The following is a 56,314-nucleotide window of genomic DNA, read 5'->3' on the forward strand; positions in this document are numbered from 1 at the left end:
GAGTCTCGCCCGCCCTGACCGATCTGGCCTCGCGGCTCTCGGACCGGTTCGAGACGCGGGTGAAGGTCGACCTCGGCCAGAAGAAGGGCAAGATCGTCGTGGAGTTCGCCTCGATAGACGATCTCGACCGCATCCTGGGCACGCTGGCTCCCGGGGAGGGACGGGTGCTGGACAAGCAGCCGGAGGAGGACAGCGACGAGGCGTGAGATGCCGCCGTCCGATGTGAGGGCGGGCCGTGTGCCGGTGAGGTGACCGGAACACGGCCCGCCCTTTGCCTTTTCGCGGTACCCGGGTTCATGTTGTCCCGGTTACGATGCGTTCGGGTATGGCACGCATCCACTCGGAGTCACCTCACGACGAGGAGAGGCCATGCGATCGGTGAGCCGCACCGGATTGATGGCAGCGGGGTTCGGTCTGGGGGCCGTCGGCGGGTTCGTCGGTGGCCTGCTCAGTGAGCGCGTTCCGCTGACCGTGCCGGGAGGTGCGGTGGGCGAGGGAAGTGAGGACCTGGCTTCATGGGGCGTCGGCTCGTACCGCTCACGCTGGACAACCTTCCGGATGTCCCCAAGCGCTGCCGCTCGTGTGTCTTCTGGGAGCTCGACCCCGTCAGCGGTGAAGCCGCGGTAAAGAGCGGCCGGCCCGAGCTGGAGAAGGAAGCGTGGATCTCCGCCGTGCTGCTGGAGTGGGGTTCCTGCGGCCGGGTGGTCTATGTGGACGAGGTCCCGGTCGGCTTCGTGCTGTACGCGCCTCCGGCCTATGTGCCACGCTCCACGGCCTTTCCGACGAGCCCTGTCTCCCCCGACGCCGTGCAGCTGATGACCGCCTGGCTCATCCCCGGCTACCAGGGCCAGGGGCTGGGCAGGGTCATGGTCCAGACGGTCGCGAAGGATCTGCTGCGGCGGGGCTTCAAGGCGATCGAGGCGTTCGGTGACGCGAAGTGGACGGAGCCAGCGTGTGTGCTGCCCGCCGATCACCTGCTCGCGGTGGGCTTCAAGACCGTACGGCCGCACCCGCGCTACCCCCGGCTGCGCCTGGAGCTGCGCACGACCCTGTCGTGGAAGGAAGACGTGGAACTCGCGCTGGACCGGCTGCTGGGTGCCGTCCAGAAGGAACCGGTGCTCCGGCCCCTGTAGCGCGGACAGCGAAACGGGCCCGCCCCGGAGGGCAGGCCCGTTTCACGTGAAACATCGTGCAGAGATCAGGCGAGGAAGTCCGCCAGGTCCCGCTCGATCGCGGCCTTCGGCTTGGCGCCGACGATGGTCTTCACGACCTCGCCGCCCTGGTAGACGTTCATGGTCGGAATCGACATGACGCCGTACTTGGCGGTGGTCGCGGGGTTCTCGTCGGTGTTGAGCTTGGCGATGACGATCTCGTCGTGCTCGGAGGCGATGGCCTCCAGCGACGGGGCGACCTGGCGGCACGGACCGCACCAGGTGGCCCAGAAGTCGACGAGTACGGGCTTGTCGCTCTTGAGGACGACCTCTTCGAAGTTGGCGTCCGTGACGGTCACCGTGGCACCGGCCATGGCGTTCTCCTTACTGGGTGGGGTGTGAACAGCTGACGTTCGCGGTCAGGCGGTGGGGGTCTGCTCGGGCGCGGCAGGGGTCTGCTCGGGCTCGGCCGGCTCGCTGTCGGTGAGCGAGGCCAGGAAGCGCTCGGCGTCCAGGGCGGCGGAGCAGCCCGTGCCGGCGGCGGTGATCGCCTGACGGTAGGTGTGGTCCACGACGTCACCGGCGGCGAAGACGCCCTGGATGTTGGTGTGGGTGCTGGGCGCGTCCACCTTGAGGTAACCGTCGTCGTCCAGCTTCAGCTGGCCCTTGAACAGCTCGGTGCGCGGGTCGTGACCGATCGCGATGAACAGGCCGGTGACCGGCAGCTCGGAGGTGTCGCCGGTCTTGAGGTTGCGCAGGGTCAGACCGGAGAGCTTGTTCTCGCCGTGGATCTCGGCGACCTCGCTGTCCCAGACGAACTTGATCTTCGGGTCGGCGAACGCGCGCTCCTGCATCGCCTTGCTGGCGCGCAGGGTGTCGCGGCGGTGGACGATGGTGACGGACTTGGCGAAGCGGGAGAGGAAGGTGGCCTCCTCCATCGCGGTGTCACCGCCGCCGATGACGGCGATGTCCTGGTCCTTGAAGAAGAAGCCGTCGCAGGTGGCGCACCACGAGACGCCGCGACCGGAGAGCTCGTCCTCACGGGGCAGGCCGAGCTTGCGGTGCTGGGAGCCGGTGGTCACGATGACGGCGTGCGCGCGGTGCACGGTGCCGGCGGAGTCGGTGACCGTCTTGATGGGCTCGGAGAGGTCCACGGCGGTGACGTCATCGGGGATCAGCTCGGCGCCGAAGCGCTCGGCCTGGGCCCGCATGTTGTCCATGAGGTCCGGGCCCATGATGCCGTCCCGGAAGCCGGGGAAGTTCTCCACATCGGTGGTGTTCATCAGTGCGCCACCGGCGGTGACGGCGCCCTCGAACACCAGCGGCTTCAGCGAGGCACGGGCGGTGTAGAGCGCGGCGGTATAGCCCGCAGGCCCGGAGCCGATGATGATCACGTTACGGACGTCGCTCACGGGTGTCTTCCTTGTCTCTGCCGACTGCGTTGGGTGGGCTGGAGAAACTCTCATCCCACCCAACGGATCCTACGGGGCGAGCATTCCCGCAGTGTCCCAGCGCACCCGTAGCGGCCCGGAGCCCGGGGCCGGGTCCGGTGACTCAGCCGCGGGGGTAGCTCCCGCTGAGCAGAATCTTGCCAGGCACAGGCGGTGAGGCAGAGACGCAGGACGCCGAGACGACATAGGCGGAGACCCGCGCGGTGTCGGACGGATGGGGCAGCACGACGACGTAGGCGTCCTTGCCCTGATAGGTGTCGCGGCTCGCGGCCAGCGGCTTCTCGGGCCGTGCGAGGCCCTTGCGCACGCAGGAGGGGATCGTGTCGTCCGCACCGCGCAGTGGTGTCTGGGGCGAGCTCTGGGTACCGACATCGGGGGTCTTGCTGCGGCCGGGATCGTCGAGCAAGTCGCGCACGTGGTTGCCCAGAGTCGCGGAGCTGAGCGACCCCTCCGTGGGGCTCTGCTCGGTGGCGGTCACGCCGGGATCCTGGTCCTGTCCGGTGTTCGCGGAACCATTCTGCAGAAGGATGCCGCCGATGCCGAGCACGGCTGCGGCAGCCGCTGTGCCGAGCAGCACCTTGGGCCAGCGGTGCGCCCTCGCCGTACGGAGGCCGGAGGCCTTGCGACCGGGACCTGTGGCGGAGCGGGGGTAGCCGACCGGGCGGTCAGCGGAGATGCCACCGGAACGCACGGGCACTGTTTCACGTGAAACCGTGTCCTGCTTCTCCTCCACGGTTTCACGTGAAACCGAGCCATCATGCGTACCGGCCGACTGTCCCACGATGCGGGAGCCGTCGCCCGAGGCGGTCGATACGAGGGCGGCATCAGCGTTGGGCGCCGTGGCATCGAGCAGCGCTTCGGCCGCCAGCGCGGCGTCGATACGACCGACGACATCGTCGGGCATCCGTCCCGGACCCGGCAGCGTGCCGAGCAGTGCGCGGATCTCCTCCAGCGAGCTGTGGACGTCCTCACACAGCGGGCATCCGTCGAGATGCGCGCGGAGGTCCGCCGCGCGGGCGGGCGAAAGCAACCCGTCCGCGAGCGCGGAGATCTCCGCGACCTCCGGATGCCCGCCCGTGTCGGTCGTGGCTGTCACGCTCGCCCACCTCCGCCCTTCACGGCCCCTGAGTCATTCGGTCCTGCCGTCTGTGGGACGGATGTCCCCTGCGCCCGGTTCCTTCCCCCGCCTGAGGTGCCCTTATCCCCGTCTTCGGCGCGCAGATGGGTGAGCATCGGAAGGAGCCGGGCCCGGCCGCGCGCGCACCGGCTCTTCACCGTGCCGGTGGGGACGCCCAGTACCTCCGCGGCCTCGGCCACGGGGTAGCCCTGCATGTCGACGAGGACGATGGCCGCGCGCTGTTCGGCGGGGAGAGTGCGGAGGGCGCTGAGCAGCTCGCGGTGGAGATCCTGGCGCTCGGCCGGTACCGCGGCGGATTCGTGCGGCTCGATGAGCTGTTCCAGCCGCTCGGTCTCCGCGACCGGCGAGGTGCGCCGGGAGGCCGCCTTGCGGGCCCGGTCCAGGCAGGCGTTGACCGTGATGCGGTGCAGCCAGGTAGTGACGGCCGACTGGCCGCGGAAGGTGTGGGCGGCGCGGTAGGCGGACACCAGGGCGTCCTGCACGGCGTCGGCCGCTTCCTCGCGGTCGCCGAGGGTGCGCAGCGCCACCGCCCACAGCCGGTCACGGTGGCGCCTGACGATCTCGCCGAAGGCGTCGGGGTCACCCTCGACATGGCGGGCGAGGAGCGCCTGGTCGGAGGGGCGGACGTTATCTGCCATGGCCCGCCTCGCAGGAGCCGGCCCGGTGCGGACCGGGGAGCGCCGGCCGCGCGGACGGCACCGCGGTGCGCGTCCTGCCCGGGGCCGCCCGGGCACGGGCGTCGGCCGGGACGGCCAGGACTCCGGCCGGACCGACCTTTCCTACGACGGTGGGCATCACTGCGCCATCACGCATAACCGAACCCCTGGCGTCAAGCTGTACACGGGAGCTTACATACGGGTGCTCGGCGGTACCAGGCTGCAGGACGACGGCCACAGCGGCCGGCCGCGGGGGCGAAAGGAGGCCCGGGGAGCACCGGCGCCTCCTGGCCGCTGTCCGCATCGACATCCTGGCGCCCCCCTGCTGCCCACCCCTAGCTACGGACCTTGATCTCCTTGATCTGGCCCCGGTAGTTGCCATCGTCCTTCAACGGGAGGTCGGTGAGCCAGACCAATACGTACTGTGTCTTGATCGGCTCCTTCGCGCGCAGCGTGACCGTCTCCCCCGAGCCGTCGGCGATCTTCTTGAAGCCGTCGAGGGACGTGGGCGCACCGCTGCTGTCCTCGGAGGCGGCACGGAAGTCGAGCGAGGTGCTCCCGACGAGGTCGACCTTGACGCTGCCGACCTGCTGGACCTTGCCGAGGTCGAGAATCAGCCCCACGCCGTCCTTGAGGCCGCCGAGGTCGGAGCGGCCGTAGTAATTGCGGGTCGGCCAGGACGTGGCGGGATCCCCGTCGAGGGCCTTGGGGGCGTCCTGCGGGTTCTCCGTGCCGTCACCGCCCGGCGCCGGATCGAAGTCCACGACCTTGTCGACGCCGACGGTCTTGCCCGACGCCGTGCCGCCGTGGCCCCCGGTCGTCTCCGAGCTGCCGGAGTCGTCCTGGTTCCGGTCCTTCAGGAGCGTGTCGGCCAGCTGCCAGCTGCCGAGTCCCAGCGCGGCGATCAGCAGCGCGGAGACGCACCACTTGGCCGCCCTGCCGGTACGGCTCTGCAGCGGAGGCGGCGGGGTGGGAACAGGCCGGGTGGCCGAAGCGCCGGGTCGTCCGGCGCCGGCCTGCTGACCGTACGTGCCCTGCTGGTAGCCGGTGCGCTGGTAGGGCGGCGGGGTGGTGAAGGAGGGCTCCGGCGGGCGGATGCGTGGCATCGCGCCGACGGCCTTGGCCAGCTCCTCCGGCGTGGTGCAGGGCTGTTCCTGGCGGGATGCGGTGGCGCCGTCGTTGACGAGCGCGCGCATGGCCAGCTCCGACAGGCCGCGGTGCACACCGGCCCGCACCTGGTCGGGGGCGATCAGGCCGACGCCCTTGGGCAGCCCGGACAGGCCGTACGCGTCGTTCTCGTACGGCCAGCGCTGGGTGAGCCCGGCGTACAGCAGCGCGCCGATGGCCTCCGTGTCGGTGCGCTGCGGGTGGTCGCTGGTGATCCCGCGGAGCGCGGCCATGATGGCCAGGCCCCGGATGCGGTACTGACCGGAGGAGGTGCGCAGGACGGACCCGGGGGTCAGCCGGAGGTGTGCCAGGCCCTCACGGTGGGCGGCGGCCATGGCCTGGGAGATCTGCGTCACGAGCTGGTAGGCGTCGTGCGGTTCGAGCGGTCCGGCGGCGAGGACGGCGGTCAGTTCGGTGGCGTCCGGGAGCCATTCGTGGACGACGTAGACCAGGTCGTTCTCCTCGACGGCGTCGAGGACCTGGACGAAGCGCGGGTCGCCGAGCAGCGCGGCGGACCGCGCGGCGGAGAGCACGGGACGGGCACGCGGGTGGTCGGCGGGCAGGATGTGGACCCCGACAGCGCGGCGCAGTTTCTCGTCCACGGCACGCCAGCTGCTGAAGCCGTCCAGTCGGGTGACGCACTCCTCCAGGCGGTAGCGCCTGGCCAGCTTGTGACCGCTGTGCAGTTCGGGCGGCTGTGCCTCGGATGCTGTGGCGCTCTGCTCGCCGTCGTCCGCGGTGTCCTGTGCCGCGTCGGTCACCTTCTCGGCCTTCGTGCCGTCGGTCGTGGCCTCGTCCGCCTTGGCGGCGAGCGGTTCTCCACCGCTCGTGTCGGCCACGTCGACGGCAGCCGTGCTCCGTTCCGCCACCGTCGTTCCTGCCTCCCCATCCGTTGCATGCTCAAAAGAGCCAAGTCAATTGTGCCCACAGTCCGCCACTGTGCACGACACACGGTGGCGGACGAAGGTTGTGCTCGCTCAGCGCCCCAGCTTGCCGCGCACCATGCCGACCAGGGCGTTGAGTTCTTCGATGCGCATCTTCTTGGCGGCCGCGTAGAAGACCACCAGCAGGACGGCACCGCCGCCGACCAGCGCGACGAGCGATCCCAGCACGCCGGTCCCCAGCCCCTGGATGATCCCGTACACGGCGGCGCCGGAGAACAGGGTGGCGGGGAGGCTCGCGCCGGCCAGCCGGGCGTACGTACGCACGACGTGCGCACCGTCCAAGTCGCCGCCCATCCGCTTGCGCAGCCGGCGCCACGCCACGCCGACGCCGATGATGTACGCCAGACCGTAGGAGGCCGCCATGCCCACCACGGCCCACCGCACGGGCAGGACGAGGTAGCACAGGGCCGAGGCGGCGGCGTTGACCGCGGCGACGATCAGCGTGTTGTAGAAGGGCGTGCGGGTGTCCTCGTACGCGTAGAAGGCGCGCAGCACGACGTACTGCACGGAGTAGGGGATCAGGCCGAGGCCGAAGGCCATGAGCATGAAGCCCGTGGAGACGCCGGCTTCGGACCCGGTTCCGGCGAAGACCAGCGTGCACATCGGGATGCCGAGGGTCAGGAAGCCGAATGCGATCGGCACGACGGCCACGGCGGAGGTGCGCAGGCCCTGGGAGATGTCGTCGCGTACGGCGCCGATGTCGCCGTCGTGCGCGGAGCGTGCCAGGCGCGGCAGCAGGGCGGCCATCACGGAGACGGTGATGATCGCGTGCGGCATGTTCCAGATCAGCTGGGCGTTGGAGTACGCCATGTAGCCGGTGCCGGGGGCGCCCTGTCCGGCGGCCTTCTCACCGGCCAGCGTGGAGAGCTTCGAGACGACCAGGACGCCGGCCTGGTTGGCGAGCACGAAGAGCACGGTCCACTTGGCGAGCTTGGCGGCCTTGCCCAGGCCGTGGCCCCGCCAGTCGAACCGCGGCCGGAGCTTGAAGCCGGCGTCGCGCAGGTACGGGATCATCGCCAGCGCCTGGACGACCAGGCCGAGCAGGGTGCCGATGCCGAGCAGCCGGATGCCGGCCTCGGGGATGGTCGTGACACCGATGTGCGAGGAGCCGGCGCTGCCGTACACCCAGATGAACAGCCCGAACGTGCTGATCATGACGACGTTGTTGAGGACCGGGGTCCACATCATCGCGCCGAAGCGGCCGCGGGCGTTGAGCACCTGGCCCATGATCACGTGGATGCCCATGAAGAAGATCGTGGGCACGCAGTAGCGGGTGAAGGCGACGGCGACCTCGAAGCTGGCCGAGTCGGGTGCGAACCCGGACATCGCCCGTACCAGCCATGGCGCCGCGAACACGGCCGCGACGGTGAGGGCGCCGAGGATCACCATCACCAGGGTCAGCAGACGGTTGGCGTACGCCTCGCCGCCGTCCTCGTCCTCCTTCATCGCGCGCACCAGCTGCGGCACGAACACCGAGTTCAGGCCGCCGCCGATGGTCAGGATGAAGATCATCGTGGGCAGCGTGTAGGCCACCTGCCAGGCGTCACCGAGGACGGCGGCGCCGAGCGCGGAGGCGATCAGCGCGGACCGTACGAAGCCGGTCAGCCGGGAGACCATGGTGCCGGCGGCCATCACGGCGCTGGACTTCAGCAGGCTGCCGGCCTTGCCGCCGGTGCGTCCCTCGGGCTCCGGCGGCTCCGCTGCCGAGGCCGGCTCGGGTTCGGCCGGGGGCACGGGCTGCGGCCCGCCCGCCGGCTCGTACTGCCCGGCGGTGGGCTCGTACTGCCCACCCGGCGGTCCGTAGTGTCCGCCCGACGGCGGGTACGGGCCCGGGCCGCTGTTCTGGGCCGGTGGCCGCTGCGGTTCCGGCGCCCGCTGGTCACGGTAGAGGTGGGCGAACGCATCGGGTTCCGCCGGCCGGTCGGCGGCCTGGGTGATCAGGTCGTCCACGCCGACGAACTGGGTGGTCGCCGTGGCGTCGCCGTACAGCCGCTGCCCCGGGCCCTGCGGCTCGGGCGCCGGCGGTGCGGGCCATGCCTCCGGCCCTGGGGTATACCGGGGGGCCGGCGGCTGCTGGTAGAGCGGGTGGTCCGGCGCGGCCTGGTGCGGCGGGTGCGCAGCCCGGTCGTACAGCGCGTCGGCCACCGGGTCCTGGGCCGCGGGGTCCTGCGAGGGGAAGGGCGCCCGCGAGTAGGCGTCCTGCACATATGGGTCCGGTGCCTGCGGCGGCTGTGGGGGCCGGCCTGCGGCGTCGCCGCTCGCAGCCTGGCCGCGGTCACCGTCGTACGGCGCATTCATAGCTGCCCCACCTCATCCGTCGCCGGCCATCCGGCCCCGCCATGTATCAACGGTCCACTTTCTCACCCGAGCCGGACGCGTCCGTGCTTTCCGAACCGGTGTCCGCAGCCGGGTCACCCGGCTGCTCGGATTCGCCGTCCGAGGGCCGGCCGTCGTCGTCCGTGCCGTCGCGGTCCGGGGTGCCGTCCCCGTCGTCCGAGCCGGCGCCGCCGTCGGTGCCGCCGTCCGTACCGTCCCCGCCGTCGGTGCCGTCGTCGTCCTCGCGGGCCGCCGCGCGCTTGCGCTGCAGGTAGATCCGTACGCCGGCGAGGACGAGCAGCAGCACGCCGCCCGCGATGACGAGCATGACCGTAGCGGTGATCTCGGTGACGTTCACCTCGAAGGTCATCGCCCGCCCGTACCGCTTGCCGTCGGCGGTGTAGAGCTGCGCGGTGACCTGCACCGGGCCGTTCGCGTGCGCGGTGGTGTCGAACTTGAAGGACTGGCTGTGCCCGCCCTCGACGTCGATCGTCTGCGGTTCACCCACGTCCAGACGGTTGGGCTGGGAGGAAGTGAGCCGCAGCGTCATGCCCTCGACGCCCCGGACGAGGTTGTTCTGCACCGTGACGGGAATCGTGGCGCTGCGCCCGGAGAGCGTGGCGTCCGACTTCTGGATCAGATGCACCTTGGTCGTCAGGCCGTCCAGATAGCTGCGGACGGACTTGCGGAACGCCTTGGCGCCCTTGGCGTCGCCGCGCCACGACGTCGACATCATCCGCATGATCGCGTTGCCGAAGGGGGTCTCGACCCGCCACGGCTCGGCCAGGATGACCTCGAAGTCGTCCAGCGCGGTACGCGTCTCCTGTGCCTGCCGGAACGCGGCCGCGGGCAGCTCGTGCTTGCGCAGCGAGGCCGGGTACGAGGCGGGGCCGGGCACCTGGCGCGTGGCGTTCCGGTCGGGCTTGGCCTTGGCCGCGTCGCTGAGGTCCTGCGCCTCGGCCCAGCCGCTGTCGTCCAACGCCCGCACGGCCTTCGCCATCGCCTGGGCCTGGCTCGCGGTGGGCATCCGCTGGGGCGCCACCACGACGCTGCGCTGCCGTGACGGGTCCTGAAGATTGATCATCAGGGTCTGGGAGAGGAAGTTCTGCACCGCCAGGGTCGCCGAGCCGGCCTTGGACAGGTCACCGGTGAAGGCGGTGGACAGCCCGGCGTCCGCGACGACGGCGGTGTTGCCGCCGCCGATGGGCCGGGCGGAGGTGGGGGTGTAGGACAGGCCGTTCTCCCGCATGCTGTCGCTGCGGGCGATGACGTTGTGCGCCCCCGCCGAGGTCGCCACGTCCACGACGGAGGAGTCCACGGCGCCGTCGACGGGCCAGGCGAAGTCGTTGCGCGCCTTCACGCCCGGGAGGACGGTGTCCACGGTCTTCGACGCGAGCTCGGTGGCCGGGCCGAGGTGGCCCAGCGCGCTCGGTACGGCCTTGCCCTCGTGCGCCAGCGAGGCGATGTCGGGGTCGCCGAACGGCAGCGCGATGACCTCGTGGGCCTGGACCGCCTGCTCCAGATCGCTCAGCCACTGCTTGGCCACGTCCTGGTTCCGGCCCGGCCTGGTCGTGCCGTTCGGCCCCTCGACCTTGTACCGGCCGGTCATGGCGTCGACCGAGGCCAGCAGGTCGGGATCGACGACGAAGGTGACCGGAAGGTCCTTACCGAGGGCGACGAGCTGCTGCAGCCGGCCGCCCGGCGCGATCTCGGCCGCCAGCTTGTCGTCGCGGAAGATCGGGGTCTGCTGTTCGTCGCCCTCGGTCTCCGCGGTGAGGTGCGTCTTGGAGATCAGCGGCCACAGGTACGTGAGGTCGGTCTTCTTCGGCGCGTCGGCCTCCTGCCAGGGCAGGAAGGTGCGCTCGATGCCGAGCACCTGCTCGTACGGGGCGCTCCTGGAGCGGCCGGAGAAGGAGACGCCGAGCTGGTAGACGCCGTCCTTGCTCAGACGCAGCTTCTTCACCGGGACGCGCAGGGTGAAGGGCTGGGAGACTCCCGGCTTCAGCGCCTTGATCTTCTCCGTCTTGCCGCCGACCTCCTGGCCGTCCAGGCCCGCGGAGTAGCCGGTGCGCCGGGCCACGTCGTCGATGGAGCTGCGGTTGTTCAGTACGGGGCCGCGGCGCAGACCGATGTGGCCGCCGGTGATCGTCGCGCGGCCCTCGTTGGTGATGCTGCCGGAGACGGTGACCGCGTCGTCGTCCTTGCCGGGCGCCGGCGGGGTGAGCGAGTCGATGTCGACGTCGACCGTCCGGGAGCCGGAGGGTGCGGCTTGCGCTTCCTGCGCCGCGGGGACCTGCAGCAGTCCGGCCAGCAGCGGCGCACCGGCGACCAGCGCAGCGGCCCGTCGCAGCCATCGACCACGCGGCCGTTCGGTCACCTGGAACCCTGCCGCCTCGGCCACGCGCTCGCCCGTCCCTCGTCGTCGTCAGTGGTCGTCGCAATATGCGTCCACGCATGGTAACGATGACTGCTGTGGCGAAGTGCTGCGGACTGCTCCACCTGCTCGGGTGGGCGGCCGGTCTCCGCGAACTCGTCCCCTTTATACGTGTCCGCCTCGCGCGGCGCGGGCACGTACCCTGTCCTGTTGTGCCGAACGCCAACAATGACACCCACGCCCCGCAGACCGAGCGCAGCGCACAGTCGACGCAGGCGCTGAATCAGGTCCAGCGCCGCGCCGTCAGCGAGCTGCTGCGCGTGTCGCCCGTCGCGGACGATCTGGCCCGCCGTTTTCAGGAGGCCGGGTTCACTCTTGCCCTGGTCGGCGGTTCAGTGCGGGATGCCTTGCTGGGCCGGCTCGGCAATGACCTGGACTTCACCACCGACGCCCGGCCCGAGGACGTTCTGAAGATCGTCCGGCCGTGGGCGGACGCGGTGTGGGAGGTCGGCATCGCCTTCGGCACGGTCGGCTGCAAGAAGGACTCCTTCGACATCGAGGTCACGACGTACCGCTCGGAGGCGTACGACCGGACCTCCCGCAAGCCCGAGGTGTCCTACGGCGACTCGATCGAGGACGATCTGGTGCGCCGGGACTTCACGGTGAACGCGATGGCCGTGGCGCTCCCGGAGAAGGAGTTCATCGACCCGCACAACGGTCTGGAGGACCTCGCGGCGCAGGTGTTGCGCACGCCGGGCACCCCCCAGGAGTCCTTCTCGGACGACCCGCTGCGGATGATGCGGGCGGCGCGCTTCGCCGCGCAGCTGGACTTCACGGTGGCGTCCGAGGTCGTGGCCGCGATGAAGGAGATGGCGGATCGGATCGACATCGTCTCCGCCGAGCGGGTGCGTGACGAACTGAACAAGCTGATCCTGGGTGCGTACCCCCGCAAGGGGCTCGCGCTCCTGGTCGAGAGCGGCATCGCCGACCGGGTCCTGCCGGAGCTGCCGGCGCTGCGGCTGGAGCGTGACGAGCATCACCGTCACAAGGATGTCTACGAGCACTCGCTGACCGTCCTGGATCAGGCCATCGACCTGGAGGAGGACGGCCCGGACCTGGTGCTGCGGCTGGCGGCGCTGCTGCACGACATCGGAAAGCCGAAGACCCGGCGATTCGAGAAGGACGGCCGGGTCTCCTTCCACCACCACGAGGTGGTCGGCGCGAAGATGACCAAGAAGCGGATGACCGCGCTGAAGTACTCCAACGAGATGGTCAAGGACGTCGCGCGGCTGGTGGAGCTGCACCTGCGCTTCCACGGCTACGGCACGGGTGAGTGGACCGACTCGGCTGTCCGCCGGTACGTACGGGACGCCGGCCCGCTGCTGACGCGGCTGCACAAGCTGACCCGCTCGGACTGCACCACGCGGAACAAGCGCAAGGCCAACGCGCTCTCGCGGGCGTACGACGGGCTCGAGGAGCGCATCGCACGGCTGCAGGAGCAGGAGGAGCTGGACGCGATCCGGCCGGACCTGGACGGCAACGACATCATGCAGGTACTGGACATCGCGCCCGGGCCGGGCGTCGGCAAGGCGTACAAGTACCTGCTGGAGCTGCGGCTGGAGAACGGCCCGATGGGCCGGGACGCGGCGGTCGCGGCGCTCAAGGAATGGTGGGCCCAGCAGCAGAGCTGATCCCGGCGGCCGGCGTGTCCGGCCGCTCATGTTTCACGTGAAACACCCCACGCATCGCCCCGGTCGTCCTTCGGCCGGGGCGATGTTTCACGTGAAACACGAGCCCGCGCCATAGCGAGCGCGACGGCCAGATGGATTACCGCCACCCCGATGATCAGTACGGAAGAGCGGCCGTCGGGCGGCAGTATGAGGGCCGCCACCCCGGCCGCGCCGACGAAGGAGACGTGGAAGAGCACGTCGTAGAGGGAGAACACCCGGCCGCGGTATGCGTCGTCGACGGCGGACTGGACTTCCGTGTCCGTGGCGATCTTCGCGCTCTGAGTGGTGAGGCCGAGAACAAAGGCGGCGACGAGTACCGGTGCCAGCGCGAAGGACAGACCGAGCGCGGGGACCAGTACCGCGGCGGCGCCGGCACAGACCGCGATCCAGCCGGTGGCGGTCAGCCGGGTGACCGCCCAGGGGGACAGCAACGCGGCAGCGAAGAATCCGGCGCCGGACGCGGCGAGTGCGAACCCCAGCGTTGTCATCCCGTCGGGCCCGTTCTGCGGCCAGTAGGCACGGCACAGCATCAGCACGGTGACCGTCAGCGCGCCGTAGCAGAAGCGCATCAGCGCCATCGCGGCCAGCGCCCGGGCGGCGGACCGGCGCTCCCTGAGGTGCCTCAGTCCTGCCGCGAGCCCGCGAGCGGTGCTCAGCAGGGCGGCGGAGACACGCGGTGCGACCTGGCGAGGGTCCGGGCCGAGGAGCGCCGCGGGGATGCGCAGCGCGACGAGTGCGGCGCAGAGATAGAGGAGGGCACCGAGCAGGACGGCGACCGCGTCGGATTCCACGCCGGCGAGCCGTACGGCGAAGGCCAGGCCACCCCCCACCGTGGCGGCGAGCGTGCCGGCCGTGGGGGACAGGGAGTTGGCCACCACCAGCGCCTCGGCGTTGTCGACGACCCGGGGCAGCGCGGCCGACAGACCGGCCAGGACGAAGCGGTTGACCGCGGTGACGCTGAGGGCGGAGGCGTAGAAGAGCCAGTCCGGCGCGCCGGTCAGCAGCAGCACCGCGGTCGCGGCGGCCAGGACCGTACGCAGCAAGTTGCCGTGGAGCAGGACCTGGCGGCGGCGCCAGCGGTCCAGGAGCACTCCGGCGAACGGCCCGAGCACGGAGTACGGGAGCAGCAGTACCGCCATGGCGGAGGCGATGGCCGCGGGAGACGCTTGCCGCTCGGGGGAGAAGACGACGTAGGAGGCCAGGGCGACCTGGTACACGCCGTCGGCGGCCTGGGAGAGGAGCCGGACGGCCAGCAGCCGGCGGAAATCGCGGCGGCGGAGGAGCACGCGGAGGGCACGCACGGCGGACATGGGCCACAGCCTCACACAGGCCGCGGGCCCCTGGGGAGATTCCCAAGGGCCCGCGGTCAGGACGGTGCGGTCGCGGCGGCGTCCGCAGTCGCGCTACCTCAGCGCTCGACCTCGCCCTTGATGAACTTCTCGACGTTGTCCCGGGCCTCGTTGTCGAAGTACTGGACCGGCGGGGACTTCATGAAGTACGAGGAAGCGGAGAGGATCGGGCCGCCGATGCCGCGGTCCTTGGCGATCTTCGCGGCGCGCAGCGCGTCGATGATGACGCCCGCGGAGTTCGGGGAGTCCCAGACCTCGAGCTTGTACTCCAGGTTCAGCGGGACGTCACCGAAGGCGCGACCCTCCAGGCGGACGTAGGCCCACTTGCGGTCGTCCAGCCAGGCGACGAAGTCCGAGGGACCGATGTGGACGTTGTCCGCGCCCATGTCACGGTCGGTGATCTGGGAGGTGACAGCCTGCGTCTTGGAGATCTTCTTGGACTCCAGGCGCTCGCGCTCGAGCATGTTCTTGAAGTCCATGTTGCCGCCGACGTTCAGCTGCATCGTGCGGTCCAGGATGACGCCCCGGTCCTCGAAGAGCTTGGCCATCACGCGGTGCGTGATGGTGGCGCCCACCTGGGACTTGATGTCGTCACCGACGATCGGGACGCCCGCCTCGGTGAACTTGTCCGCCCACTCCTTGGTGCCGGCGATGAAGACCGGGAGGGCGTTGACGAAGGCGACCTTGGCGTCGATGGCGCACTGGGCGTAGTACTTCGCGGCGTCCTCGGAGCCGACGGGGAGGTAGCACACCAGGACGTCGACCTGCTGGTCCTTGAGGACCTGGACGACGTCGACGGGGGCCTCGGCGGACTCCTCGATGGTCTGGCGGTAGTACTTGCCGAGGCCGTCGAGGGTGTGGCCGCGCTGCACGGTCACGCCGGAGCGCGGCACGTCACAGATCTTGATGGTGTTGTTCTCGCTGGCGCCGATGGCGTCGGCGAGGTCGAGGCCGACCTTCTTGGCGTCGACGTCGAAGGCAGCCACGAACTCGATGTCCCGCACGTGGTAGTCACCGAACTGCACGTGCATCAGACCGGGCACGCGGCTGTCCGGGTCGGCGTCCTTGTAGTACTCGACGCCCTGTACCAACGATGCGGCGCAGTTGCCCACGCCGACGACGGCTACGCGAACCGAACCCATTCCGGTTGCTCCCTGTTTGTTCTCGACGCGGCTCCGCGGCTGCGGAGCCTCATGTTGCGGTGTCATCGGACGGATCCGGCCGGGATCCACCCCGGTGTCGGGGCAGGCCGCCCGTCTCTCCTGACTCGTTCCGGTCCGGGGCTGCGGCATCCGGGGCACGCTGGTCGCGCCCGGCCCGCTCGCTCTCGATCAGCTCGTTCAGCCAGCGCACTTCGCGTTCCACGGACTCCATGCCGTGCCGCTGCAGCTCGAGGGTGTAGTCATCGAGCCGCTCGCGGCTGCGGGCCAGGGAGGCGCGCATCTTTTCGAGGCGCTCCTCCAGGCGGCTGCGCCGGCCCTCCAGTACACGCATGCGTACATCGCGCGAGGTCTGCCCGAAGAAGGCAAACCGGACACCGAAGTGCTCGTCCTCCCAGGCGTCGGGCCCGGAGTGGGAGAGCAGCTCTTCGAAGTGCGCCTTCCCCTCCGCCGTCAGCCGGTAGACGATCTTGGCTCGGCGTCCCGCGAGTGACGCGGCCGGGGCGGCGCCCTGGGCCGTGTCTCCCCCGGTCTCCTCGGCCAGCCAGCCGTGCGCGACCAAGGATTTCAGGCAGGGGTAGAGCGTGCCGTAGCTGAACGCTCGGAAAACGCCCAGCGAAGTATTGAGCCGCTTCCGCAGCTCGTAGCCGTGCATGGGGGACTCGCGCAGCAGGCCGAGCACGGCGAATTCGAGGATGCCGGACCGTCTGCTCATCCTCCGCCTCCCCAGCTGTGTGCGCTCTTTATGCCGAGCTGATGTATCGACTCGATACATCCAGACGATAGAACGGGCAGCTGAGTGGGACAAGGGCGGGGACGGTGAACGGCATCACATCGCCGATTCGCTGTAGCCAACGTGACTGATTTGGAGTGAATTTCGAGGCTGGGCAGGTTTTGGCCGTGCGTAGTCTGTGCGGCATGCAGACTGCCGGGAACCAAGTGGCGAGAAGTGGCGTCTCCGTCCCCGGTGTAGTGCGGCCCGTGCGACCAATGCGGGCCGTGTTGTCGGGGGGACCTGAAGTGAACTGCCGCCTTCAGGCGATGAGATAGCGCGCCTGCCCGAGGAGTAACCGTTCCATGAGCGAGCACCGTCGCAAACCGCCGCAGCCGCAAGGTGGCGGACGTGCCGCGGCCCGACGCGCCGCACAGCAACAATCGAGTGGCCGCCGAGCCGCGCCGTCGCGCGGTTCCAGCAGGGCGTCCGCTTCTGCTGCCGCTTCCCCGTCCGGCGTGCCCGAGCAGGAGCCTCCCTACCAGGGGCGGGCGGCCGCGCGCCGGGCTGCGCAACGCGGCGGGCGCCGGAGGGCGCCCGAAGCGGCGGCGGCCGGAGGGGCCGGCCGCGGCGGCCGGCGCTCCGGCGGCGGTGCGGGCGGCGATGGCCACCCGCCCAAGAAGCGGTTCATCGACTACCCGCGCGCGGGCAAGTACGGGGCGCGCCGCTGGGTGCCGTCCTGGCGCCTCGTGCTGGGCAGCTGCCTGGGCTTCATCGCGCTCGTGCTCGGCCTGTCCGGCATCGCGCTGGCATACGTCGACGTTCCCGACGCGCAGAAGCTGGCGAAGGTCCAGAAGAACGTCTACTACTGGTCCGACAACAAGCCGATGGTCGTCGCCGGTGGTGGTGAGCTCAACCGCCAGATCGTGCCGATCAGCCAGATCCCCAAGGCGATGCAGGACGCGGTGATCTCCGCGGAGAACGCCTCGTTCGAGACGGACTCGGGTGTCGACCCGATGGGTATCGCCCGCGCGGTGGTCAAGATGGCCATGGGCGGCGAGACCCAGAGTGGCTCGACGATTACGCAGCAGTACGTGAAGAACACGTACCTGAACCAGGAGCAGACGCTCAAGCGCAAGATCACCGAGCTGTTCATCTCGATAAAGGTGGGCGCCTCGGAGCCCAAGCCCAAGATCCTGGCCGGGTACCTCAACACGGCGTACTACGGGCGTGGCGCCTACGGCATCCAGGCCGCGTCGCGCGCCTACTACAACAAGGACAGCGAAGACCTCAACAGGAGTGAGAGCGCCTTCCTCTCCTCGCTGCTCAACGGCCCCAACCTCTACGACCCGTTCGTCACGACGGAGAGCAAGAACGCGAACTACAAGCGGGCCAAGGCGCGCTGGTCGTGGACGCTGGACCGGGAGGTCCAGGTGGGCCGGCTGTCCAAGGCGGCACGGGCCAAGATCACGGACGACGACTTCCCCATGCCGCGGCCGCCGAAGAAGGCGATGGACCTGCGGGGGCAGAAGGGCTACCTCGTCGACCTCGCCAACAACTACATCACCGCCAACACGAACATCTCGGATGCCCAGCTGAAGCAGGGCGGCTACGCGATTCACACCACCTTCGACCGCAAGAAGATGGGTGAACTGACCAAGGCTGTCGAGAACGTCTCCAAGAAGGCGCTGAATCCCGAGCAGCGGGCGGTCGACAAGTACGTGCAGTTCGGCGGGGCCTCGGTCGAGCCGAAGACCGGAAAGATCGTCGCCATCTACGGCGGCAAGGACGCGACGGAGCACTACACCAACAACGCCGACTACACCGGTGTCCAGGTCGGCTCCACGTTCAAGCCATTCGTGCTGGCCGCGGCGATGGACAAGGGAGTGCGGGACCCGGACAACCCGGCCGTCCGCACTCCCGTGTCGCCGAACAGCATGTACAACGGCAACAACAAGGTGCGGCTGCTCAACTACGACGGAACCGTCTGGCACGACCGGGACGGCAAGGAGTGGCACCAGGCCAACGACGGCAATGAGGACAAGGGCCGCGTCAGCCTGCGCACCGCCATGCAGTACTCGGTGAACACGCCCTACATCCAGCTGGGCATGGACGTCGGCACCGACGTGGTGAAGCAGGAGGCCATCGCCGCCGGTCTGCGGGACGACAACAGCATGGCGCGGACCACGCCGACCTTCTCCCTGGGCACCTCGGCGCCCAGCGCCATCCGGCTGGCCGGTGCGTACGCCACCTTCGCCGCCAGCGGCGAGCAGACCGACCCGTACTCCGTCGAGTCGGTGACCAAGGACGGCACCAGCTACTACAAGCACGAGTCGAAGACCAAGACGGCCTTCGACCCGAACGTGGCCAACAACGTCACGGACGTGCTCAAGAACGTGATCAAGAAGGGCACCGGTACGGCGGCGCAGCTGCCGGACGGCCGCGAGGCGGCCGGCAAGACCGGTACCACCGATGACAACAAGTCGGCGTGGTTCGCGGGCTACACCAAGCAGCTGGCCACCACGATCGGCATGTGGCGCGTCAACGACCAGGCGAAGTCGCAGCGCTTCCTGAAGATGTACGGCGTCGGCGGCGAGGAGAAGATCCACGGAGCTTCGTTCCCCTCGCAGATCTGGCGCGACTACATGATGCGGGCGATGCAGGGCGAGCCAATGGAGGCGTTCCCGCAGCCGCAGCCGATCGGCAAGGTCGTCTACGGCGAGAGCGCCAGCCCGAAGCCGACCCCGACGAAGACCGAGGAGAAGCCGACGGAGGAGCCGTCGGAGACGCCTTCGGAAAGCCCGAGCGAGTCCTCCCCCAGCCCGTCGCCGAGCGACACCTGCTCGCCCTGGGACCTGGGCTGTAAGGACGACGGAGGCCAGGACGGCGGCCCGACCGGTGACCCGGCCGATCCCGGCGGCGAGACCTCGCCACCGGCCACCGAGCCACCCGGCGGCGATGACGGCGGTGGTTTCTTCGGAGGCCCGGACGGCTTCGAGAACTGACCGCGCGCTGTTTCACGTGAAACGCTCGACTGGTTTCACGTGAAACAGCGGATGCGAAACGACGAGCCCCCGACCCGGCATGCCCGGGCGGGGGCTTCGCCGTCTCCGGCACAGGGACGTGCGGCAGGATGACCCCATGACGAGCGTGCGACAGGACGAGCCCGTACGGCCGACGCAACGGGACGAGGTGGCGGCGGCCGGCAGCGAGCTGATCGGCGGCCCGCTCGGCCGCCGCGTACTGTTCGGTGCGAGCTGGTGGACGCCGGTACGCGTCATCGCTCTGGTCGCCCTGGGGATGTTCGCGCTGGGGATGGTGCAGAAGCTGCCCTGCTACAACGGCGCCTGGTTCTTCGGCGCGACCAGCCAGTACACCCACGCCTGCTACTCGGACATCCCGCACCTCTACGTCGGACGCGGGTTCGCCGAGAATCTCGTCCCGTACTTCGACCGGCTGCCCGGTGACATGCAGTACCTCGAATACCCGGTACTGACCGGTGTGTTCATGGAGGTCGCCTCGTGGCTGACCCCGCACGGCGGCACGATGCAGCACCGCGAGCAGATCTACTGGTTGGTCAACGCCGGGATGCTCATGGCCTGCGCCGCCGTCATCGCGGTCTGTGTGGCCCGGACGCACCGCAAGCGGCCCTGGGACGCCCTGCTCGTCGCCCTGGCGCCCGCTTTCGCGCTGACGGCCACCATCAACTGGGATCTGCTCGCCGTCGCGCTGGCCTCGGTGGCGATGCTGCTCTGGTCGCGCAGCCGCCCGCTCGCCGCCGGGGTGTTCATCGGGCTGGCGACAGCGGCCAAGCTCTACCCCGTCCTGCTGCTGGGGCCGCTGTTCGTCCTGTGCTGGCGAGCCGGGAAGTGGCGGGCGTTCGGCGCGGTGACGGGTGGCGCGGTCTTCTCCTGGCTGGCGGTGAATCTGCCCGTGATGCTGCCCGCCTGGGACGGCTGGCAGAAGTTCTACACCTTCAGCCAGGAGCGGCCGATCGACTTCGGCTCCGTCTGGCTGCTGATCTCCCAGCGCACTGGCAACCCGCTGGAGTACGCCAACACCTATGCGACGCTGCTGATGATCGTCGGGTGCGGGGCCATCGCCCTGCTCACGCTCTATGCGCCGCGCCGCCCGCGCCTGGCCCAGTTGGCGTTCCTGGTCGTCGCGCTCTTCATCCTGACCAACAAGGTCTATTCACCGCAGTACGTGCTCTGGCTGGTCCCGCTGGCCGCACTGGCCCGGCCGCGCTGGCGGGACTTCCTGGTGTGGCAGGGGTGCGAGGTCATGTACTTCCTCGGCATCTGGCTGTACCTCGCGTACAGCGGCAGCGGGGACAAGCACCAAGGCCTGCCGCCCGAGGGCTATCAACTCGCCATCGTCCTGCATCTGTTGGGCACGCTGTACCTGTGCGCGCTGGTGATCAGGGACATCCTGCTGCCGGACCGGGACACGGTGCGCCGGGAAGGTGCCGACGACCCCTCGGGCGGCGTCCTGGACCAGGCCCCTGACGTGTTCGTCCTGGGGCGGCAGCACCACGCACCGCGGCACGCCGCCCCGTTCGAGGGTGTGGCACGGGTCGAGTGGGGACCGGCCGGGGACTGACCGCCGGCGTCGGCGCGCGCGTCGGCAGGTCGGCCGGAGAAACGCGTTGGGCCCGGAAGCACGGCGAGGAGCCGTGCCTCCGGGCCCGTTGCATTGGGGCCGGAAGCCGCAGGTCAGCGGTCCACGAGACGGTCGAACTGGGTGGTGGTGTGCCGCAGGTGGGCCACCAGCTCCTCGCCGACCTTCGGCTCCGGCGCGTCGCTGGGCACGAACAGGATGGAGACCTGCATGTGCGGCGGCTCCGCGAACCAACGCTGCTTGCCGGACCACACGTACGGCGAGAGGTTGCGGTTCACCGTCGCCAGGCCGGCCCGGGCGACGCCCTTGGCGCGCGGCATCATGCCGTGCAGCGCCTTGGGGGCCTCCAGGCCGACGCCGTGCGAGGTGCCGCCGGCCACCACGACGAGGTAGCCGTCGGAGGCCGCCTTCTGCTGGCGGTAGCCGAAGCGGTCGCCCTTGGCGACGCGGGTGACGTCCAGGACCGCGCCGCGGTACTCGGTGGCGTCGTGGTCGCCGAGCCACAGCCGCGTGCCGATCCGGGCGCGGAAGCGGGTCTGCGGGAACTGGGCCTGCAGCCGGTGCAGCTCGTCGGCCTTGAGGTGGCTGACGAACATGGTGTGCAGCGGCAGCCGGGCGTTGCGGAGCCGGTCCATCCAGCCGATGACCTCGTCCACCGCGTCCGTGCCGTCGGTACGGTCCAGCGGGAGGTGCATGGCGAAGCCCTCCAGCCGTACGTTCTCGATCGCGGACGCCAGCATCGGCAGCTCCTCCGGCGTGACGCCGTGCCGCTTCATGCTGCTCATGACCTCGATCACGACCCGCGCCCCGGCCAGTCCGCCGAGCCCCTGGACCGAGGAGACCGAGCGGATCGCCCGGTCCGGCAGCGGCACCGGCTCCTCGCCGTGCCGGAACGGCGTCAGAACGAGCAGGTCACCGCTGAAGAAGTCCTTGATGCGGGCCGCTTCGTAGGTGGTGCCGACGGCCAGGAGGTCGGAGCCCAGGCGGGTCGCCTCATCGGCGAGACGCTCGTGGCCGAAGCCGTAGCCGTTGCCTTTGCAGACCGGGACCAGTCCCGGGAACTGCTGCAGCACCTGCTGCTGGTGCGCCCGCCAGCGCGCGGTGTCGACGTAGAGGGTGAGCGCCATGGCCGGCCCGTGAACCTTTCTCGTTGCTGTGATGCGTCGGATCTGTGGGGAATGCCGTGGGCGAGCGGTCAGCGCCGCGACATGTAGATGTCCAGCGCCTTGTGCAGGAGCTTGTTCAGCGGGAAGTCCCACTCGCCCAGGTACTCCGCCGCCTGCCCACCGGTACCGACCTTGAACTGGATCAGACCGAAGAGATGATCGGTCTCATCCAGCGAGTCGCTGATGCCGCGCAGGTCGTAAACGGTCGCGCCGAGCGCGTAGGCGTCCCGCAGCATCCGCCACTGCATCGCGTTGGACGGGCGGACCTCGCGGCCGATGTTGTCGGACGCGCCATAGGAGTACCAGACGTGACCACCGACGACCAGCATCGTCGCCGCGGAGAGGTTCACGCCGTTGTGGCGGGCGAAGTACAGCCGCATGCGGTTCGGGTCCTCGCTGTTGAGGGCCTTCCACATGCGCTCGAAGTAGCTCTGCGGCCGCGGGCGGAAGTGGTCACGCACCGCGGTGATCTCGTACAGCCGCTGCCACTCGGTGAGGTCCTCGAAGCCGCCCTGGACGACCTCGACGCCGGCCTTCTCGGCCTTCTTGATGTTGCGGCGCCACAGCTGGTTGAAGCCCTTGTGGACGTCCTCCAGCGAGCGGTTCTCCAGTGGCACCTGGAAGACGTAGCGGGGCTGCACGTCACCGAAGCCCGCACCGCCGTCCTCGCCCTGCTGCCAGCCCATGCGGCGCAGCCGGTCGGCGACCTCGAAGGCGCGCGGCTCGATATGGGTGGCCTCCACGTCCCGCAGCCGCTTGACGTCGGGGCTCTGGATGCCGGACTTGATCGCGGCGGCGTCCCAGCGGCGGATGACGACCGGCGGGCCCATCTTCACGGAGAAGGCGCCCTGCTGCTTGAGATGCGCGAGCATCGGCTGCAGCCAGTCCTCAAGGTTGGGCGCGTACCAGTTGATGACGGGGCCCTCGGGGAGGTACGCGAGGTACCGCTTGATCTTGGGCAGCTGGCGGTAGAGGACCAGGCCGGCGCCGACGAGCTGACCGGTGGAGTCGAACCAACCCAGGTTCTCGGAGCGCCACTCGGACTTCACATCGGCCCAGGCCGGGACCTGCATGTGGCTGGCCGCGGGCAGACTCTGGATATATGCCAGATGCTGCTCTCGACTGATGGTCCTCAGGGTCAGGCTCATGCGGGGCGCTCCTCGGCAGGTTTGTCCCCGTGGTCGGGGCTCCGGCTCTCGCGCCGAAGCCTACTGCGCCAAGGGAGCGCCCCGTCTGGGCCTACGGACGCAGGCGTCCGTACATCATCCGTGCGGCTAGCCCAGCACGCCTCCGAAGAGGCCGCCGTGCGCCATGCCGAGGAAGAACCCGAGTGCCGCCGCGCCGAGGCCGATGATCAGCACGAAGCGTTCCCCGGTCGTCACCGAGATGAATTGTCCCCAGGCACCGGTGCCGACGCCGAACAGCCCGGCCCAGGAGCTGAGCAGGTGCAGGTGGGTGAAGTAGGCGGAGATGACGGCGACGAGGCCCAGCACCAGCGTCACCGCGGCGAGGGTGTTCTCGAGGGGGTGCGCCTTGCCGTCGCTGTTCAGCAGGGAGAGCAGGCCGTGCTGCTGCTGGGGCTTCTGGGGCTGTACTGCATGTGCCATGCGGCACCTCCGTAGACAGGCGGCGCACTGTAACGCCGCTCACACCCGTTGTGTTCCAGATTGGGGGGATCGGCGGCCTGATTTCAACCGGAAGCCTTCAGGCAGGTACTCTGTACGGTCTGCGCCCATGTCTGTCCGCATTCGCTGTACGGACCGGGCGCGGAACGCATCACGACCCTCCTGCCACGGAACGACCGTGGCCGCTGAGTCCAAAGGAGGTGGGTTCCACATGCGTCACTACGAGGTGATGGTCATCCTCGACCCCGATCTGGAGGAGCGCGCTGTCTCCCCCCTGATCGAGAACTTCCTTTCCGTCGTCCGTGAGGGCAACGGCAAGGTCGAGAAGGTCGACACCTGGGGCCGTCGTCGTCTCTCGTACGAGATCAACAAGAAGCCCGAGGGCATCTACTCGGTCATCGACCTCCAGGCCGAGCCGGCCGTCGTCAAGGAGCTCGACCGTCAGATGAACCTGAACGAGTCGGTCCTCCGGACCAAGGTCCTCCGTCCCGAGACCCACTGACCGCGTAAGCGTTCAGCGGACATCGGGTTCGAGTAGCAACACAGCAGCCAGCAGCACACCCGCCGAGAGGTTCCCCTAATGGCAGGCGAGACCGTCATCACGGTCGTCGGCAATCTTGTCGACGACCCCGAGCTGCGCTTCACCCCGTCCGGTGCGGCGGTCGCGAAGTTCCGCGTCGCGTCCACTCCCCGCACCTTCGACCGTCAGACCAATGAGTGGAAGGACGGCGAGAGCCTGTTCCTGACCTGCTCGGTGTGGCGTCAGGCGGCGGAGAACGTCGCCGAGTCCCTTACGCGGGGCACTCGCGTGATCGTGCAGGGCCGCCTCAAGCAGCGGTCGTACGAGGACCGCGAGGGCGTGAAGCGCACGGTCTACGAGCTCGACGTCGACGAGGTCGGCGCGAGCCTGCGCAATGCCACGGCCAAGGTCACCAAGACCAGCGGCCGGGGTGCTCAGGGCGGCGGCTTCGGCGGCGGCCCGCAGGGCGGCGGCCAGGGTGGTGGCGGCTGGGGCGGCGGCCCCGGCGGCGGCCAGCAGGGCGGCGGGGCTCCCGCCGACGACCCCTGGGCGACCGGTGCTCCTGCAGGCGGTGGCCAGCAGGGTGGCGGCGGTGGCGGCTGGGGCGGTGGCTCCGGCGGCGGCTACTCGGACGAGCCGCCCTTCTAGGCACGTACGTCTGGCACGTACACGCGGGGCTGTTTCACGTGAAACACGGTTTCACGTGAAACGTGGGCCCGGCGGCCTGAGGGCGCCAGCACAAACTTCTTGAAACTCACTGGAGAGAGACAATGGCAAAGCCGCCTGCTCGCAAGCCGAAGAAGAAGGTTTGCGTGTTCTGCAAGGAGAAGATCTCCTACGTCGACTACAAGGACACGAACCTGCTGCGGAAGTTCATTTCCGACCGCGGCAAGATCCGTGCCCGCCGGGTCACCGGCAACTGCACCCAGCACCAGCGTGACGTCGCCACGGCCGTGAAGAACAGCCGTGAGATGGCGCTGCTGCCCTACACCTCCACCGCGCGATAAGGGAAGGGTGACCGAAACATGAAGATCATCCTCACCCACGAGGTCTCTGGCCTCGGCACCGCCGGCGACGTCGTTGACGTCCGTGACGGTTACGCCCGTAACTACCTGGTCCCGCGCGGTTTCGCGATCCGCTGGACCAAGGGCGGCGAGAAGGACGTAGAGCAGATCCGCCGCGGTCGCAAGATCCGCGAGATCGCGTCGGTCGAGCAGGCCAACGAGGTCAAGGGTCAGCTCGAGGGCGTCAAGGTGCAGCTGGCCGTCCGTGCCGGCGACGCCGGCCGCCTGTTCGGCTCCGTCACCCAGGCCGACATCGCCTCGGCGATCAAGGCCGCCGGTGGCCCGGACGTGGACAAGCGCCGCGTTGAGGTCGGTTCGCCGATCAAGACCCTGGGCGCGCACCAGATCTCCGTGCGTCTGCACCCCGAGGTTGTCGCCAACCTCGGTGTCGAGGTCGTCGCTGCCTGAGTGCAGCCCGATCGCACGGCCTGATCGCGGGGTCGCGGGCAGCAGCCGCTGACCGTGGCCCGGTGACCGAGTCACGCCGAAGGGGCCGCATCCTTCCGAGGATGCGGCCCCTTCGGTTGTTCGGAGCCGGCCGCGCAGCCCGGCGGGCGCGGCGGCCGTCTGTGGGTACCGCCTCAGCGGGCCGCGCCGGTCACGATCCAGCGGCCGGAGCGGGTACGGATCCACAGGGTCACCATGCGTACGGCCATCATCAGCGCCATCGACCACCACAGCGCGGTCAGCCCGCCGCCCAGCGCCGGTACCGCCAGCGCCACGGGTGCGAAGACCGCCAGCGTGACGAGCATCGCCCCGGCCAGATACGGCCCGTCCCCCGCGCCCATCAGTACGCCGTCGAGGACGAAGACGATGCCGGAGACGGGCTGGCTCACCGCGACCACCAGCAGGGCCGGCAGCAGAACGTCCTTCACGGCTGGATCGGCGGTGAACAGCGGGATGAACAGCGGCCGGGCCAGTGCGACCAGGATGCCGAGCACCACTCCGGAGGCGATGCCCCACTCGACCATGCGTCGACAGGCGGCCTTCGCCCCGTCCACATCCCCCGCGCCCAGATAGCGCCCGATGATGGCCTGGCCGGCGATGGCGATCGCGTCCAGTGCGAAGGCCAGCAACGACCACAGGGTCAGGATGATCTGGTGGGCGGCCACATCGGCGTCGCCGAGCCGTGCGGCAACCGCCGTGGCGATCATCAGGACGGCACGCAGCGAGAGGGTACGCACCAGCAGCGGCACGCCGGCCTGCGCGGAGGCGCGGATACCGGCGGCGTCGGGGCGCAGCGAGGCGCCGTGCCGCTTGGCGCCGCGGACGACGACGGTGAGGTAGACGGCGGCCATGCCGCACTGGGCGATGACGGTGCCCCAGGCGGAGCCGGCGATGCCCAGGCCGGCGCCGTAGACCAGGCCAACGTTCAGGGCGGCGTTGAGAGTGAAGCCGCCGATCGCGACGTACAGCGGGGTTCTGGTGTCCTGCAGACCGCGGAGCACGCCGGTGGCGGCGAGCACGACGAGCATCGCGGGGATGCCGAGGGAGCTGATGCGCAGGTAGGTGGTGGCGTACGGAGCGGCGGTGGTGGACGCCCCGAAGACGTCGATCAGCCAGGGGGCGGTGGGCAGTACGACGGCGATCACGGCGGCGCCCAGGAGGAGGGCGAGCCAGATGCCGTCCATGCCCTGGCGGATGGCGGCGGAGAGGTCGCCGGCGCCGACCCGGCGGGCGACGGCCGCTGTGGTCGCGTAGGCGAGGAAGACGAAGACCGAGACGGCGGTCGTGAGGAGGGCGGCAGCGACGCCGAGCCCGGCCAGCTGCGGGGTGCCGAGGTGGCCGACGACGGCGCTGTCGACCATGACGAAGAGGGGTTCCGCGACGAGCGCGCCGAACGCGGGGAGAGCGAGTGCGATGATCTCGCGGTCGTGCCTGCGGCCGGTGCGCCGGGGCTTCGCGGGAGCCTGTGTCATGCACCCAATCTAATCTTCCACAGGTAAGAGACACAACTAGCTTCCGCTCCTTACCTGTCGGGGCGGAAGGGGTACTTCTCCCCAGCGAATGGCGCGATCTTGAACAGGTTGCCGAAGTTTTTCTCCCCCACAGGCTATGGACGAAGAAGCCGCAGGTCAGAGGCGTCAGGCAGGGGTGATTGTGTGTTTGTCCACACCGATTTCCCCCGCGCCGTGCACAGGAACCGGGGAGTTCTCCACAGGTTGGGGGCGATCATCCACATGGCCTGTGGATAACCAGATTGGCGGACGGTGCCCGGCGGCCTACCGTTGTGCGGCGCCCCCTCCCCGTGTCGGTCCCTGGATTCATCCGAACTCGTCGCGCCGTAAGCGGAGTCGGGTGTCTCGATTGTCAGAGCCGTGCCGTAAGAAAGAAGGGCACAGCAAGGTCCGCGTCGCGGACGGGAGGAGGTGGCGTGGTGAGCGTGCCTGAGCCCATGCAGCCCATGGAGGACCCCTGGGCCGACTCCGGCCCCGGCGACCGGCTGCCCGCCCGCTCCCGCCGGAGCGACGGCAAGGGACGCGGCCGCGAGGACCGGTTCGACCGCGAGGACGGCGAGGGCGGGTGGTCCGGCGGCTTCGAGCGGGTCCCGCCGCAGGACCTGGACGCCGAGCAGTCCGTGCTCGGCGGCATGCTGCTCTCCAAGGACGCCATCGCCGACGTGGTCGAGGTCCTCAAGGGCCACGACTTCTACCGCCCGGCGCACGAGCTGGTCTACCAGGCCATCCTCGACCTGTACGCCAAGGGCGAGCCGGCGGACCCGATCACCGTCGCCGCCGAGCTGACCAAGCGCGGCGAGATCGGCCGGGTGGGCGGCGCGTCGTATCTGCACACCCTCGTGCAGTCCGTGCCGACGGCCGCGAACGCCGAGTACTACGCGGAGATCGTCCACGAGCGGGCGGTGCTGAGACGGCTCGTCGAGGCCGGCACCAAGATCACGCAGATGGGTTACGCCGCCGACGGCGACGTCGACGAGATCGTCAACAGCGCCCAGGCGGAGATCTACGCCGTCACCGAGCAGCGCACCAGCGAGGACTACCTCCCGCTCGGCGACATCATGGAGGGCGCGCTCGACGAGATCGAGGCGATCGGCTCCCGCCAGGGCCAGATGACCGGCGTCCCCACCGGCTTCTCCGACCTCGACTCGCTGACGAACGGCCTGCACCCCGGCCAGATGATCGTCGTCGCGGCCCGACCGGCGATGGGTAAGTCCACGCTCGCGCTGGACTTCGCTCGGGCGTGTTCGATCAAACACAACATGCCGAGCGTCATCTTCTCGCTCGAAATGGGCCGCAACGAGATCGCGATGCGTCTGCTGTCCGCCGAGGCGCGGGTGGCACTGCACCACATGCGCTCCGGCGCGATGACGGACGAGGACTGGACCCGGCTCGCCCGCCGGATGCCCGACGTCTCGGCCGCGCCCCTCTTCATCGACGACTCGCCGAACCTCTCGATGATGGAGATCCGAGCCAAGTGCCGCCGCCTCAAGCAGCGGCAGGACCTGAAGCTGGTGGTCATCGACTATCTGCAGCTGATGCAGTCCGGCGGCTCCAAGCGCGTCGAGAGCCGTCAGCAGGAGGTCTCGGACATGTCCCGTAACCTCAAGCTGCTCGCCAAGGAGCTGGAGCTCCCGGTCATCGCGCTCTCCCAGCTGAACCGTGGCCCTGAGCAGCGTACGGACAAGAAGCCGCAGGTCTCCGACCTCCGTGAGTCGGGATCGATCGAGCAGGACGCCGACATGGTCATCCTCTTGCATCGCGAGGACGCCTACGAGAAGGAGTCCCCGCGAGCGGGCGAGGCGGACATCATCGTCGGCAAGCACCGAAACGGCCCCACCGCCACCATCACCGTCGCCTTCCAGGGCCACTACTCCCGCTTCGTGGACATGGCCCAGACCTGACGGCCCTTGGCCGGGCGCCGTGGCGCGGCGACGTGCTCGTGGTCAGGACCGGAAGAGCTTCCAGAACGCCAGTGCCGTGTCATCGGCCGGCGCAGGCGTGTCGTCCGTGATCCAGGTGGCGATCACGCCGATCAACGCGCCTGCCAGGTACGCGGCATGCACCTCGGGCGGTACGTCGTCGAACCCGCTGGGCCGCCGCCCGTCCCGGAAAGCCGCGGTGAGCTCGGCAGTCATCCGTTCCCGCAGCCGCGTGGCGAACAGCGCGCTGCCGTGGGTGCCGAGCATGCGCCGGTACAGAGCCGCGTTGCCGGTGACGTGCTGGAACAACTCGTGCAGCGGCTCCGGGGCTTCGTCCCTGGGGGCGTCCTGAGGGCACAGCGCCGCCGCTCGTGCCACATGCGCCACGGCGTCTTCCATGGCCTCGGTGACCAGCGCGTTCACGTCGGGGAAGTGCTGGTACACGGTGGCCCGGTTCACCCCGGCCTGCTTGGCGACCTCCGACATGGAGATCGCCGCGGGGTCCTTGTCCGCGACCAGTTCCAGGATCGCCGTCCGCAGCCGGGCCCGACTGCGCCGGGCGCGAGGGTCATCCAGGTTCATGCCGCACACACTAACCGACAGTTGTCGCTTTTCTAAACGACAACTGTCGGCTAGTGTCCCGGTCATGCGAATCGAGATCTGGGCAGACGTGGTCTGCGCGTGGGCATACATCGGCAAGCGGCGTCTGGAGAAGGCACTCGCGAGCCGAGAGCCGGACGGGACCGAAGTCGAGGTGGTGTGGCGCCCGTTCAGGATCGACCCGACCACGCCGGACCGGGCCGTACCCCTCGAGGAGGCATGGCGCGACCCGATGGTGGATGCCGCGCTGCGGCAGTGCGCGCCGGGCCTGTCCCCGGCCGAGAACCGGGTGCGCATCTCGGAGATCGCGGCAGCGGAAGGTCTGGGCCCGCGCTGGGGAGCGGCTTGGCGGGCCGCCAGCCACGACGCGCACCGCCTCCTCCACCTGGCTCTCGGGCACGGTGGTGCCGTGCTGCAGAACGAGGTGGCCGAGCAGGTCATGAAGGCCCACTTCATCGACGGCGCCGACATCAGCGACCGGAGCAGCCTCAAGGACATCGCCGCCCGGTCCGGGTTCGCGGAGGGAGCAGCGCTGCTGGACACCGATGCGGGCGACCGCGACGTGCGGGAGCTCCTCCTGATCGGCAAGGCACGCGCCATCGCGACCTCGCCGACGATCGTGGTCGGCGACCGGGCGCTCGCCGGCGCCCAGCCGCCGGAGGCGATCGCGGAATTCCTCGCCCAGGGCGACCGCAGCCGCGAAATGCCCACTGAGGTACGGCGTCTGCGCTGGGCGGAGTCCCTGCTCGACCAGCACGATCCGCTGGGGGCGCTCACCGTGCTGAAGCCGCTGCTCGACGCGCACGCCGACGACCTGAACGTCCGTCGCCTCGCGGCCCGCGGTTACTTCCACTCGGCACAGCTGTCGCGCGCCCGTGAAGCACTGGAGGCGCTGGTCGGGGACGCGCTAGACGACTCGTACGCGCGATTGATGCTCGGCCGCACCCTGCAGCGGCTGGGCAAGGAGGACGAGGCCGCGCTGCATTTGAAGATGGCCGCGGCGATGACGCCGGAGTTCGCCTGAACGGTCGACCGCCACCCGGCCCGGTCCGGGGCTCCGGCCCGGAACTCCCTCGATCGCCTCGAAGGTGAGCTGACTGCCGGCCGTACGGTCCGTGAGACTGAGCCTGTCGTATTCGCCGATGCGGTACGGCAGTTCGTCGGCGGTCGGCATGCCGGAGCATGAGGGATGGAGTGGGGCGTGAGTGGTGTGAGGAGCTGGGCCGGTGCGGCGGTGTCTTCGGACGAGGACCGCCAGGGCGCGGAGCTGTTGCCGGGTACCAGGCGGGCGCTGTGGCGGCGGTTGGCCGTAGGGCAGACGGAGGGGCGGGCGCCGTCCATGGTGGGAGCGGTCGTACGGGACGGGCAGCCGGTGTGGCTGGGACTGCGCGGGGCGGTGGACGGCGCGGTGCCGCACGCCGACACGCAGTACCGCATCGGTTCGCTCACCAAGACGTTCGTGGCGGTGCTCGTCCTGCGGCTGCGGGACGAGGGGCTGCTCGGGCTGGCCGATCCGCTGGGCAAGCACCTCGACGGTACGCCGGTCCCCGACGCGACGGTCGCGCAGCTGCTCTCGCACAGTGCCGGGCTGGCGGCCGAGGCGCGCGGGCCCTGGTGGGAGCGGACGCCGGGCCTGCTGCGGCCGGGGCCGGCCGACCTCTTCGGTGAGCGGCCGCGCCGCCACCCGGCGGGCCGCCGGCACCACTACTCCAACCCCGGATACGCGCTGCTGGGCGCGCTCGTCGAGCGGCTGCGCGGTGGCGAGCACTGGGGCGAGGTACTGCGCCGTGAGGTACTGGAGCCGCTGGGGATGACGCGTACGACCTTGGACCCGGTGGCACCGCACGCGGCCGGCTGGGCCGTACACCCCTGGGCGGACGTGCTGCTGCCCGAACCGGCCGAGGACACCGGGCGGATGGCGCCGGCCGGCCAGCTGTGGTCGACGGTGTCGGACCTGTGCCGGTGGGTGGCGTTCCTGGCCCGGGGCGACGAACGGGTACTCGGCGCGGCGAGCGTGGCCGAGCTGCGGACGCCCGCCGTACCGGCGGAGGGTGACTGGAGCACGGGGTACGGCCTCGGGATGCAGCTGCTGCGGACGGACGACGGCCGGGTGCTGGCCGGGCACACCGGCTCCATGCCGGGCTTCCTGGCCTCCCTGTGGGTCGGTACGGACGCCGGTACGGACGAGGGCGTCGCGGGTGTCACGCTGGCCAACTGCACGTCGGGCCCCGCGGTGAGCGGGATCGCCGCCGACTTCGTACGGATCGTGGCCGAGCGGGAGCCGCGGATTCCCGAGCCGTGGCGACCGCTTGCCGGACCGCTGGACGAGGAGCTGCTGGCGCTGACCGGGCCTTGGTTCTGGGGCTCCGCTCCGTACCTTCTGCGGCTGCGGGCGGGCCGGGAGCTGGAGCTGAGCCCGATGCCCGGTGGGGGCCGCAGCTCGCGGTTCCGGCCGGCGGAGGACGGGAGCTGGACGGGCCTGGACGGTTACTACGCGGGGGAGACGCTGCGCGCGGTGCGGGCCGGGGACGGTTCGGTGAGCCATCTGGATCTGGGCACGTTCGTGTTCACCCGCGCGCCGTACGAGCCGTCGGCGCCGGTGCCGGGCGGCGTCGACGCGGGCGGGTGGCGAACGGAGGGGTGAGCACGCCGGCAGCGGGTGCCGGAGTCGGGGTGAAGGGGCGGACGTACAGTCGAGCCAGATATCAGGAGTGCCCGGGAGCCGCCGTCGTGCGGGGCCCGCTACCGCTGGAAGGCCACTGTGACTGCCGTGAACGATGCGACCGCGACCGCGAACTCCGACGCCCCGGTGCTGCTCGACCTGCCGCCGCTCACCGCGGCGCACTTCGCGCGGATCGAGGACAAGGTCGCCGCGCTGATGGGTACCGAAGCGGACGTCGTGGCGATGCAGGGCGAGGCGCTGCTGCCGCTCGAGGCGTGCATCCGCTCGGCCGTACGGCCCGGAAGCACCGCCCTGAACGTCATCACCGGGCCGTACGGCGAGACCTTCGGCGGCTGGCTGCGGTCCTGCGGCGCCGAGGTGGTCACGATCACCGCACCGTTCACCGGTGCGGTCTCGCCGCAGCAGGTCGCGGACGCGCTGCGCGAGAACCCCGCCATCGACTTCGTGAGCCTGGTGCACGCCGAGGCCGCGACCGGCAACACCAACCCCGTCGCCGAGATCGGCGCGGTGGTGCGGGAGCACGGTGCGCTGCTGATGCTGGACGCGGTGGCGTCGGTGGGCGCGGAGCCGCTGCGTACCGACGAGTGGGGCGTGGACCTCTGCGTCATCGGCGGGCAGAAGGCGCTGGCGGGACCGGCAGGTGTCTCGGTTGCGTCGGTCAGTGCCCGCGCCTGGGAGCGGATCGCCGCCAATGAGCAGGCGCCGCGCCGCTCCTACCTCTCGTTGCTGGACTGGAAGGAGCGCTGGATCGACGGCGGCCGTACGGCGCTGCCGCACGCGCCGGCGCAGCTGGAGATGCTGGCGCTGGAGCAGGCCGTGGACCGGGTGAACGACGAGGGGCTGGACACCGTCATCGCCCGCCATCGCGCCGCCGCGGCGGCGACGCGTGCGGGCGTACGGGCCCTGGGCGGCCTGACGCCGTACGTGCTCCGTGACGAGGACGCCGCGCCGGCCGCCACGACGCTCCGGGCGCCGGAGGACGTGGACGCCCGCGAGGTCGTCGCCGCGGCACTGGCTGCGAATGGTGGCGTACCGCTGCAGGCAGCGGCCGGGGCGCTGGCCAAGGAGATGATCCGGCTGAACCACTACGGCCGGGCGGCGGACCGTGGAGTGGTCCTGGCCGCGCTGTCCGCGCTGGGCGAGGGACTGCGGACGCTGGGTGCGGAGCCGGACACCGAGGCCGCCCTGGAGGCGGCGGGGGCCGCATGGGACGCGGTGATCGGGGGCTGATCGAGGGCTGACCGGGCCTGAGTGAGTCGCAGCGGAAGGCGTCGGAGGGCGATGTAGGCCATTCGAGTGCTTGATGGGCCTGTAGGCCGGGAGATGGCCTGAGTGGGGCCGTGTTTCACGTGAAACACGGCCCCACAGTCATGTGCGCCCCGGGGGCGCGGGGGAGCCGGGCGCGGAACCGGAATGAACGCTCTCCGAGGGGCGGCGAGTATTCGCCGGCAATTCACCTGAAAACGGAGTGCTGGGCCCTCTAAGTGCCCTAATTTATGGGCGAGTTGAGCGCTGCGTGGACAGGGGCGGGGGCGAGGGCGAGTTCCGCAGGTGGCGAGTCTCGCAGGGCAGCGAGTCCCGAGGGTGGCCGAGGTCGCGGCGGCCAGTTAACGGCCGGCTCCCCGGGGGTGGTCCAGCCACGTCTCCATAAACGGAGGGCACAACCCGTTTCTGTCGCAGTTTTTCGTCGGCTCTTTTCGGCGGCGCGCCGGATACGCGGTTGTCGATCATGCTTTTAGCGGCCCTTAGAATCGGAATGCCCGGCCCGTTTATCTACGCGGTTTCCGGGACAGAGGCGCAGCCGTTTCGAGGAGGCCGGGGAGAATGCCGGAGACTGGGTCCGCTGCATTGCGCGCCGACGCGCGACGCAATAGGGCGCTCGTGCTGCAGGCGGCCCGATCCGCCTTTGAGGAACGCGGGTTGACCGTTCCGCTTGGAGAGATCGCACGGCGCGCGGGGGTGGGGGCGGGCACCGTTTACCGCCATTTCCCGTCCAAAGACGCCCTGTTCAGGGCGACAGTCGCGGACCGGTTGCGGCTATTCACCGATACGGCACGGGACTTGGCCGATGTACCGGACCCCGGCGAGGTCTTTTTTCGGTTCATTTCCTCGGTGGTCAGGCTGGTCGCGCAGAACAAGGCGATGTGCGCCGCACTGGAAGGGGCGACGGTGACCGATGTGCGTCCCGTACTCCCGGGACTGGAAGAGGAATTCTGGTCGGCGCTGGACGTGCTGCTGCTCAGGGCTCAGCGGGCCGGCGCGGTGCGTAAGGACGTGTCCATCGTCGATGTACGGGTGCTGTTGACCGGATGCATGGCGATGGAAGTCCGCCGGTCGGCGGCGTCCGACGGGCCGGGAGAGGCGCCGGGGGAGGGGGTTTCGGGCCGTATGACGGCCCTGATGTGTGACGGACTGCGGGCCGGGCGGGACGTAACGAAACTCCCGTTCGAACCCGCAGAGAATAACGAAACTGCGTGCGAAGAATGCGGCGGACCTGTGCGAATGGCGCATACCGGCCGGCCCGCCCGCTACTGCGGCGGGGCCTGCCGGCAGAAGGCGCATCGGACCCGGTCCAGGGCGCGTTCCGGAGATACCGCAGCGCCTGAGACGGAGCCCGCCGACGGGTCCGCGGATGGGTCCACGACCGGTACCGCCGATGGCCCCGCCGAGGTCACAGCTGGCGCTTGAAGCCCAGGTGGGAGGCGTCGAAGCCGATCCGCTCGTAGAACCGGTGGGCGTCGACGCGGGTGGCGTCGGAGGTCAGCTGTACCAACTCCACGCCGAGCGCCCGGGATTCCTCCACCGCCCAGTCCATGAGCCGGGTGCCGAGGCCGCTCCCCCGCTCCTCGGAGTGGATGCGCACGCCCTCGATGATCGACCGGGTGGCGCCGCGCCGCGAGAGTCCCGGAATGACGGTGAGCTGGAGGGTGCCCACGACGCGGCCGGCGCGTTCGGCGACGACCAGGTGCTGGTTCGGGTCATCGGCCAGCCGCTTGTACGCCGTACGGTACGGAGTCAGGTCGTCCGGGGACTCGCGGGTGGCGCCCAGTGCGTCGTCGGCCAGCAGCGCCACGATGGCGGGGAGGTCCGCTTCGGCCGCCCGGCGGATCTTGAAATCGCTCATGCGCGCGACCATATGCCGTGTGCGGCCCGTGTCCCAGGGGTCTTGCGCGTAGCGCACACCACTCTTGATCTCCTGGCGCGCGGCACTCCCGACCGGCGCACAGCACTCCTGATCAGGTGGTGTGCGCCAGGTCGGATCAGGCCTCGGCCGGTACGGCCCCCGCAGCCATGCCCTCCACCGCGGCCACCAGGGGCGCCAGCTCCGGGCGCCGCGCCGCCTCGCGCAGCGCCTCGGACAGCGCCGCGTCGTGCGTGGGGCGCGCCTCCTCCAGCAGCTGGTGGCCCTGCTCGGTGACGTTCGTGTAGATGCCGCGGCGGTCGTCGGGGCACAGGTAGCGGGACAGCAGCCCGCGCTCCTCGAGCCGGGTGACCAGGCGCGTCGTCGCGCTCTGGCTGAGGACGACCGCGTCGGCGACCTGGTGCATGCGCAGGTGGCCGCCCACGCCGTCGTGCTGCTCGCTGAGCACGTTCAGGACGGAGTACTCGCGCACGCTCAGTTCGTGCCCGTCCTGCAGGGCGCGCTCGATGTGCGCCTCGATCCGGCCGTGCAGGACGGAGAGCGCGCACCACCCCTGGGCGAGGCCGGGTGCGCGGACCGTCTGCTGGCACTGCGTCATGAGAACCCTCCTTTGGGTCGTACTCCTCAGGGTAGGCCACCCGCGAAATAGCCCGCGCTTGCAAGTAAACCGCGTCTGCAATTATTGTGAACGCGCCAAACCTCCCCCTGCAACGTTTTGAAGGGCCCAGTCATGCCTCTCGCACTTCTGGCGCTGGCCATCGGCGCCTTCGGAATCGGCACCACCGAGTTCGTGATCATGGGGTTGCTGCCGGAGGTCGCCGCCGACTTCGGCGTCTCCATCCCCACCGCCGGCTTCCTGACCACCGGCTACGCGCTCGGTGTCGTGGTCGGTGCCCCGCTGCTGGCCGTCCTCGGCGCCCGCGTCTCGCGCAAGCGGATGCTGATGCTGCTGATGGGCCTGTTCATCGCGGGCAATCTCGTCTCGGCCGTCGCCCCCGTCTTCGGTGTCATGCTGGCCGGCCGGGTGATCGCCTCGCTCGCGCACGGCGCGTTCTTCGGCATCGGCTCGATCGTGGCCGCGGGCCTGGTCGCGCCGCACAAGAAGGCCGGCGCGATCGCGATGATGTTCACCGGCCTCACCGTCGCCAACGTCGTCGGCGTCCCGGCCGGCACGTTCATCGGCCAGAGCGTCGGCTGGCGCGCGACCTTCTTCATCGTCGCCGCGCTCGGCGTACTGGGTCTGCTGGGCATCGCGGCGCTCGTACCGGCCGACCGCCGCGAAGCGGGCGCACCGCAGCGCACGCACCTCCGCGGCGAGCTCGCCGCCTTCCGCAACCCGCAGGTCCTGCTGGCCATGGCAATGACCGTGCTCGGCTTCGGCGGCGTCTTCGCCGCGATCACCTACATCGCGCCGATGATGACCGAGGCCGCCGGGTACGCCGACGGGTCCGTCACCTGGCTGCTCGTCCTCTTCGGCATCGGGATGGTGGCCGGCAACCTGATCGGCGGCAAGTTCGCCGACCGCGCGCTGATGCCGATGCTGTACGTGGCGCTCGCGGCGCTGGCCGTCGTGCTCGGGACCTTCACGTTCACCGCCTACGACAAGGTTGCCGCCGCCGTCGCCATCCCGCTGATCGGCGCCTTCGGGTTCGCGACCGTACCGCCGCTGCAGAAGCGGGTGCTCGACCAGACCGCGGACGCGCCCACGCTCGCCTCCGCCGTCAACATCGGCGCCTTCAACCTCGGCAACGCGATCGCCGCCTGGCTCGGCGGCCTGGTCATCTCGGCCGGCCTCGGCGTCACGGCCCCCAACTGGGTCGGCGCGCTGCTCGCCGCCTCCGCGCTGGTACTGGCCTTCTGGTCGGCCGCGCTGGAACGCCGGGACCGGGCGGCCGCCGGCGGCACCGGCCGGGTCGTCGCGGGCGGGACGGCGGAGCAGAGCGCGGCGGAGGAGACCGCGGCGGCACCCGTGCGGGCGTGACTCCTTGAGTGGCTGCTCGCCCCGGTAAGCCTCCCGGCTCCGTTCCCTCCCACGCACCACCCCTCGTACTCGTACCAAGCACCACCCCCAAGGAGCACCACCCATGAGCACCCCCGACCCCATCGCCGCCGTCCGCCCGCTCACCACCGGGGACGTGGACGCCCTCGTCGAAGCCGCGCGGCGGGCCGCCGACGGTGAAGGCGTACGCGGCAGCATCACCGTGCTGGACGCCGGCGGCCACCTGCTCGGCTTCCGGCGGGACGACGAGGCCGTGCTGATCTCGGGCGAGACCAGTACCCGCAAGGCGTACACCGCGCTGCAGCTCGACGCGCCCACCGCCGACCTGGTCGACCTGGTCCGTCCGGACGGCCTCTTCCACACGCTGCCGACCGCCCTCGACCGGCCGCTGCTGTTCATCGCGGGTGGCGTACCGCTGCACCGCGACGGCCGGCTGATCGGCGCCATCGGCTTCGGCGGCGGCGCGCCGGAGCAGGACCACCGGATCGCCGTCGCCGCCCGTCAGGCCGCCGGCCTGGAGTGATTCACCGTCCGGCCGTCCGGTCGACCTGCTCCGGCCGCCGCCCGCGCTCCCCGCGCAGGCGGCGGCCGCGGGCTGTCGGGCCCCAGGGCTTCAGTACGGAGATCGCCGTCAGGAAGACGTACAGCGTGAGCGCGACGGCCGGTGCCACGACGAGATCGGGCTCCGGGGGCGCCGGCCGGCCGGCTGCCACCGCGCCGACCGCCGCGTGGATCTGCGTACGCAGCGCGAGGGCGGTGGCGACGACCGCGCCCAGCGTGAGCCAGAACTTGGTGACCACCCACCGGTGCTGGGCCAGCCCCCACGGCGTGCCGAGCGAGAGGACGAGGCCGGAGACCAGGGTGAGCGCCGCGAGCGGGATGATCAGCCAGTCGATGAAGATCTTCATCGAGCGGTAGGCGGCCGCGGCGAGTTGCGGGGCGGCGTCGGCCCCGGCGGCACCGCCCGCGGTCGATGCCGCGATGCCGAGCGCCAGCAGGCCGAGCGTGAGCCCGAGCCAGCCGACGGAGACGACGACGTGGACGACGAGGGTGGCCCGGCGTGCGGGACGGCTGAGCTGCTGCATGTTCACCACCGTCGCGCCCGGTGGCCCGCGGCGCGTCTGACGGCGGGAGTATCCGCCGGTACGCGCGGACGAGTACGGAGATCTGTACCGACCGGAGATGTACTGGCCGGAGCCGGCCGACGCGTCCCGGCCCGCCCGTCACGCGGTACTACCGCCTACCCTCGCCCCCATGGCCAAGCTGCACCTCTTCGACCTGGACGGAACGCTGCTCTACGGGTCCGCCGCCGCCGTGGAGATCGCGCGGCAGCTCGGGCTGGAACGGGAGACCGGCGAGCTGGAACGCGCCTTCGCGGCCGGCGAGCTGACTCCGCCGCGCTTCGCGCAGCTGGCCTGCGACCTGTGGACCGAGCTGACCCACGCCGATGTCGCGGCCGCTTTCGAGGCGGCGCCCTGGCTGGCCGGCATCCGGGACGTGTGGGCCGACATCCGCGAGCGCGGGGAGCGCTGCGCGGTGATCTCCCTTTCGCCGTCCTTCTTCGTGGACCGGCTGCTGGGCTGGGGCGCCGACGCGGCGTACGGCTCGCGCTGGCCGGACGTGCCGTTCCGGGAGCGGGTGGACCCGGCCGGCATCCTGTCCGCCGGGGCCAAGGTGCGGATCGCCGACGAGCTCTGCGCGTCGTTCGGGCTGAGCCGGGCCGACTGCGTGGCGTACGGGGATTCCCGCTCCGACGTGGAACTGTTCGCGGCCCTCCCGGCGTCCGTGGCGGTGAACGCGGATCATCACGTCAGCGAACTCGCGACCTTCGCGTACGCGGGACGGGACCTGCGGGAGGCGTACGCGCTGACGCTCGGCGGGAAGGCCGGCGGATGAGCCCACCGGCTCGCGCCACCATCCACGGCACCGGCCGGTTCACCCGGAACTCACCAGGGCTTCACCGGGGCGTCGGCGGGCTGCCGCGGAACGGGGCTTGTGGATTCGTCCGCTCCCGGTATGGTCGACTCCGATTCACCGGGCGGGCGCGCCGCGGGTTGTCCCGGCGCACGTCCGGAGTCCGCCAGCCTACCGGCAACGCGCCCTGCGTTACCGGGCCTTCAGGCTGTCCGCCCGTACGTACGGGTGCGGGCTGACATGCTGCGGAGGCGTGCGGAGACGGGAACTGCGTTGGGTGTGACACGAGTCGGAGCTGCCCCGCTTTCGCGGGTATTGCCCGGCTAGCGGTTGCCGATCAAGAATGCGAAGACGTTCCACGACCGTTCGAGGCGAGGCAGACCATGGACGCTCCGACCACCGCGTCGGCCGGTAACGGCGCCGACGGTGACAGTGGCGCATGGGGTTGGTTCACTCCCTCTCCCGCCAAGTCACCGGAAAAGCCCACCGAATCGACTGAGGCCACCGAATCAGTCGAAGCGATCAAATCCGCTGAATCAACCGAATCGAATGAAGCGGCAGCCGACCGGGCGGTTCCTCCGACCGCTCCCCGCGCGACTCCTGAAGCCGCTTCTCGGTCCGGCGCCCGGACCGCCACCCTCCCGCCCCGCCGTGAGGTCCCGGCTGCGGCCGGGCCCGTGCCGGAGTCCGCGCTGGAGGCGTCGGTCCGTACGCAGCGGCCCGCCGCGGCCGAGGCGTCCGCCGACGCGCTGCTCATCCGGCGCACCATGGCGGAGATCGAGCCGGTGGCGGACCAGGTCACCTCGTACTTCTACGCGCTTCTCTTCGTCCGCCACCCCGACCTGCGTCAGCTCTTCCCGGTCTCGATGGACGAGCAGCGCGACCGGCTGTTCAAGGCGCTGCTCACCGCCGCCCAGCGGGTGGACGACGACGCGTCGCTCACCGAGTTCCTGGCGCACCTCGGCCGCGGCCACCGCAAGTACGGCACGCTGCCGGAGCACTACCCGGCCGTCGGTGAGTGCCTGCTCGGGGCGCTCGCTCGTTACGCCACGCTGAGCTGGGACGGCGAGGCCGAGGCCGCCTGGATCCGCGCGTACACCAAGATCTCGCAGATCATGATCGACGCCGCCGCCGAGGACGAGGCCACCGCGCCCGCCTGGTGGGACGCCGAGGTGGTCGCGCACGAGCTGCGCACGTCCGACGTCGCGATCGTCACCGTGCGGCCGGACCAGCCGTACCCGTTCCTCGCCGGGCAGTACACCAGCGTGGAGACGCCGTGGTGGCCGCGGGTGTGGCGGCACTATTCCTTTGCCTGCGCGCCGCGCTCGGACGGCCTGCTCTCCTTCCACGTCAAGGCGGTACCGGCGGGCTGGGTCTCGGGTGCGCTGGTGCACCGGGCGCGGCCGGGCGACGTCATCCGGCTCGGCCCGCCGGGCGGCTCGATGACCGTCGACCACACCACCGACAACGGCCTGCTGTGCCTGGGCGGCGGTACGGGCATCGCGCCCATCAAGGCACTGGTCGAGGATGTCGCCGAGCACGGCCGCCGGAGGCCGGTGGAAGTGTTCTACGGTGCCCGTAGTGATCATGACCTCTATGACATCGACACCATGCTGCGGCTGGAGCACGCCCATCCCTGGCTGTCCGTGCGCCCGGTGATCTCCAGCGGACCGACGGGCGGTGTGTACAGGAGCATCAGCGGGCGGCTGCCGGACGCGGTGCGGGAGTACGGCCCGTGGGGCGAGTACGACGCGTATGTGTCGGGGCCGCCCGGCATGATCCGCAGCGGCGTGGACGCGCTGGTCGGCGTCGGCGTCCCGTCGGACCGTATCCGGCATGACGCCGTTGAAGAGCTTGTCGCGGCGGGAGAGTAGTACTTGAGCACCGAAGACAGCAGCCGCTGGGGTTACTCGCGCGAGCCTGCGGGTCCGTATCCGGACGAGTACGCGGTCCAGTACCCGGACCGGTACGCGAGCGAGTACCCGGACGTCTACACCTACGAGCCGGCCGCCCCGGCTGCTCCCACGCACGAGCGGCCCGGCTCGACTGCCCACCCGCACGAGCGGTCCGGTCCGGCTTCGCAGGCGTACGAGCAGCCGGCCGCGCGGCCCGTGCCGAGCTGGGCCGTCGAGGAGCCGGCCGAGCGGCCCGGCAGCGACGGTGAGCACCTCGTGCAGCAGCAGATGGGAACGACCGATCGCGCCGACCGCTTCTACCGCGACCAGGTCCTGGACCACCTCAACTCGCGCATGCGGGAGTTCGTCGGCCGTCAGGAGATGTTCTTCCTGGCGACCGCGGACGGGAACGGCGAGTGCGACTCGACCTTCCGGGCCGGGCCGCCCGGCTTCGTACGTGTGCTGGACGAGCGCACCCTGATCTACCCCGAGTACCGCGGTAACGGCGTGCTGGCCTCGCTCGGCAACCTCTCCGAGAACCCACGGCTGGGCATCCTCTTCGTGGACTTCCTGCGCGACCGGATCGGCCTGCATGTGAACGGGCGGGCCTGGGTCGTCCCGGACGAGGAGATGCGGGTGCGCCACCCCGATCTGCCGGTCGACCCGGTGCCCGGGCGGCGCGCACAGCTGTGGGTGGCGGTCGAGGTGGAGGAGGCGTACATCCACTGCGCCAAGCACATACCCCACCTGCAGAAGGTCCCCCGGCAGGAGCGCGGCGACCGCGCCTGGGGCACGGACGACATGAAGCGCAAGGGCGGCGACTTCTTCGGCGCGGCGGCCGAGGCGGCCGAGCGGGCCCCCTACCGGCGTCGGGAAGAGGCACCGGCAGCACCGGCGCCGGCTCGTCCTCGCACTCCCGACCCCTCCTCGTTCCAGGAGGAGGCGGAGCGAGTACTGGCGCTCGTGCAGCAGCGGGCACCGGCGGACCCCGGCGAGTTCCGCGGCTGGTTCGGCTAGCCCGGCAGTCGACCCCTGTTTCACGTGAAACATGTCGTGTTTCACGTGAAACAGCCGGAAGCGGCACGACGTGGACGCGGATGTTTCACGTGAAACGGACGGTTCGCGCGGGGCAGGCCGTCAGCCCAGATCGGGTGCGTGCAGCGCCCGGACGCCTTCGATGTTGGCGTCGAGGTAATGCCGCAGCGAGAGCGGTACGACCTCGACGGAGGCGATCCCGACGCGGGTGAATGGCACCCGCACGATCTCGTACTCCCCGCACGGCTCCTCCACCTCGGGGCCGTGCCGCCGAGTCAGGTCCATGGAGTCGAGTCGGCAGACGAAGAAGTGCTGCACCTTCACGCCGTCCACGCCGCCGTCCGTGACGTGCTCGACCGTGTCGACGAAGACCGGTACGACGTCCTTGACCTTGGCGCCCAGCTCCTCGTCCACCTCCCGGTGGAGGGCATCGATCACGGTGGCGTCCTCGGGCTCCACGCCGCCGCCCGGCGTGATCCAGTACGGGTTCCGTCCCGGCTTGGTGCGCTTGATCAGGATGAGGTCGTCACCGTCGAGCAGGATCGCGCGAGCGGTGCGTTTGACGACTGGCCGTACGGTCATAGGGGACAGATGCCGCTTTCGACGGCTGGTGAAACCCGCGTCTTGCGGGGCGCGTGACATCCGGTCGCGGGCGTGCCGGATACGCCCCGGTCAGCGCCGGAACGAACCCCTCCATGCCGTTCACCAGTGCGGTAGCTCTACCCGCCGTCGGTCACCAGGCCGCCGCGGCCCGCAGCAGCCACTCGTGCGCGCGGGCGATGTGCGGCAGGGCGAGCGTCCCGGTGCGGACGACGAGGAAGTATGTGCGCAGCGGCGGCACCGGTGGGTCCAGCAGCGAGACCACCTCACCGCGGTCGAGCGCCGGTGCGGCGAGGTAGCGCGGTACGACGGCGAGCCCGGCACCGGCCGCCGCACAGGCCAGGACCGCACGCAGGTCGGCGGCTATCACGGCGGCGGGGGCCGTGGGTCGGGTGTCGAAGACGGCGGACCAGTAGCGGGTGACCAGCGGCAGGCTTTCGTGGACCTCGACCACCGGTACGGAATCGAGGGCCTGCGGGCCGCGGTCCTGGAGGCCGGCCGGGCCGCCGAGCCGGTCCGCCCAGCGGGGCGCGGCGACCAGAACGTGCTCCTCGTCGCACAGCGGGGTCGCGGTGAGCAGCCCGCCGCGCGGCCGGGCGGTGGTGACGGCGAGATCGTGGTGGCCGGCGGCGAGCCCGCTGAGCAGCTCCTCGGCGGACCCGAAGGAGGTACGGACGGCGAGGCCCCGGTCGATGAGCGGGGCGAGGGCCGGGAGGGCGCGTTCGGCGGCGAATTCCGGGGGCCCGGCGAGATGGAGGGTGCGGGTGACGGATTCCTCGTCGAGCCCGGCTTCGGTGATCTCGGTGAGGGCGTCGAGATGCGGGGCGATCTTGTGGGCGAGTTCGTCGCCGACGGTGGTGGCGATGACCCCGCGCGGCCTGCGCAGGAACAGCGGGCGGCCGAGCTGGCGCTCCAGTGACCGTATCTGACTGGTCACCGCGGGCTGGGAGAGTCCGAGGAGGGCGGCGGCGCGGGTGAAGGAGCCGGCCCGGTGCACAGTGACGAAGGTGCGCAACAGCGCCAGATCCATCCATACCCCCTTCTTCTGGAATGCCTGCTCGCGGGGCCACTATAAATTTGTCGATAGGGCTGTGTCGCTAGCGTGATTGGACACTGACGCTGAGTCAACTAGCCTTGATTGTGCGGTTCGTTGCGCATTGAACCGAGGGCGGTCCGAGCCAAGAGGGGGGAGGCTCGGACCGTCTGCTGTGCGTACGGCCGGTACCGGCCCGACGGGACCGCCGGCCGGAGCGGTATCAGGCGGTACTAGCTCCGCGCGTGGCCCCGTCCAACGCCTTGTCCAGCGCCCGGAGTACGTCCGCGACCAGGTCCTCCGGGTCCTCGACGCCGACGGAGAAGCGGACGAACCCGTCCGGTACGGCGTCGCCGCCCCAGCGTCCACGCCGCTCGGCCGTCGACCGTACCCCGCCAAAACTCGTCGCGTCGTCCACCAGCGTCAGTTCGGCCAGAAAACGTTCCGCGTGCGCCTTGTCCGGCAGGACGAAGGAGACGACGCAGCCGAAGCGTCCGGGGCGCATCTGGGCCACCGCGCCCACGTGCGCGGGGTCGGTCGGCAGCCCCGGGTGGCGCAGCCCGGTGACCTCCGCGCGGTCGCGCAGCGCCTCGGCCAGCGCCAGCGCGCCCGCCGCCTGCCGCTCGACGCGCAACGCCAGCGTGGCCAGCGACCGGTGCGCGAGCCACGCCTCCATCGGCCCGGGGATCGCGCCGACGGTCTTGCGCCACTGCCGGACGGAGTCAGTGAGCGCCTGGTCGCGGGTGGTGACGTACCCGAGCAGGACATCGCCGTGGCCGGTCAGCGCCTTCGTACCGCTGGCCACGGAGAAGTCGGCGCCGAGGTCGAGCGGGCGCTGGCCGAGCGGCGTGGCGAGGGTGTTGTCGACGGCGACCAGGGTGCCCTGGGCGTGCGCGGCCGTGGCGAGCCGGCGGATGTCGCAGACGTCCAGACCCGGATTGGAGGGCGTCTCGATCCACAGCAGCCGGGCGCCGTCCAGCACGTCGAGCTGGGCATCCCCGGCGGTGGGGGCGGTGCGGACCTCGACGCCGTAGCTCTCCAGGCGCTCCCGGACGGCGGGCATGAGCTGGTAGCAGTCGTTCGGCAGAACGACCACGTCGCCGGTGCGGACCTGGGAGAAGAGGACGGCGGAGATCGCGGCCATTCCGGAGGCGAAGACCGAGGCGTGGGCAGGCTCGCCGGGCGACTCCAACTCCGAGATCGCCTCTTCGAGGAGGGTCCAGGTCGGGTTGGACTCGCGGCCGTAGGTGTACGGCCCGGTGGCGTCGCCCGGCAGGTGGTAGTGGGCCGCGAAGACCGGCCCCGGGAGGGTCGGGTGGTACGCCTCGGCCTCGGGAAGGCCGGCCCGTACGGCCCGGGTGCTGTCGCCGGTGCTGTGCGCGTCGTCGCCTGTCATGGGCTCGTCCCCGCCTCCTCGTCGTGCGTCTCCGGGCCCGGTCGGCCCGGCCCGGACGACCGCGAGCAGGCCCTCGCAGGCGACCTCGGCCATGGCCGGCCGGTCCTCGAAGCCTGCCACGCCGCCGTAGTACGGGTCGGGAACATCCGCACCGAGAACGGCCGTGGCGTGCGTCACGGTTGCCGGGGCAAGCGCCCGCAGCAACCGGACGGAGAACGATCGTGCCGGCGCGGTCAGTCCTTGTCCGGCAGGATCACGTGCAGCGCCCAGGAGACGATCGAGACGATCAGGCCGCCCAGTACCGCGGTCCAGAAGCCGTCGACGTGGAACGCGAGGTCGACCTTCCCCGCCAGCCAGGACGTCAGCATCAGCATCAGGGCGTTGATCACGAGCGTGATCAGGCCCAGGGTGAGGATGAAGAGCGGGAACGACAGCAGCTTCACCACGGGCTTCACGATGACGTTGACCACACCGAAGATCAGCGCGACCAGGATCAGCGTCCAGACCTTGTTGCCGGTGCTGGTGCCGGTCAGCGTGATGTCGCTGAGCAGCCAGGTGGCCACGGCGAGTGCCGCGGCGTTGGCGAGCGTCTTGACCAGAAAATTCTTCATGGTGGGATCGTCGCAGACACGACGGCGGCAGTGAGGGGTGCGCGGGTGATGAAGGCGTTCAGGCTGGAGGAGCTGGAGGCGGAACGGGCCGCCAACGACGGCGCGTATCTGCAGTTCCTGCGGGAGCGGAACATGTCGGCCGGGCTGTACGCACTGGACGCCGGCAGCAGCGATCCGCAGGCGCCGCACCAGCAGGACGAGGTGTACCTGGTGGTGAGCGGGCGCGCGTCGATCACTGTGGGGATGGAGACGACGCAGGTCGCGCGGGGCAGCGTGGTGTACGTACCGGCCGGGGTGCCGCACAAGTTCCACCACATCACCGAGGATCTGCGGGTCATGGTGATCTTCTCGCCGCCGGAGGGCTGAGCCGGCGGGCCCGGCGGCCTCCTCCCGGCAGCCGAGGCGGGCCTTCCGTACCCGTAGGGGAAGGCTCAGGGGACAGCCGGGGCCGCGGGGCCCCAATGCGGCCGGGCGGCGCCCTAGCATCGATGGTGCAGGGCGGGATCGGACAGGAGCCGGGCGGGCCGGGCGAGTACCGGGCGACGACCAGAAAGCAGGGCAGAGCAATGGCCGTGAAGGAGATTTTCGCGGGACTCCCGTGGTGGGTGAAGTGGGTCGCGGTGCCCGTCATCCTGCTGGTCGTCTTCGGGGGACTGATCGGCAGCGTGGTGGGCTTCCTCGTCGGGCTGCTCTTCAAGATCCTGCTGGCGGTGGCACTGATCGCCGGTGTGGTTTACCTCGTCCGCAGGTTCACCGGATCGTCGTCCTAGCTTTCACTCGGTGAGCTGCGAGTTCATCGCACAGCGAGCGGTGATACCGCGCCAGTGGTGATACCGCGGTGAATCGCCGGGCGTCCCGTTCCCCAACAGGGGGTATCGGGGCGCCCTTTGTTCGTTCTGTGGTCCGTACCGCTGTCCCTGCGCGTGGGTTTGCCCTTACGAACTGGTGTCCGGGGCGCTCGCGGCGGGTGGGCTTCCGGCTAAGTCAAGAAATGCGCCGCCTGAGGTAATTCGCAAGCTAATCGACCTGCCGTGCGCAGCGCTCACGTTAGAGTGCCGACGCGGGGCATCTTCCGGATGCCGGCGTTCCGGAATGTCCGGCCGGTCCGGGCGGCACGGACGGTGTCCGGAAAGCGCACGCGGCACGGGCGCGGGGCCCGAGCCCGGGGTCGGTACCCCGGCGACCTGTCCTGGGGGTTGGTCTTGGCCACGGCGAACGACGCATCCACGACTTCCCCGACGCTGATCGGCTCCGTCCAGCGGGCGCTGCGCCTCCTCGAAGCGGTGGCCGCCCACCCGCGTGGCGCGCCCGCCAAACAGCTGGCCAGGGAGACCGGTTATCCACTCCCGACCACGTACCACCTGCTGCGCACCCTGACCCACGAGGGATATCTCCAGCGCGAGAACGGTGTGTTCCTCCTCGGCGAGGCGGCCGAGCTCATCGGCCGGTCCGGGGCGCGCCGCCGGCGTTACTCCCGGATCGCGCAGGCGCTGTCGGCGATGGGCCAAGAAGTGGGCGCCGCGCTGTACTTCGCGGTGTACCGCGCGGGCGAGGTGGAGGTGGTCGCGGTGAGCGACGATCCGGAGCGGCCGCCGGTCGAGGAATGGGCGGACTTCCGTACGACTGCTCACGCGCACGCGATAGGCCAGTGCCTGCTGGCCCAACTCGACGAGGAGCGGCGGAAAGATCATCTTTCCCGGCACCAAGTGCAGTCGCTCACGCCCCATTCCGTACGGACGGAGGGTGATCTGCTGCACCGGTTGAACACGGTGCGTAAGGCCCAACTCGCCGTCGAACGCGAGGAATATGCCGTCGGTACGGTCTGTGCGGCAATTCCCATTCAGGTCGGTTCGGTGGCGGCGACCGTGGCGATTTCTCTCCCCGCAGGTGAGGCGGAGAGACTGCCGGCTGTTACCGAAAAGGTGCAGAGGATGGCGGAGTCGACCCTTATGACGCTGGCCTTCTCTATCAGTATCTGAAAAATTACTCCTTGTGATCTGTCGGCAACTGGTCGACGATGGCGTCAATAGCGGTCGGCGGATCATTACCGGCCACTTCGATCAAGTAGTGCGGGGCAGTGGTTGATGAGCCAAACAGTGCAGGCAGAAGTGATGATGAGCTTCATCGTCTCCGAAGAACTCGCCTTCCGGATTCCGGTGGAGCTCGATTTCGACAGTGCCGATCCCTATGCCGTGCGCTTCACGTTCGATCTCCCGGGCGATGCCCCGGTGACCTGGGCGTTCAGCCGGGAGCTCCTCCTGGACGGCCTGAGTCGGCCGGCCGGTGAAGGGGACATTCACGTGGAGCCGGCCTCGGGCGCGCACCTCAGTGATGTCTTCGTCAGTCTCCAGGTGGGCTCCGAGCAGGCCCTTTTCCGCGTCGGCGCGGCTCCGCTGGTCGCCTTCCTGGACCGTACGGACCGGCTGGTGCCGCTCGGCCAGGAACAGATCTGCGGCACCCTCGACGCGGAGCTGGACCGGATCTTCGCGAACGCGCAACGGGCGGGCTGACCGCCGGTCCGGCCCGGTCAGCGCTTGCGGCGGCGGCCCCGTCCACCGCGCCTGCTGCCCGGCTGCCCGGGCCCCGGACCGGCCGCCCGGCCGTGCTCCGTCTGCGGACCGCTCCGGTCGCCGCGGTCGGCGGAGACCACCAGTACCGCCAGCAGCGTGGTCAGCGGTACGGACACGACGAGCCCGATACTGCCCACGAGCGTCCGGATGATCTCCTCGGCCACCATCTCGCTGCCGGCGACCGTACCGAAACCGCTGCGGGCGATGGAGAACAGCAGGAGCAGCGGGAGCGCGGCGCCCGCGTACGCCAGTACCAGCGTGTTCACCACCGACGCGATGTGGTCCCGCCCGATCCGCATCGCCGCCCCGTAGATCTGCCGCCGGCTCGCCGTCGGATCGGCGTCCCGAAGCTCCCACACGGCCGCCGTCTGGGTCACGGTCACATCGTCCAGGACGCCCAGCGACCCGATGATGATCCCCGCCAGCAGCAGACCGCGGATCTCGATGCCCGGGTAGAGGCTGTGCACCAGTCCCGTCTGGTCGTCCGTGTTGCCCGTCAGCTGAGCCCAGTCGGTGAACACCGATCCCAGCAGCCCGATCAGCAGCAGTGACGCCAGCGTGCCGAGCACCGCGACCGACGTACGGGCCGTCAGACCGTGGCACATGTACAGCGCGATGAGCATGATCGCGCTGCCTCCGACCACCGCCACCAGCAATGGATTCGAGCCTTGCAGGATGGCCGGCAGGATGAAGACGGTGAGGACGGCGAAGCTCGCCGCCAGCGCGACCAGTGCCAGTACCCCGCGCAGCCGCCCGACCACCACCACCGCCAGCGCGAACACCGCGGCCAGCACCCACATCGGGAAGGTGCGGTCCACGTCGGTGACCGAGTACTGCAGGTCCCGGGGCGCCTTGGGCGCGTACGCCACCACGACGTCCTGGCCCTCGGTGTAGCGGCGCGAGGCGTCCGGCGTCACCACGGTCTTGAAGCGGTGCCCCGTGTCCTTGCCGGTGGTGACCTCGATGGTGGCCTGCTCGCAGCTCTGCGCCTTCTGCTGCGTGCCGCCGCCGGGTCCCGTCGGCGGCTGTTGCTGCTGCATCTGCTGCTGTTGCTGCGCGTTGACGTCCGCGCAGTCCACCTTCGTCAGCCGGACGACCCGCGCGGACTGGGTCTCCTGGTCGAAGCCGACCCCCGTCGGCTTGTGCGCGGGTGCGCCGCCGGGCCAGAGGGCGATCAGCCCGACGCCCACCGCCAGGGCGAAGGGGATCAGTACCGCGGCGATGACCTTGCGCAGGTGGCGGGAGACGGGTGCGGCGGGTCCGTGGCCATGACTGTGGCCATGCGTAGGCGGATGAGTGTGCGGCTGCGGCTGGGGCTCGGGCTCGTTGCGGGTCACCGCCCGATCATCCAACAACTCACCGGGCCCCCTGTTCACCACGCGGCATCGGCCGCTACCGTGGTGGCACCTTTGCAATCGCGGGAGCTCGGAGCACCGGGCTGAGAGGGCGCTGATTCCGTACCAGCGGTGTTTCACGTGAAACACCGACACGGAAAGAGCTGCGTCGACCGCCGAACCTGTTACCGGGTAATGCCGGCGTAGGGAGTGGGTCTCAATGACTCTGCAGGATGCACGCACGCCTGAAAACGGCCAGGGCGCGGAAGCTCAGGCTGCCACCGAGCAGATCGGCTGGCACAAGGGCTACATCTCCGGATCGCGCCCCGACCTCCAGGTCCCGGTCCGGCGAGTGCACCTCACCAACGGCGAGCACGTGACGCTTTACGACACGTCAGGGCCGTACACCGACCCCAACATCGAAACCGACGTCCGCCGTGGCCTCGCGCCGCTGCGGGAGAACTGGATCATCGCCCGCGGCGACACCGAGGAGTACGCGGGCCGGCCGATGCGTCCGGAGGACGACGGCCTCAAGCACACCTCGCCGCGTGGCGGCCTGAAGAACCTCGACGCGGTGTTCCCGGGCCGGCCCCGGCAGCCGCGCCGCGGCCGGGACGGCGCCGTCACCCAGCTCGCGTACGCGCAGCGCGGCGAGATCACCGCGGAGATGGAGTACGTCGCGGTCCGCGAGAACTGCAGCCCCGAATTCGTGCGGGACGAAATCGCGGCGGGCCGCGCGGTACTGCCGGCCAACGTCAACCACCCGGAGATCGAGCCGATGATCATCGGCAAGAACTTCTTGGTGAAGGTCAACGCCAACATCGGCAACTCCGCGGTGACCTCCTCCATCGAGGAGGAGGTGGAGAAGATGACCTGGGCGACCCGCTGGGGCGCCGACACGGTCATGGACCTCTCCACCGGCCGCAACATCCACACCACCCGCGAGTGGGTACTGCGGAACTCCCCCGTCCCCATCGGCACCGTCCCCCTCTACCAGGCCCTGGAGAAGGTCGACGGCAAGGCCGAGGAGCTCACCTGGGAGATCTACAAGGACACCGTCATCGAGCAGGCCGAGCAGGGCGTCGACTACATGACGGTCCACGCCGGCGTGCTCCTGCGGTACGTCCCGCTCACCGCCCGCCGCAAGACCGGCATCGTCTCCCGCGGCGGCTCGATCATGGCGGCGTGGTGTCTGGCGCACCACAAGGAGTCCTTCCTCTACGAGAACTTCGAAGAGCTCTGCGACATCCTCGCCTCCTACGACGTCACCTTCTCCCTCGGTGACGGGCTGCGCCCGGGCTCCATCGCCGACGCCAACGACGAGGCGCAGTTCGCGGAGCTGAAGACCCTCGGCGAGCTGAACACGATCGCCAAGGCGCACGGCGTACAGACCATGATCGAGGGCCCGGGCCACGTCCCGATGCACAAGATCAAGGAGAACATCGACCTCCAGCAGGAGATCTGCGAGGAAGCGCCCTTCTACACCCTGGGCCCCCTCACCACCGACATCGCTCCCGCCTACGACCACATCACCTCGGGCATCGGCGCCGCGATGATCGCCTGGTGGGGCACGGCGATGCTCTGCTACGTCACGCCCAAGGAGCACCTGGGCCTGCCGGACCGCGACGACGTGAAGACCGGCGTCATCACGTACAAGATCGCGGCCCACGCGGCCGACCTGGCCAAGGGCCACCCGGGCGCCCAGGAGTGGGACGACGCCCTCTCCGACGCCCGCTTCGAGTTCCGCTGGGAGGACCAGTTCAACCTGGCCCTCGACCCGGACACGGCCCGCGCCTTCCACGACGAGACGCTCCCGGCCGAACCGGCCAAGACGGCCCACTTCTGCTCCATGTGCGGCCCGAAGTTCTGCTCCATGAAGATCTCCCAGGACATCCGCCGCGAACACGGCGGCGACCTGTCCGTGGACCCCGAGGCCGGCATGGCCGAGAAGTCCAAGGAATTCGCGGCAGCGGGCAACAGGGTGTACTTGCCGATCGCGGACTGACCGCCGGCACGACCTGAACGCATGACGAGGAGGCCCCGGGAATCCCCGGGGCCTCCTCGTCATGGCGGGATCACTCCGGCTGGTGGTCCGGGCCGCCGTAGTCGGGGCTGGTGAAGTCCGGGCTGGTGAAGCGGGGGCGGGTGGCGGTGCGGTGGTCGTCCTCGGGGCCCGAGAAGCGGGGGTGGGTGTAGCCCAGGGTGGGCATCCGGCCGCTGTCCGGGGTGCGGTGCGCTACGTATCGTCCGGCGGCTTCGGGAGGCGGAGACGACTGTCCTTCTCCGGAGGCGGGCCCGGCCGGCTCTGCCCGGCCGGTCGCCTCGCTCGTGCCGGCCGGGTCCGGTGTGTGTTCCTGGACGGTGGCCGGGCTGTCCGTGACCGTCGGTTCGGCGGGTGCCACCGTGCTCGCGGGGACCGTCGCGCCCTTCTCCCGTTTACGGATGTCCGGCTCCGGAGGCGACTCCGGGGCCGCCAGGGCTTCCAGGAGGAAGGGGTTCAGGCCTCGTTCCTGTAGGGCCTGGAGCCAACGGGCCTTTGCCCGTTCGACCTCCTGGGCCAGCTCTGTGGGTTGGGAGGCGCGCAGGGACGTGGCGCCGTTGCGGAGGGCGGTGATCACCAGGCCGCCCATCGCGATGAGGATCGTCGCCGCGGTCAGGGCCGCGAAGACCCAGCCGACGCTGATCAACGGCTGGGCCAGGGGCTCGTCGGGGCTGACGGTGTGCAGGACGTAGCCGATGAGGAGGAAGAGGACCGCGGCGATGCCGGCCAGGACGGGCGCGAGGACCGTGACCATGGCGGCCAGTCCGGCACCGGTGGCCTCGGCGACCTCGCCCACCGTGGCGAAGCCGACGCCAGTACCGCCCGCGCCGTCACCTCCGCCCTCACTCGGTTCGGTACCGGACGTGGCCGGGCGCGCGGAGGCGGGCGCGCGCAACTCCGCGCGGAGCGCGACGTAATGCTGGTACTCGGCCGTCGCGCACGCGGCGATGGCAGTCGTGGCGCTGAGCGCCATGGTGCGCAGCTGCTCGGTGTTGAGGCGCATGCCCGTCGCGGCGAAATCCGGGCGGTCGGCCGCGGTGCGCAGAGCCTCGTCGAGGGCCCGCCGGAATTCCTCGCGGTCCTCGTTCAGCAGGTGCGGAGCGCTGTTCATGTGCATCCCCCGATGCTCCGTAGGGCCGTACGGGCCGGCGTGGGCCGGGCAGTTGGCGGGAAACGGAGGAGAGCCTGCTACGGATAGACCGATGGTAGAGCGCCTCCAGCACGGCGTGACAGAGGATTTCGGAAATTCGCTCCGCCCGTGACAAGCCCCCGGCCGCCCGGCACGCCCCGCCGCCGGCCTGTGGTACCCCTGCCCCGATACGGGTCAGACAGTCAGGGGGAGTTGAACGACGAGCAGCTTTCCGGCCATTGTGACGCCACCGTCCATGGCGACCGCCAGCCCGTCGGCGTACACATGCGGCTCTTCGACGGCCGGGTCCTCACCCTCGCCGTCCTCGGTGCCGACCTCGCCGAGGAGGTACGGAATGGGGCTGTGGCCGTGGACGATGCGCTCGCCGCCGTACGTGGCGAGCAGTTCGCGCACGGCCTGCGGCCCGGACTCGTCGCGGAAGGCGAAGCGCTTGGTGAGCTTGCGGAAGAGGTCCCAGACCTCGTTGGCGTCGCTGCGGGTGAGGACCTCGTGGACGGCGTCGTTGACGGCCTCGATGGAGTCGCCGTAGTCGAGGTACGCCGTGGTGTCCGAGTGCACGAGGAGGTGGCCGTCCTCCTGTGTGACGGCGTCCAGCCGGGCCATCCACTGCAGGTGGTGGTCCTGGAGGCGGTCCATGTCGGTCTTCTGGCCGCCGTTGAGCAGCCAGGCAGCCTGGAAGGAGGCGGTGCCGGCGCCGGACTGCACGGGGGTGTCACCGAACCGCTTGGCGCCGAGGAGCAGCAGTTCGTGGTTGCCCATGAGGGCCTTGCAGTAGCCGCCGGCCGCGGCGGCCTCGGCGGACAGCTGCATGACCAGGTCGATGACGCCGATGCCGTCGGGGCCGCGGTCGGTGAAGTCGCCGAGGAACCACAGCCGGGTGTTGCCCGCCGCCCAGTGGCCCTCGGCGTCGATCAGCCCCTCGGCGAACAGCGCCTCGCGCAGCTCGTCGTAGTAACCGTGCACGTCGCCGACGACGTACAGCGGGCCGCCGGCCTCGCCCTCGCCGACCTGCTGGAGGTCGACGGCGGGGTGGTCGACGAGCGTGTCCGTGTACGCGGTCGGGGTGCCGTCCGGGCCGACGACGGGGATGTCGCGCTCCGTGGGGGTGTAGTCGGCGGGCAGCTCGTCCTGCGGCAGCGTGGCCTGCGGGCCGGTGCCGTACGTGAGGCGCGCGTACGGCCGGGCCCTGGTCCGCACGCGGACCTCCGGGTTGAGGCGCTCCTGGGGAGCGGGCACGTCCTGGAGGACCTGGCCGGTCGTCCCCGGGCCGTAGCCGTCCGGAAGGGCCTGAGGGACGTATCCCTCCTGCGGTACGTACGCGCCATCGGCGGCGTACGCGTCCTGCGCACGACCGTCCGGTGCGGCCCCGGGAGTTCCAGGAGGAACGGGCGCAGGAGGTTGTGCTGCCATGGTCCGCACCATGGGTCCCAGACCGGCCCCCTGAGTCATCGACCCCTCCACCGTCGCGCCGCCGTGCACCTCGCGGACCTTGCCTGGTCGACGGCGGTCCGTGGTGTCGTGCGCCCATCATAGGAACGCCGCTCGCAGGTTGTGACGCACCCGGGGGTGGTCAATCGTTCGGAGCCCGGCGTTCCCTGCTATTTTCTCCCGGCTTCGCCCTCTTTTTCCCTGCGCGGCCGTGGCCGTCCGGCGGAACGCTCAGTCGCCGGACGGGCTGCGCGGTGGGCTGACCGTCGTACGTGGGGACCTTCGTTGAGACGAGGTGCGCACGATCAGGTCGGTCGGTATTACCTGCTCGACCGGGCGCCCGCTGTCGAGCCCTTCGATGGCGTCGATGAGCAGCTGGACGACGGCGGTGCCGATGCGCCGGGGTTTGAGCGAGAGGGTCGTGATGGGGGGTTCGGTCGTGGCGTAGACCGTGGACTCGCTGCAGCACACCAGCAGGAGATCGTCGGGGACCCGGAGGCCGTACCGGCGGGCGGCGGCGAGCAGGTCGGTGCCGTTGGGGTCGAAGAGGCCGTAGACGGCGTCCGGGCGGTCCGGACGGGCCAGCAGCCGGTCGGCGGCGACGGCGCCCGCGCACGGGTCGTGCGCCGGGTAGGACTCGTACACCGGGTCCTGGCCGACCCGCTCGCACCAGCGGAGGTACGCGGTGGTGGACAGGCGGGTGTAGGTGTCGGTGGTGGTGCCCGTGAGGAGGCCGATGCGGCGGGCGCCGGCGTCGGCGAGGTGCTCCAGAAGCCCCATGACGGCTGCCTCGTGGTCGTTGTCGACCCAGCCGGTGACGGGGAGGGTGCCACCGGGGCGGCCGTCGGAGACGACGGGGATGCCGTGCCGGACGAGCTCGGTGACGACGGGATCGCCGTCGGCCGGGTCGATGACGACCGTGCCGTCCAGCGCGACGTTGGACCAGACGTCGTGGCGGGAGGTCGCGGGGAGGATGACCAGGGCGTAGCCACGGGCCAGCGCGGCAGAGGTGGCGGCGCGCGCCATCTCTGCGAAGTACGCGAACTCGGTGAAGGTGAAAGGTTCATCCCCGTACGTGGTGACGGTCAGCCCGATCAGGCCGGACTTGCCGGTACGGAGCGTGCGGGCGGCGGCGGACGGGCGGTAGCCCAACCGGTCGGCGACCTCGCGGACGTGGCGACGGGTGGCGTCCGGAAGCCGGCCCTTGCCGTTGAGCGCGTCGGAGACAGTCGTGATGGAGACACCGGCTGCGGCGGCCACGTCCCGGATGCCTGCCCGCCCCAACCGGCGTCCGGTCGACCGGCTCACCTGGTGCTTCCCTGCTGCTGTCATGGCGAGCCGATAGTAGGGCTCGGAGGGGGCCATCGCGGGGCTCCCTTATGCGCAGGCGAAAGGCACGTTTCTGCATGCCGAAAGGCCGTCAACCTCCTTGGAAAGCCAGGACGTTGGAGGTCAGGACGTGGTTCTGCCCGGAGATCGTCGGGCTTGACCTACAGATTGCGCCAGGTATCGAAGAGGTCTCAAGTCACCTTCACGGGTGATGCGCGCCACGGCGCGAGCCACCGGCGCGTGACACAGGGGGAGGCGCTCCGCAAAGCCCCTGCGCCCTGAGCTGGGGCATGGCGCCGGTATAGACATGCGCATGCCCGTACGCGCTCCGGAGGGGGCCGGAGGACGCAGGGCCCTACGCCGCACGGCTCAATCCTCATAAGGTGTGCAGTATTGGTGACGAGCGGGACGGTCGAGGAGGACCTGCGGTGAGCGAGAAGACCCCGAAGCTGCGTGCGGCGCTGGACGGCGTCCCCACCTACAAGCCCGGGAAGCCGGCCGCCGCGGACGGCCCGGTGGCGTACAAGCTGTCCT

At 70.3% G+C, this 56,314-nt stretch carries 51 protein-coding genes (2 of these 51 only partly in view); 25 read left to right on the plus strand and 26 right to left on the minus strand.

Annotated elements, in window-relative coordinates:
• Both IF04_RS0120255 and IF04_RS0120265 read left to right on the plus strand, forming a co-directional pair.
• Positions 1-206 carry the end of a ParB/RepB/Spo0J family partition protein gene (locus IF04_RS0120255; protein WP_078600524.1) on the plus strand. The gene continues 889 nt to the left of window position 1, outside the view, so only the last 206 of its 1,095 coding nucleotides appear in the window; its start codon lies off the left edge, out of view; the stop codon is at positions 204-206.
• A 309-nt stretch (positions 207-515) separates the two neighbouring features.
• The gene (locus IF04_RS0120265) at positions 516-1,133 is read left to right on the plus strand and encodes a GNAT family N-acetyltransferase (RefSeq protein WP_030259447.1); all 618 of its coding nucleotides are present in this window, start codon (positions 516-518) and stop codon (positions 1,131-1,133) included.
• Between the two features lie 65 nt (positions 1,134-1,198).
• Here IF04_RS0120265 and trxA read toward each other — a convergent pair whose 3' ends face one another.
• The 7 genes from trxA to IF04_RS0120300 form a co-directional block, all read right to left on the minus strand.
• Entirely contained in the window at positions 1,199-1,525 is a 327-nt protein-coding gene (trxA, locus tag IF04_RS0120270) for a thioredoxin (RefSeq protein WP_030259451.1), read from the minus strand.
• 45 nt (positions 1,526-1,570) lie between these two features.
• The gene (gene trxB / locus IF04_RS0120275) at positions 1,571-2,563 is read right to left on the minus strand and encodes a thioredoxin-disulfide reductase (protein WP_030259453.1); all 993 of its coding nucleotides are present in this window, start codon (positions 2,561-2,563) and stop codon (positions 1,571-1,573) included.
• A 142-nt stretch (positions 2,564-2,705) separates the two neighbouring features.
• On the minus strand, positions 2,706-3,698 hold the full coding sequence (locus IF04_RS0120280) for an anti-sigma factor family protein (protein WP_030259457.1): 993 nt from the start codon (positions 3,696-3,698) through the stop codon (positions 2,706-2,708).
• Positions 3,695-4,378 (minus strand): RNA polymerase sigma factor SigM, encoded by a 684-nt coding sequence (sigM, locus tag IF04_RS0120285; RefSeq protein ID WP_030259460.1) that lies wholly within the window; start codon positions 4,376-4,378, stop codon positions 3,695-3,697. Before sigM ends, IF04_RS0120280 begins: the two co-directional genes overlap by 4 nt.
• A gap of 353 nt (positions 4,379-4,731) precedes the next feature.
• Positions 4,732-6,432: a protein kinase family protein gene (locus IF04_RS0120290; RefSeq protein ID WP_030259463.1), complete on the minus strand. Its 1,701-nt coding sequence runs from the start codon at positions 6,430-6,432 to the stop codon at positions 4,732-4,734.
• Between the two features lie 108 nt (positions 6,433-6,540).
• Positions 6,541-8,805 carry a murein biosynthesis integral membrane protein MurJ gene (murJ, locus tag IF04_RS0120295; protein WP_030259466.1) on the minus strand — a complete coding sequence of 755 codons (2,265 nt, stop codon included), beginning with the start codon at positions 8,803-8,805 and terminating at the stop codon, positions 6,541-6,543.
• Positions 8,806-8,851: 46 nt separating this feature from the next.
• Complete coding sequence (locus IF04_RS0120300; RefSeq protein ID WP_030259469.1) at positions 8,852-11,224, minus strand: DUF6049 family protein; 2,373 nt, start codon at positions 11,222-11,224, stop codon at positions 8,852-8,854.
• Positions 11,225-11,409: 185 nt separating this feature from the next.
• Here IF04_RS0120300 and IF04_RS0120305 point away from each other — a divergent pair, with 185 nt between their 5' ends.
• Positions 11,410-12,888 carry a CCA tRNA nucleotidyltransferase gene (locus tag IF04_RS0120305; protein WP_030259473.1) on the plus strand — a complete coding sequence of 493 codons (1,479 nt, stop codon included), beginning with the start codon at positions 11,410-11,412 and terminating at the stop codon, positions 12,886-12,888.
• Between the two features lie 26 nt (positions 12,889-12,914).
• Here IF04_RS0120305 and IF04_RS0120310 read toward each other — a convergent pair whose 3' ends face one another.
• From IF04_RS0120310 to IF04_RS0120320, 3 genes are all read right to left on the minus strand, one after another.
• Positions 12,915-14,237 carry an MFS transporter gene (locus IF04_RS0120310; protein WP_051831391.1) on the minus strand — a complete coding sequence of 441 codons (1,323 nt, stop codon included), beginning with the start codon at positions 14,235-14,237 and terminating at the stop codon, positions 12,915-12,917.
• A gap of 98 nt (positions 14,238-14,335) precedes the next feature.
• On the minus strand, positions 14,336-15,418 hold the full coding sequence (locus IF04_RS0120315) for an inositol-3-phosphate synthase (protein WP_030259481.1): 1,083 nt from the start codon (positions 15,416-15,418) through the stop codon (positions 14,336-14,338).
• A gap of 49 nt (positions 15,419-15,467) precedes the next feature.
• Entirely contained in the window at positions 15,468-16,151 is a 684-nt protein-coding gene (locus IF04_RS0120320) for a PadR family transcriptional regulator (RefSeq protein WP_030259483.1), read from the minus strand.
• Between the two features lie 362 nt (positions 16,152-16,513).
• Here IF04_RS0120320 and IF04_RS0120325 point away from each other — a divergent pair, with 362 nt between their 5' ends.
• Positions 16,514-19,153 (plus strand): transglycosylase domain-containing protein, encoded by a 2,640-nt coding sequence (locus IF04_RS0120325; RefSeq protein WP_030259486.1) that lies wholly within the window; start codon positions 16,514-16,516, stop codon positions 19,151-19,153.
• A 136-nt stretch (positions 19,154-19,289) separates the two neighbouring features.
• Complete coding sequence (locus IF04_RS0120330; protein WP_030259491.1) at positions 19,290-20,750, plus strand: glycosyltransferase family 87 protein; 1,461 nt, start codon at positions 19,290-19,292, stop codon at positions 20,748-20,750.
• Positions 20,751-20,863: 113 nt separating this feature from the next.
• Here IF04_RS0120330 and IF04_RS0120335 read toward each other — a convergent pair whose 3' ends face one another.
• The 3 genes from IF04_RS0120335 to IF04_RS0120345 all read right to left on the minus strand — a co-directional run bounded on the left by IF04_RS0120335 (position 20,864) and on the right by IF04_RS0120345 (position 23,541).
• Entirely contained in the window at positions 20,864-21,895 is a 1,032-nt protein-coding gene (locus IF04_RS0120335; protein ID WP_030259495.1) for an alanine racemase, read from the minus strand.
• 68 nt (positions 21,896-21,963) lie between these two features.
• Entirely contained in the window at positions 21,964-23,082 is a 1,119-nt protein-coding gene (locus IF04_RS0120340) for a lipid II:glycine glycyltransferase FemX (RefSeq protein WP_030259497.1), read from the minus strand.
• A 126-nt stretch (positions 23,083-23,208) separates the two neighbouring features.
• The gene (locus IF04_RS0120345; RefSeq protein WP_030259500.1) at positions 23,209-23,541 is read right to left on the minus strand and encodes a hypothetical protein; all 333 of its coding nucleotides are present in this window, start codon (positions 23,539-23,541) and stop codon (positions 23,209-23,211) included.
• Between the two features lie 229 nt (positions 23,542-23,770).
• Between IF04_RS0120345 and rpsF the strand changes: the two genes are divergently transcribed.
• From rpsF to rplI, 4 genes are all read left to right on the plus strand, one after another.
• Positions 23,771-24,061, plus strand: a complete 291-nt coding sequence (gene rpsF / locus IF04_RS0120350) for a 30S ribosomal protein S6 (RefSeq protein WP_003978891.1) — start codon at positions 23,771-23,773, stop codon at positions 24,059-24,061.
• 78 nt (positions 24,062-24,139) lie between these two features.
• A complete protein-coding gene (locus tag IF04_RS0120355; RefSeq protein WP_030259504.1) occupies positions 24,140-24,727 on the plus strand; it encodes a single-stranded DNA-binding protein in 588 nt (195 codons plus the stop codon).
• A gap of 122 nt (positions 24,728-24,849) precedes the next feature.
• The gene (rpsR, locus tag IF04_RS0120360; protein WP_003978893.1) at positions 24,850-25,086 is read left to right on the plus strand and encodes a 30S ribosomal protein S18; all 237 of its coding nucleotides are present in this window, start codon (positions 24,850-24,852) and stop codon (positions 25,084-25,086) included.
• An 18-nt stretch (positions 25,087-25,104) separates the two neighbouring features.
• Complete coding sequence (rplI, locus tag IF04_RS0120365) at positions 25,105-25,551, plus strand: 50S ribosomal protein L9 (protein ID WP_030259507.1); 447 nt, start codon at positions 25,105-25,107, stop codon at positions 25,549-25,551.
• A gap of 173 nt (positions 25,552-25,724) precedes the next feature.
• Here rplI and IF04_RS0120370 read toward each other — a convergent pair whose 3' ends face one another.
• Positions 25,725-27,062 (minus strand): MATE family efflux transporter, encoded by a 1,338-nt coding sequence (locus tag IF04_RS0120370; protein ID WP_030259510.1) that lies wholly within the window; start codon positions 27,060-27,062, stop codon positions 25,725-25,727.
• 485 nt (positions 27,063-27,547) lie between these two features.
• On the opposite strand from IF04_RS0120370, the gene dnaB reads away from it, so the two are divergent.
• Positions 27,548-29,002: a replicative DNA helicase gene (dnaB, locus tag IF04_RS0120375; RefSeq protein WP_030259514.1), complete on the plus strand. Its 1,455-nt coding sequence runs from the start codon at positions 27,548-27,550 to the stop codon at positions 29,000-29,002.
• Positions 29,003-29,044: 42 nt separating this feature from the next.
• Here dnaB and IF04_RS0120380 read toward each other — a convergent pair whose 3' ends face one another.
• Positions 29,045-29,602: a TetR/AcrR family transcriptional regulator gene (locus IF04_RS0120380; protein WP_030259517.1), complete on the minus strand. Its 558-nt coding sequence runs from the start codon at positions 29,600-29,602 to the stop codon at positions 29,045-29,047.
• 64 nt (positions 29,603-29,666) lie between these two features.
• Here IF04_RS0120380 and IF04_RS0120385 point away from each other — a divergent pair, with 64 nt between their 5' ends.
• The 4 genes from IF04_RS0120385 to IF04_RS0120400 all read left to right on the plus strand — a co-directional run bounded on the left by IF04_RS0120385 (position 29,667) and on the right by IF04_RS0120400 (position 34,991).
• Positions 29,667-30,644, plus strand: coding sequence for a DsbA family protein (locus IF04_RS0120385; protein ID WP_030259521.1), 978 nt, complete (start codon positions 29,667-29,669; stop codon positions 30,642-30,644).
• A 165-nt stretch (positions 30,645-30,809) separates the two neighbouring features.
• Entirely contained in the window at positions 30,810-32,264 is a 1,455-nt protein-coding gene (locus tag IF04_RS0120390) for a serine hydrolase domain-containing protein (RefSeq protein WP_078600526.1), read from the plus strand.
• 117 nt (positions 32,265-32,381) lie between these two features.
• Positions 32,382-33,533, plus strand: coding sequence for a pyridoxal-phosphate-dependent aminotransferase family protein (locus tag IF04_RS0120395; RefSeq protein ID WP_030259527.1), 1,152 nt, complete (start codon positions 32,382-32,384; stop codon positions 33,531-33,533).
• A gap of 594 nt (positions 33,534-34,127) precedes the next feature.
• Entirely contained in the window at positions 34,128-34,991 is an 864-nt protein-coding gene (locus IF04_RS0120400; protein WP_063829498.1) for a TetR/AcrR family transcriptional regulator, read from the plus strand.
• Here the strand turns inward: IF04_RS0120400 and IF04_RS0120405 are convergent.
• Both IF04_RS0120405 and IF04_RS0120410 read right to left on the minus strand, forming a co-directional pair.
• Entirely contained in the window at positions 34,975-35,427 is a 453-nt protein-coding gene (locus tag IF04_RS0120405) for a GNAT family N-acetyltransferase (protein WP_030259533.1), read from the minus strand. The genes IF04_RS0120400 and IF04_RS0120405 overlap by 17 nt on opposite strands.
• A gap of 136 nt (positions 35,428-35,563) precedes the next feature.
• A complete protein-coding gene (locus IF04_RS0120410; RefSeq protein ID WP_030259536.1) occupies positions 35,564-36,043 on the minus strand; it encodes a MarR family winged helix-turn-helix transcriptional regulator in 480 nt (159 codons plus the stop codon).
• Positions 36,044-36,175: 132 nt separating this feature from the next.
• Here IF04_RS0120410 and IF04_RS0120415 point away from each other — a divergent pair, with 132 nt between their 5' ends.
• Both IF04_RS0120415 and IF04_RS0120420 read left to right on the plus strand, forming a co-directional pair.
• Entirely contained in the window at positions 36,176-37,426 is a 1,251-nt protein-coding gene (locus IF04_RS0120415; protein ID WP_030259540.1) for an MFS transporter, read from the plus strand.
• A 103-nt stretch (positions 37,427-37,529) separates the two neighbouring features.
• Positions 37,530-37,967, plus strand: coding sequence for a GlcG/HbpS family heme-binding protein (locus IF04_RS0120420; protein WP_030259543.1), 438 nt, complete (start codon positions 37,530-37,532; stop codon positions 37,965-37,967).
• A gap of 1 nt (position 37,968) precedes the next feature.
• Here IF04_RS0120420 and IF04_RS0120425 read toward each other — a convergent pair whose 3' ends face one another.
• Complete coding sequence (locus IF04_RS0120425) at positions 37,969-38,529, minus strand: hypothetical protein (RefSeq protein ID WP_030259546.1); 561 nt, start codon at positions 38,527-38,529, stop codon at positions 37,969-37,971.
• A gap of 169 nt (positions 38,530-38,698) precedes the next feature.
• On the opposite strand from IF04_RS0120425, the gene IF04_RS0120430 reads away from it, so the two are divergent.
• The 3 genes from IF04_RS0120430 to IF04_RS0120440 all read left to right on the plus strand — a co-directional run bounded on the left by IF04_RS0120430 (position 38,699) and on the right by IF04_RS0120440 (position 42,270).
• Entirely contained in the window at positions 38,699-39,340 is a 642-nt protein-coding gene (locus tag IF04_RS0120430) for an HAD family hydrolase (RefSeq protein ID WP_030259549.1), read from the plus strand.
• Positions 39,341-39,741: 401 nt separating this feature from the next.
• Positions 39,742-41,232: a globin domain-containing protein gene (locus tag IF04_RS35885; protein ID WP_030259551.1), complete on the plus strand. Its 1,491-nt coding sequence runs from the start codon at positions 39,742-39,744 to the stop codon at positions 41,230-41,232.
• Positions 41,233-41,541: 309 nt separating this feature from the next.
• A complete protein-coding gene (locus tag IF04_RS0120440; protein WP_051831442.1) occupies positions 41,542-42,270 on the plus strand; it encodes a pyridoxamine 5'-phosphate oxidase family protein in 729 nt (242 codons plus the stop codon).
• Between the two features lie 120 nt (positions 42,271-42,390).
• Here the strand turns inward: IF04_RS0120440 and IF04_RS0120445 are convergent, their stop codons facing one another.
• The 4 genes from IF04_RS0120445 to IF04_RS0120460 all read right to left on the minus strand — a co-directional run bounded on the left by IF04_RS0120445 (position 42,391) and on the right by IF04_RS0120460 (position 45,928).
• Positions 42,391-42,870: an NUDIX domain-containing protein gene (locus IF04_RS0120445; RefSeq protein ID WP_030259556.1), complete on the minus strand. Its 480-nt coding sequence runs from the start codon at positions 42,868-42,870 to the stop codon at positions 42,391-42,393.
• 151 nt (positions 42,871-43,021) lie between these two features.
• Entirely contained in the window at positions 43,022-43,918 is an 897-nt protein-coding gene (locus tag IF04_RS0120450) for a LysR family transcriptional regulator (protein ID WP_030259558.1), read from the minus strand.
• A 226-nt stretch (positions 43,919-44,144) separates the two neighbouring features.
• Positions 44,145-45,317, minus strand: a complete 1,173-nt coding sequence (locus tag IF04_RS0120455; RefSeq protein ID WP_030259586.1) for a cystathionine gamma-lyase — start codon at positions 45,315-45,317, stop codon at positions 44,145-44,147.
• 233 nt (positions 45,318-45,550) lie between these two features.
• Positions 45,551-45,928 (minus strand): phage holin family protein, encoded by a 378-nt coding sequence (locus IF04_RS0120460; RefSeq protein WP_030259589.1) that lies wholly within the window; start codon positions 45,926-45,928, stop codon positions 45,551-45,553.
• Positions 45,929-45,976: 48 nt separating this feature from the next.
• Here IF04_RS0120460 and IF04_RS0120465 point away from each other — a divergent pair, with 48 nt between their 5' ends.
• The 4 genes from IF04_RS0120465 (at position 45,977) to IF04_RS0120480 (ending at position 48,438) form a co-directional block, all read left to right on the plus strand.
• Positions 45,977-46,294 carry a cupin domain-containing protein gene (locus IF04_RS0120465; RefSeq protein WP_030259591.1) on the plus strand — a complete coding sequence of 106 codons (318 nt, stop codon included), beginning with the start codon at positions 45,977-45,979 and terminating at the stop codon, positions 46,292-46,294.
• A gap of 200 nt (positions 46,295-46,494) precedes the next feature.
• Complete coding sequence (locus tag IF04_RS0120470; protein ID WP_030259594.1) at positions 46,495-46,698, plus strand: DUF5326 family protein; 204 nt, start codon at positions 46,495-46,497, stop codon at positions 46,696-46,698.
• A gap of 432 nt (positions 46,699-47,130) precedes the next feature.
• Complete coding sequence (locus tag IF04_RS0120475; RefSeq protein ID WP_030259597.1) at positions 47,131-47,907, plus strand: IclR family transcriptional regulator; 777 nt, start codon at positions 47,131-47,133, stop codon at positions 47,905-47,907.
• Positions 47,908-48,012: 105 nt separating this feature from the next.
• Positions 48,013-48,438: an SsgA family sporulation/cell division regulator gene (locus IF04_RS0120480; protein WP_030259600.1), complete on the plus strand. Its 426-nt coding sequence runs from the start codon at positions 48,013-48,015 to the stop codon at positions 48,436-48,438.
• Positions 48,439-48,455: 17 nt separating this feature from the next.
• On the opposite strand, the gene IF04_RS0120485 is transcribed toward IF04_RS0120480, so the two are convergent.
• Positions 48,456-49,835 (minus strand): YibE/F family protein, encoded by a 1,380-nt coding sequence (locus tag IF04_RS0120485; protein WP_030259603.1) that lies wholly within the window; start codon positions 49,833-49,835, stop codon positions 48,456-48,458.
• Between the two features lie 217 nt (positions 49,836-50,052).
• Here IF04_RS0120485 and thiC point away from each other — a divergent pair, with 217 nt between their 5' ends.
• Positions 50,053-51,837, plus strand: a complete 1,785-nt coding sequence (gene thiC / locus IF04_RS0120490; protein ID WP_030259606.1) for a phosphomethylpyrimidine synthase ThiC — start codon at positions 50,053-50,055, stop codon at positions 51,835-51,837.
• A 70-nt stretch (positions 51,838-51,907) separates the two neighbouring features.
• Here thiC and IF04_RS0120495 read toward each other — a convergent pair whose 3' ends face one another.
• From IF04_RS0120495 to IF04_RS0120505, 3 genes are all read right to left on the minus strand, one after another.
• A complete protein-coding gene (locus IF04_RS0120495) occupies positions 51,908-52,990 on the minus strand; it encodes a hypothetical protein (protein WP_030259610.1) in 1,083 nt (360 codons plus the stop codon).
• Positions 52,991-53,197: 207 nt separating this feature from the next.
• Positions 53,198-54,433, minus strand: coding sequence for a metallophosphoesterase (locus tag IF04_RS0120500; protein ID WP_245654447.1), 1,236 nt, complete (start codon positions 54,431-54,433; stop codon positions 53,198-53,200).
• 249 nt (positions 54,434-54,682) lie between these two features.
• Positions 54,683-55,783, minus strand: a complete 1,101-nt coding sequence (locus tag IF04_RS0120505; RefSeq protein ID WP_030259614.1) for a LacI family DNA-binding transcriptional regulator — start codon at positions 55,781-55,783, stop codon at positions 54,683-54,685.
• Between the two features lie 425 nt (positions 55,784-56,208).
• Between IF04_RS0120505 and hisC the strand changes: the two genes are divergently transcribed.
• A protein-coding gene (gene hisC, locus IF04_RS0120510; protein WP_030259616.1) for a histidinol-phosphate transaminase crosses the window boundary here: on the plus strand, positions 56,209-56,314 show its 5' portion. 974 nt of this gene lie beyond the right edge of the window; 106 of the gene's 1,080 nt are visible here — the first part of the coding sequence; it begins with the start codon at positions 56,209-56,211; its stop codon lies off the right edge, out of view.

Origin of the sequence: Streptomyces violens (assembly GCF_000717745.1) — a bacterium.
GTDB classification, from domain to species: Bacteria; Actinomycetota; Actinomycetes; order Streptomycetales; family Streptomycetaceae; genus Streptomyces; species Streptomyces violens.

Excerpts from the sequence above, each read along its gene's own strand:
- IF04_RS0120445 (WP_030259556.1), bottom strand. The coding sequence starts at position 42,870 with ATGACCGTACGGCCAGTCGTCAAACGCACCGCTCGCGCGATCCTGCTC.
- IF04_RS35885 (WP_030259551.1), top strand. The coding sequence starts at position 39,742 with ATGGACGCTCCGACCACCGCGTCGGCCGGTAACGGCGCCGACGGTGAC.
- IF04_RS0120495 (WP_030259610.1), bottom strand. The coding sequence starts at position 52,990 with ATGCACATGAACAGCGCTCCGCACCTGCTGAACGAGGACCGCGAGGAA.
- IF04_RS0120315 (WP_030259481.1), bottom strand. The coding sequence starts at position 15,418 with ATGGGTTCGGTTCGCGTAGCCGTCGTCGGCGTGGGCAACTGCGCCGCA.
- IF04_RS0120370 (WP_030259510.1), bottom strand. The coding sequence starts at position 27,062 with ATGACACAGGCTCCCGCGAAGCCCCGGCGCACCGGCCGCAGGCACGAC.
- IF04_RS0120470 (WP_030259594.1), top strand. The coding sequence starts at position 46,495 with ATGGCCGTGAAGGAGATTTTCGCGGGACTCCCGTGGTGGGTGAAGTGG.
- IF04_RS0120345 (WP_030259500.1), bottom strand. The coding sequence starts at position 23,541 with ATGGCACATGCAGTACAGCCCCAGAAGCCCCAGCAGCAGCACGGCCTG.
- IF04_RS0120450 (WP_030259558.1), bottom strand. The coding sequence starts at position 43,918 with ATGGATCTGGCGCTGTTGCGCACCTTCGTCACTGTGCACCGGGCCGGC.
- IF04_RS0120325 (WP_030259486.1), top strand. The coding sequence starts at position 16,514 with ATGAGCGAGCACCGTCGCAAACCGCCGCAGCCGCAAGGTGGCGGACGT.
- IF04_RS0120430 (WP_030259549.1), top strand. The coding sequence starts at position 38,699 with ATGGCCAAGCTGCACCTCTTCGACCTGGACGGAACGCTGCTCTACGGG.
- IF04_RS0120410 (WP_030259536.1), bottom strand. The coding sequence starts at position 36,043 with ATGACGCAGTGCCAGCAGACGGTCCGCGCACCCGGCCTCGCCCAGGGG.
- IF04_RS0120400 (WP_063829498.1), top strand. The coding sequence starts at position 34,128 with ATGCCGGAGACTGGGTCCGCTGCATTGCGCGCCGACGCGCGACGCAAT.
- IF04_RS0120505 (WP_030259614.1), bottom strand. The coding sequence starts at position 55,783 with ATGACAGCAGCAGGGAAGCACCAGGTGAGCCGGTCGACCGGACGCCGG.
- IF04_RS0120310 (WP_051831391.1), bottom strand. The coding sequence starts at position 14,237 with ATGTCCGCCGTGCGTGCCCTCCGCGTGCTCCTCCGCCGCCGCGATTTC.
- IF04_RS0120330 (WP_030259491.1), top strand. The coding sequence starts at position 19,290 with ATGACGAGCGTGCGACAGGACGAGCCCGTACGGCCGACGCAACGGGAC.
- IF04_RS0120385 (WP_030259521.1), top strand. The coding sequence starts at position 29,667 with ATGCGAATCGAGATCTGGGCAGACGTGGTCTGCGCGTGGGCATACATC.
- IF04_RS0120335 (WP_030259495.1), bottom strand. The coding sequence starts at position 21,895 with ATGGCGCTCACCCTCTACGTCGACACCGCGCGCTGGCGGGCGCACCAG.
- IF04_RS0120265 (WP_030259447.1), top strand. The coding sequence starts at position 516 with ATGGGGCGTCGGCTCGTACCGCTCACGCTGGACAACCTTCCGGATGTC.
- rplI (WP_030259507.1), top strand. The coding sequence starts at position 25,105 with ATGAAGATCATCCTCACCCACGAGGTCTCTGGCCTCGGCACCGCCGGC.
- IF04_RS0120320 (WP_030259483.1), bottom strand. The coding sequence starts at position 16,151 with ATGAGCAGACGGTCCGGCATCCTCGAATTCGCCGTGCTCGGCCTGCTG.
- IF04_RS0120465 (WP_030259591.1), top strand. The coding sequence starts at position 45,977 with ATGAAGGCGTTCAGGCTGGAGGAGCTGGAGGCGGAACGGGCCGCCAAC.
- IF04_RS0120420 (WP_030259543.1), top strand. The coding sequence starts at position 37,530 with ATGAGCACCCCCGACCCCATCGCCGCCGTCCGCCCGCTCACCACCGGG.
- IF04_RS0120455 (WP_030259586.1), bottom strand. The coding sequence starts at position 45,317 with ATGACAGGCGACGACGCGCACAGCACCGGCGACAGCACCCGGGCCGTA.
- murJ (WP_030259466.1), bottom strand. The coding sequence starts at position 8,805 with ATGAATGCGCCGTACGACGGTGACCGCGGCCAGGCTGCGAGCGGCGAC.
- IF04_RS0120390 (WP_078600526.1), top strand. The coding sequence starts at position 30,810 with ATGGAGTGGGGCGTGAGTGGTGTGAGGAGCTGGGCCGGTGCGGCGGTG.
- IF04_RS0120415 (WP_030259540.1), top strand. The coding sequence starts at position 36,176 with ATGCCTCTCGCACTTCTGGCGCTGGCCATCGGCGCCTTCGGAATCGGC.
- IF04_RS0120355 (WP_030259504.1), top strand. The coding sequence starts at position 24,140 with ATGGCAGGCGAGACCGTCATCACGGTCGTCGGCAATCTTGTCGACGAC.
- thiC (WP_030259606.1), top strand. The coding sequence starts at position 50,053 with ATGACTCTGCAGGATGCACGCACGCCTGAAAACGGCCAGGGCGCGGAA.
- IF04_RS0120500 (WP_245654447.1), bottom strand. The coding sequence starts at position 54,433 with ATGGCAGCACAACCTCCTGCGCCCGTTCCTCCTGGAACTCCCGGGGCC.
- IF04_RS0120380 (WP_030259517.1), bottom strand. The coding sequence starts at position 29,602 with ATGAACCTGGATGACCCTCGCGCCCGGCGCAGTCGGGCCCGGCTGCGG.
- dnaB (WP_030259514.1), top strand. The coding sequence starts at position 27,548 with ATGGAGGACCCCTGGGCCGACTCCGGCCCCGGCGACCGGCTGCCCGCC.
- IF04_RS0120340 (WP_030259497.1), bottom strand. The coding sequence starts at position 23,082 with ATGAGCCTGACCCTGAGGACCATCAGTCGAGAGCAGCATCTGGCATAT.
- sigM (WP_030259460.1), bottom strand. The coding sequence starts at position 4,378 with ATGGCAGATAACGTCCGCCCCTCCGACCAGGCGCTCCTCGCCCGCCAT.
- IF04_RS0120425 (WP_030259546.1), bottom strand. The coding sequence starts at position 38,529 with ATGCAGCAGCTCAGCCGTCCCGCACGCCGGGCCACCCTCGTCGTCCAC.
- rpsR (WP_003978893.1), top strand. The coding sequence starts at position 24,850 with ATGGCAAAGCCGCCTGCTCGCAAGCCGAAGAAGAAGGTTTGCGTGTTC.
- rpsF (WP_003978891.1), top strand. The coding sequence starts at position 23,771 with ATGCGTCACTACGAGGTGATGGTCATCCTCGACCCCGATCTGGAGGAG.
- trxA (WP_030259451.1), bottom strand. The coding sequence starts at position 1,525 with ATGGCCGGTGCCACGGTGACCGTCACGGACGCCAACTTCGAAGAGGTC.
- IF04_RS0120460 (WP_030259589.1), bottom strand. The coding sequence starts at position 45,928 with ATGAAGAATTTTCTGGTCAAGACGCTCGCCAACGCCGCGGCACTCGCC.
- IF04_RS0120440 (WP_051831442.1), top strand. The coding sequence starts at position 41,542 with ATGGGAACGACCGATCGCGCCGACCGCTTCTACCGCGACCAGGTCCTG.
- IF04_RS0120405 (WP_030259533.1), bottom strand. The coding sequence starts at position 35,427 with ATGAGCGATTTCAAGATCCGCCGGGCGGCCGAAGCGGACCTCCCCGCC.
- IF04_RS0120480 (WP_030259600.1), top strand. The coding sequence starts at position 48,013 with ATGAGCCAAACAGTGCAGGCAGAAGTGATGATGAGCTTCATCGTCTCC.